Raw genomic sequence first — 57,671 nt, 5'->3', positions numbered from 1 at the left:
GCCCGAGGACGTTGAGAAAAGCACAGCGCCGGTGGCGGCTGCGATGCGACCGGCGATTTCGGCAGGCTTTTCCCGCATGGCGCGGCCGGCCAGCATGATCACGACACGCTTGCCGCTGCGCAACGCGGCGACGGAGGCTTTCAGGGCTTCGGGGTCGATCGCCGGCGAGGCAGGGATCGCGGCCGGCTTAAGGGTTTCCGGCGAGACCTCGCCCCAGGCAGCGTCCGCAGGCAGGATCATGGTCGAGACGCCGCGATTGGCGAGGGCGGCGGCATAACCCTCTTCGGTACAACGGCGGATATCGGTGGCGCCCGCGGCGCGTCCGACCCAATGGGACATCGGTCGGGCCAGGCTTTCGATATCGCTGGTCAGCGGCGCGTCATATTGAAGGTGATAGGAGGCATGGTCGCCGACGACGTTCAGCATCGGCGTGCGAGCGCGGCGGGCATTGTGGAGGTTGGCGAGGCCGTTGGCGAGGCCGGGGCCGAGGTGGAGAAGAGTGGCGGCCGGCTTGTCTGCCATGCGGGCATAACCGTCGGCAGCGCCCGTGACGACGCCTTCCGACAGGCCGAGGATGCAACGCATCGCAGGCTTGCGATCGAGAGCGGCGACGAAATGCATCTCCGATGTGCCGGGATTGGCAAAGCAGACATCGACGCCGTTCACCAGAAGGACGTCACACAGCATATCGGCGCCGTTCATGCGTTTTTCCTTATCTTTGCAGCATGCCCAAAGGCTGCCCGACCGAGAGAAACCGCGGGCCGCATCGGTCCCGCGGTCAGCGGCGACGAATGAGGCTCAAGCGGCTGCCGAAGCGGTCGCGTCGGAGAACGCTGCTTCGATCGACGCTTCGAGAATGACGAGCCCTTCCTCCAGAACTTCCCATTCGATGGTGAGCGGCGGCAGCAAGCGGATCACATTGAGGCGTGTTCCGCAAGACAGGAGGATGAGGCCGCGCGCCTCCGCTTCCGCAATGATGCGGCTGGTGAGGGCAGGCGACGCCGCCTTCGACTGGCGATCTTCGACTAGCTCGAACGCCACCATGGCGCCGAGGCCGCGCACGTCGCCGATATGCTCCATGCCCTGGCGGAAGGCGATCGCCGTCAGCCGCTCGGTGATCCGGCGGCCGACTTCGGCGGCGCGTTCGCAGAGCTTCTCATCTTCTATGACGTCGAGCACCGCGTTGGCGGCAGCGACGCTCAGCGGATTGCCGGCATAGGTACCGCCCAGCCCACCTGGATGGGCCGCATTCATGATCTCGGCTTTGCCGGTGACGGCTGAAAGCGGGAAGCCGCCGGCGAGGCCCTTTGCCATAGTGATCATATCCGGCTTCACGCCGGCATGTTCGAAACCGAACATCCTGCCGGTGCGCGCCATGCCAGCCTGGATTTCGTCGGCAATCAGCACGATGCCGTATTTATCCGCGACTGCGCGAAGGTGAACGAGAAATTCTTTCGGTGCGACGTTGAAGCCGCCTTCGCCCTGGACCGGTTCGATGATGAAGGCTGCAATCCGTTCCGGATCGACGTCGGCTGCAAACAACCGATCGAGCCCGGCGATCGCCTCCTCGATCGAGAAACCGAGATAGGGGTTAGGGAAGGGCGCATGGTAGATGTCGGCCGGGAAGGGACCGAAATTCTTCTTGTAGGGCATGACCTTGCCGGTCAGCGCCATGCCGAGCAGGGTGCGGCCGTGGAAGGCGCCCGAAAAGGCGATGACGCCGGCGCGACCGGTATGGGCGCGGGCAATCTTCACGGCATTTTCGACGGCTTCTGCACCCGTCGTCACCAGCATGGTGCGATTTTCCGCCCCGGTCGGCGCCATCGCGTTCAGCCGCTCGGCGAGCCTGACATAACCTTCGTAGGGCGCGACGTGGAAGCAGGTATGGGTGAAATGTTCCGCCTGTTCGGCGACGGCGCGCATGACGGACGGGTGCCGATGGCCGGTATTGTTGACCGCGATGCCGGCGGCGAAATCGATGAAGCGCTTGCCATCGATGTCCCAGAGCTCAGCATTCAGGGCTTTGTGGGCGAAGATGCCCCGGGTTCCGACGCCGCCCACCACGGCGGCTTTCTGGCGGGACTGCAGATCTGCTGAAACGGTCATGACGATATCCCTTGAGGTCGATGACTCAGCTATAGTCTTGCTCATTATTTTGAGCAAGAGGCATTCGGAAAATCAGAGATAGGGCGGCGAGCAGGCCGAGATGACGATCGTCTGCCGGTCCGAGAGGTTGCGGAACCGGTGAGGAGTGCGGCTGTCGAAGAGGTAGGCCTCGCCGGCTTTGAGGACGCGGACGTCGTCGCCGACTGTCACCTCCAGCTCGCCCTCGACCACATAGCCGCCTTCCGAGGAAGCGTGCTGCAGCCGTGTTTCGCCGGTGTCCGCATGGGGGCCGTAGATCTCGTGGAGGATCTGCAGGTTATGCGCCCGCGCATCGCCGATCTGGCGGAAGATCAGCGTGCCGTCACCGCCCGCAATCGGCGATGCGGCAACCTTCGAAGTCAGGTCGACCAGTTCATGTGCCGAGAAGAACGGGCCTTTCGGCGGGCTGCGTTCCGGCTCGAAAAAATCGCCCATGCCGACGCCGAGACCGTTCAGGATCTTGCGGAGCGTCGAAACGGACGGGCTGACCTTGTTGGTTTCCACATTGGATATTTGCGCATGCGGCACTCCGGCCCTTTCGGCGAGCTGGCGCTGCGAAAGGCCGGCGGCCGCGCGCATGGCGTTGAGGCGTGCACCGATGTCGAACTTTTCATCCATCTCAAACGTCCCGGCTGTTCGGGTCGGTTATGCCGTGGATCGGGACCGTGATCAACTGGATGATATTTTGAGCGCGCTCATTCTGGACTTAGGCGCCATAGTCGAAGGGTCGCGAATCTCGATAGAGCGCCGTTCCGGCTGAAAGCGGTCTTGTCCTTCACCAGTTCACTACGCCTATAGGCCTATGGATATAGCCCATTTGGCGCAACTGCCCGCGACTCACGCGCGTGTTATCCTCCGATCCTGCGGATCAGAGAGGATTTCGCTCATGTTCAGGTGCAGAGACTGCAAGGACACGGGCTGGGTTTGCGAAGCTCATCCGGCCAAACCTTATACTGGAACCCGATGCTGCGGCTGCGGCGCGGTCGAAATGCCATGTCCCCGCTGCCTCGCGTTCCACGACCTGGACAAATATCCGGAGGTGGTGGTCTTGCCGGCGCTGCCTGGCGTCGAGGTCAGCTTGCAAGGTTTCGCAGAGCGTCCGGTGTAGTGCAAACCCGCACTTCAAGGCGGGGCTTCCTCGAGAGAACTTGCCCCCTACAAAAAGATCCTTCTGAATTTTCTGAAAGGAACTTTGCCCATCAATATTTGTTTCCTCCCGCCTGGAGGTGCGATGCATGGCAGTGTTTCTTGTCATATTGGAATTCGAGAAGGTTGAATCATACAATCGGGCGCGCAAAAGGATTCAGCCGCTTGTAACCTGCAAGTTATCCGGATCGGCGTGGTTGGTAAAGTTCAACGGAGATGCTTTGGAGCTGCAGCGATATCTTCAGGAATCTATCCTCCAGAATGACAGCTTGTTCATTTCGGAGCTGAACCATGATTGGGCGAGCATCAATATGCATGCGGCAAGGCGCTGGCTTGCGGAGAGGCACGCGATTAGGCCAAGTGATCACCGGCAAAGCCGGTCAGGTGCGAAGGTTTAAAGCCCCATTTCCACCGTAAGCCATCAATTCCGGATTGACCGGGATCATGAGTGATTTATATATCTTCTCATGTTCTGATTGAGCCTAATCGCAGATCGGGAGATGTGGGAGTAGACGCTGGGAGGTTGTCGGCGCCGCTTCTGCCAGGGGTTGGATTCGCAGTTTCAAGTGGCCGCCACGCTATCCCCGGGAGGTTGGGTTCCATGGTGAGATATTTCCTGAATGTCGATCTGAAAGACGGTTTTATTCCCGATACCGAAGGTCTCGACTTCCTCGATATCGAGAGAGCCACGGCCGAAGTTATCTCCGGAATGAGAGACATTGTCGTCGAGCATATTCAGCAGGGTGAAGCCCTGGCTTTGCAGGCGATTTCCATAACCGATGATGCCGGCCATCTCATATCGATCGTCACGCTGGCCGACGCGCTCAAAGGATTCCTACCCGGCATAGCCGTATCGGGTCTCGGGTAAGGCCTTGCTGAGGTTTAGGTGGGGAAGCCGTAACGTTCGGTGATATCCCAGAACATCCTGTTGATCGCCACGAGCGAATTGATGCTTTCACGGATACGGCCGATCTCGCGTGCGTCGAGTTCCTCGATCTTTCCGTATTTGATCTCGTCCCTGCTTTCGAAGATCCGCATCGATTGCGTGATGTTGCGGCCGCTGTCGGGATCGAATGAATAAATGCAGTGATTGTATTTGTTGCGAAGCTTCGCTTCGTCAGAAAGCCGACGAGTGGTCTCCAGGATTTCCTTGCGGCAGGCCGGCGCGGTCTTGCGCATCTTGGTCAGCCGTTCCACGAGATCGACCCGGGCTCGGGTCGTATTCAAGGTCAGGAAGATGACGATCGCCGTTTCCTTGTCCACCTTGGCAAGGCCTGCGATCATGTGGATCAGCAGGCTTTCCGTATTGGTCCAGGTATAGTTCAGCTGCCCGATCAGGAGCAGGATGTCCTGGAGCCTAGTACTTGTCGCCTGAGAGGGAGCGGCCGTCCTGACCGCGGTTCGTGTCGCCTGCATTGTCGGTCGTATCCTTGCGTCTATATTCGAAATAGAGAGCGACGACTTCCGTTCTGTTATGCACGCCGAGTTTGGTGATGATGTTGTGGATATGTATCTTCACGGTATGTTCGGATAGACCGAGCGCGGCCGCGATGATCTTGTTCTGATTGCCCATGGCCATCCTGACAAGAATTTCGTTCTCGCGTTTTGTCAGCTTTTCGATCGCCGGCTTGCCGGCTTGATACAAGGCTGGCTTGAGATCCGCCGGCTCTTCCCCTTCGAGAGGTGCGCTTCTCTGGGTCCGGTAACCCGTAGAAGGGAAATATGTACCGCCCTTCAATATGATCCGCAGGCCTGACAGGAAGACGTCGAGATTGACGTTGAACGGCAGGATACCCTGGACGATGTCGAGTTCTTTCGCCCTTCGATGATCGGAGGCTATCTCGCCATCATCGGTCCCCATCAGCGCAAGGGTTGCGGCAGGATGGTGTCTGGCGAGCTCCGGCCAGTACTCGGCGAGAGCGGAGGCAAGGCGGACGTCCGCCAGCACGAGCTGGACCGGATTGTCGAATTCCACCGATGCCAGTTTCAGGTCGGGGACCGTCTTGACGCAGAGCCATGGAAACTCGCTTTCGATGGCCGCCGTCATTGCGGTGGAGATTGTCCCAGGTGAGCAGATGAAGAGGAGTGTCCGGATCGCATTCATTCTCTTCAAGGCGTTTGTCGCCAGATCCAAGCCGACATGTTGCGAAAGACCATGCGGAATTTGCATGGAGATATCCCCCTCCCGTCGTTGATCGAAAGTACACGCAAAGTGGTGCTCCGAAGATCTTATTAGGGAACGGTAAACCAAGAGCCGAATGCTGGGAATAGACCGAAGGATTTATGGAATAGATCGAATCGGCCACGGAATGAGGCCTTCAAGGTCGTTTCCAGGCGAACGGACCATGATCAGGCAGCGTTTCCTCCCCGTTGCGAATGAGTTGCTGCATACATAAGGGTAGTTTTGCGCCGATATGGTATACGTCTTCTTGGTTAGATCATATAGCCCATGTAACTATGCTCACATAGTATTCATCAGGTTGCGCTAGATCGAAATATCACCTTATTTCTTCTGCTCATTCAGGACACAGTGCTCCCATCCCGAAGCACTGGAAGAACGAGCGCTGAAGAATGCTCGTCGGTGCAAAATGTAGTGAGTATGCGAACCACGCACCGCTCATTCCAAGTCTCTCGGGAAACGTAGGGGAGAGGAAAAAAATCAGACATCACGAGAGAAAGACCGGCGAACGGTCGCGTTGACGCGCGCCTTGTCGCCAGAGGTAAATGACTCATTTCAACCGCGACGAGCAAAGACCCCCAAAAAGATGAATGGCGGTCACGCTGTCGCAGTCATTAAGAGGACTGTGTGATGGTAGACAAACGCAGCGTGTTCGACACATTGGTCGACGATCCTGATAGCCAGGAGCAGCAGCAGCAACAGCAGGAACAGCAGCAGCAGCAGCAACAACAGGCTAGCGACCAAACCCAGAGCCAGTCGAGCGATTCGACGAACCTCAACGGCAACGGGAACGGTAATGGCAACCTGAACCTCAACGGTAACGGCAGCCTGAACCTCAATGGCAACGGCAACTTCAACGCAAACGTCAACGAGACCACTGTCACGGTGGATGTCGGTGTCAATCTTGAAGAATACCTGCCGTCGGACGACGACTTTGCAGATATCGATATGACGGACAGTTCCATCGACGGGATGTTCAACATCCGCATCGATGATGTGCTCAATGACTCGCTTAACGGCGAGGGCAATGATGTCGGCAATGTCTTCAGTCAGGTTGCCAACCTCCAGGACAACGACAAGCTCGAAAGCGCCAGCGTCAGCAATAGCGGCTCGTTCGAAATGAATCCTACCGCCGAGGGTGGTTTCGCGATCGCCTCCGAAGGGATCAATGCCGGCGGCGGCGGCGGCGACGGCGGAAGCAACGCGGATGCCGACGGCGGTGACGGCGGTAACGGCGGTACGGCGCTCGGCGGGTTCGCACTTGGTGGCGACGGCCTTGGTGGCTTGGCCGCAAGCGCTGCAATTGGCGGTGACGGCGACGGCGGCGATGCCGACGGCGGCGATGGCGACAGCGACGCCGACAGCGGCGATGCCGACGGCGGCAACGGCACTGGCGGCGATGGCGGGCGTGGCGGCGACGGCCTCGGTCTGGGTCTTGGCCTGGGTCTCGGCCTTGGCGCAGGACTTGCATTTGCCGGTGACGGCGATAGCGGCGGCAGCAACACTGCCGGCGACGGTGGCGACGCTGGCGACTCGGACGGCGGCGACGCCGGCGAAGGCGGTGAAGGCGGCGATTCCGAAGGCGGCGATGCGGGAGCCCTCGTCGGCGGAAGCTTCGGCTTCATCAACCCGATCTTCGTTGAAAACGACGGCGGCGACGGCGAAGACGCCGGCAACGGCGGGGATAGCGAAGGCGGCGACGCCGGCAACTCCGAAGGTGGCAGCGGCGGCGAAGCCTCGGATGCCGGTAATGGCGGCGATGGCGGCGGTGCCCTTGGTGCCGGTCTCGGTGCCGGCTTCGGTGCCGGTCTTGGTGCCGGTTTGGGCGGTGACGGCGCAGCAGGTGGTGGCGGTACCGGTGGTGCAGCTGCAACCGGTGCGGCAACCAGCGGTGATGCTACCGGTGGTGACGCTACATCCGGCTATGGCGAAGGCGGCGGGGCACTCAGTGGCGCATGGGCCGATGGCACCGGCGGCGGAGCCGTCGGCGGATGGGCATTCGGCGGAGCCGGCGCAGCCGGCGGCGCAGGTGGCTGGGCCACCACCGGTGACGGCGCAGCCGGCGGCGATGGCGGTACCTGGGGCTCGAGCAACGGTGACGATGGTTTCGTGACCGGGACGAGTTCAGCTTCGTCCGATGCCGTCATCGAAACTCACGCCTTCAACCAGGAAATCGTGATGGGTGCGAACCTGCAGCAAAACGCGATCGATATGACGATCGTCGGCGGGAACCTTTCCAGCACGGTGGCCGGCGACGACACCGAAGATGGCGTCTAAGCGACACAGCTCCCTGCTTTAGGCAGAGACTTCACGTCGTGGACTGCGCAGACATCCTGCGCAGTCCCTCATTCCGAACGACCTGTGATGTGATGCAGGCATGCCAATACAAAGGCAGCGGTCATGACGACGATGGACACAATCACCGAGGAAATCGCTCATTTCATCGGCCTCTTCCACACGAACGTCGAGGATGCGCGCCTGCGGGATAGTTATCAGGACTTCTCGCTCGACACGCCCGAACAATTCATCCCGACATCAGCGGTGATCCGCTCCAATTTCGAGGCGCCTTACGATCTGCTCGGGTTCGATCCGGGCGTGGTCTACAGGGCGCCTGCCAGTTTCACACCGATCTGGCATCCCCATTTCGTGGGCCGATTCGATCATCCGCCGATTCCCACGATGGAAATCAAGACGTATCACGGCCGGCACGAGATGCCGCAGTACGAGTACCCGTTCTACGCAAGCGGCAAGTCCTTCACCTGGGAGATACAGCCTCCCGGCTCGGTTGCGAATTTCATCGTTCAGGTCGCCTCGCTTTCCGACAACGACAGCTTCGGTGTCGGTGGACATGGCCTGACGTTCAATCCCACGCCGGTTGACAACGGCGAGCTGCTGCAGACGGCCAAGGATGTCCTTGCGGACGCACCTATCGGCGATCTCGAAATGCCCAAGTCCTCGGACGACCTTATCCAGATCATCGAGACCGTCGCCAGCCAGCTGGAGGCCTTTGCGGCCGAAGCCGACGGACCCACGGAGGCTTTCTTCCATCAATCCACCACGATCGAAGGCATTTACGTCAACGGCGTGCTCGTCGATGAGGCACCGAAGTTGGAGGATCATCATTCCTTCAGTGAGGACGAAGATGAAGCAGATGATGCCGCCGACGATGGCGATGAAGCCGATGCCGATGCGGAGGACGATGCTCAGCCATCCAACGTCCACGTCTATGCGGATGGCTCGGTCGAGGTGGAAGCCTCGGTCGAATTGGTCGGCGGCAACAATACCGTCGTCAATGATGCCGTTCTCAAGAATATCTGGACCGGCGCGACGGTAACCGCAGTCGTTGGCAATCACTTCGAGATCAACGCAGTCATCCAGGTGAACGTCATCCAGAATACCGACGCGATCACCTCGGCCATCAGCGGCTGGACGAACGATGGCGCGCCGGATGAAATATTCAATATTGCGACATTCCAGAGGGTCGATCCGCTGGAGAGCGGCAACGCTCCGGCAAATGCCGGCGGCGGCTATCCCGCAAGCTGGGCGGTCACGGAGATCCATGGCGATCTGCTGATCGCCAACTGGCTGGAACAGTACATTTTCATGTCAGACAACGACATCGGTATCCTGTCGTCTTCCGGTGCCACGACCAGGGTCATCGCCGGCGACAATACCAGCGTTAACCAGGTCTCGATCTACGAGCTCAGCCAGGCCTATGATCTGATCCTGATTGGCGGCAATCTGTACGATGCCAATATCATCCATCAGACCAACATATTGTTCGACAACGATGTCGTCGGGGCGGTTACGGGTTTCGGAACGACCGGCGAGGGCACGATATCCAGTGGCGGAAATCTGCTCTGGAACCAGGCTCATATCTACAATATCGGCGGCGCCGACCGCTTTAGCACTCTGCCTTCGGCCTATCTGGATGCGGCCAACGATTTTGCCGCCGGCGGAAGAGATATTTCCCAGGGCATTCTGACCGACCCGGCGTTTGCGGGAACAGGCGGACTGCGCGTTCTTTATATCAGCGGTGACTTGCTGAATATCCAGTATATCAGCCAGACCAACATCGTCGGCGACAGCGACCAGATCGCCTTGGCGCTGAATGCCCTCAATCCTCACGCGGACGCAACGTGGTCGATCTCGACCGGGGGAAATGCGCTCATCAACAACGCGGCGATCGCCGACCTGGATTCTCTCGGCACTACCTATGTGGGCGGCGAGCAATATTCCCAGGAAACGCTTTTTCAATCGGGATTGATTTCGAGCAGTCCGGAATGGGCCGCGCATGATCCCGACGCGCTGGTCAACGAAGCGGTGGCTTTTCTCGACGATTCCATGCTGGAAGCCGATCCGACCGAGCTCGGCTTCGGCGTGCCTGTAGATCCCGACGGCCAGTATCAGGATGACGGACTACAGCATGTGCTCGGATAATGGGGGGAAACATGTCGGATGTCCAAAAAAGGGCCGATCTTGAACAGGCCCACGATCACGATGAAGGTCAGCAACTTGCCGGTGAGGATATCTATGAAAAATTGGAGCGCGCTGTGGACGAATGCCTGAAATTGTCACCCGGTGGCGCAGCCCCTTCAGCAACGATATCCAGACTGGAACCCAGAAACGCATCGCAGAACCCATCCCGGCCGAATGAAAATTTCTCCGGAGCCGATATTCTGCCCATGCCTGCCAATGACAGGATCATCGAACCGGAAATCGAGCCGAAGCCCACGGTGCGCGAAGCGACGGAGGCAAAGGCGCCGGAAGGCATGATCACCATCGATGCCGACACCGGACCCTTGCGGACCGAAACAAAGACCTTCGGAAAATCGCCGTCGACCGGCGGCGGCCGCGGTGGCGATGGAACGTTTCACAAGCGTCTCGCCCCCGTCGACTTCTCGGCCAGCCTGCGCGCAGGCGTCAATGCCGTGCGGCGGAACCTGGCGGTCGTGATGCTCTTCACCATCGCCAGCAATGTCCTGGTGCTGGCGATCCCGATCTACCTGTTCCAGATATCGGACCGGGTGCTGACCAGCCGCTCTCTCGACACCCTGATGATGTTGACGATCGTGATCGTCGGTGCCGTCATCCTGCAGGCTGCCTTCGATGCGCTTCGGCGGTTCATCCTGATGCGGACCGCGGTGGAAATCGCGGCACAGCTCGGGGCACCGATCCTGAGCGCGGCGGCCCGCGCCTCGCTTCAAAGCAATGGACGCGAATATCAGGTGCTCGGCGACCTTCAGCAGGTTCGTTCGTTCCTGGTCTCCAGGACCTTGCTCTCATTCCTCGACGCGCCGATCGCCCCTCTGTTCGTGGTGGCGGTCTTCCTCATCCATCCGCATCTGGGCCTGATCGTAGTCCTGACGGCCCTCATGCTGCTTGTTTTCACTCAGATCAACCAGCGCATGACGGCCGAGCCGTTTGCCGAAGCCAATACGGCGCAGATAAAGGCCAATCTTCATCTGGAATCGATGTCGCGTAATTCGCAGATCATCAATGCGCTCGCCATGATCCCCGAAACGGTACAGATCTGGGGCAAGGATACCGCCACCTCGCTGAAGTCGCAGGTCATTGCCCAGGACCGGAATATCACCATTGCGGCCATATCGAAGGCCTGTCGTCTTCTGACGCAGATCGCGATGCTCGGCTGGGGCGCCTACCTGTCGATCGAAGGGCAGATCACCGGAGGGATGGTGATTGCGGCCTCCATCATAGCGGGTCGCGCGCTGGCGCCGATCGAAGGGGCGATAGAAGGATGGAGCCAATACAGCCAATCCCGCGCGGCCTACGCCCGGATAACGGCGCTGCTGAAATCCTCGCCCTTGAATTTCGACCGCCTGAACCTGCCGAAACCCGAGGGGCGCCTGGATGTCGAACGTCTCCTCTATGTGCCGCAGGGAACCAAGCGCGTCGTGCTCAACGGCGTTTCGTTTGCCCTGCAGCCCGGAGATTCGCTGGCGATCATCGGCAATTCCGGCGCCGGCAAGACCACTCTTGGAAAAATGCTCGTCGGATCGATCCTGCCGACATCGGGCAGCGTCCGCCTGGATCTGATGGACCTGAGGAACTGGGACCAGCGGCAGTTCGGCGAAAACATAGGCTACCTGCCGCAGGACGTGCAGCTCTTTCCGGGCACGATCAAGGCCAATATCGCCCGCATGCGGCAGGACGCGGACGACGAGCAGATTTACCGCGCCGCGATGCTGGCCGATGTTCACGAGATGATTGCCAGCCTGCCCCACGGATACGAAACCGTGGTTGCGGCGGATGGCTCTCCCCTTTCGGGCGGCCAGAAGCAGCGCATCGCGCTCGCCCGGGCGTTCTTCGGCGATCCGAGGATGGTGGTGCTGGACGAGCCGAATTCCAATCTCGACAATGCGGGTGATGCAGCGCTGCTCCATGCACTTCAGCATGCCAAGGAACACAAGATAACCGTCGCGACGATCACGCAACGTCCGGCACTCCTGAGCAACGTCGACAAGGTTCTTCTGCTGGTCAACGGCACTGTCGCGCTGTTCGGGATGCGAGCGGATGTGCTGAAGGCCATCGAGGCCCGCGGCATCGATATCAATACCGGTTCATTCGGCCATCTGTTGCAATAGGGGTTGGGCATGTCTGCTGTTGCCAAGGTACACGATCTCGAATGGTACTCGGAAGTTCCCCGGTCGGTCTGGAAACAGACGGTGACCGGCCTGGCGCTGACGGCCATAGCCTTCGGCGGTTTCGGCACCTGGGCTGCGACGGCTCCGCTTGCGGCGGCCGTCATTGCCCAGGGCAGTTTCGTCGCAACCGGTCGCAACAAGATCGTGCAGCATTTCGAGGGCGGCATCATCAGGGAGCTGCTGGTCAGCGAGGGTGACCAGGTTGTCGAGAACCAGCCGGTGGTCAGGCTTGACGAGACCGCATCGCAGGCCAAGAAACGGGAATTCTTCCTCAGACGCGTCAGGCTGGAGGCGACGGCCGCCCGGCTTACCGCTCAATCCGAGGGCGCCGACTCCATGGCGATTTCGTCATACCTGAACGACTTCAGGGATGACCCGGATGTTTCCGCGATCATCCTCACCCAACAGCTCAACTTCAAGGCCCAGCGCATGAAGCTGGCGACCGAGCTTTCCCTGCTGAAGCAGAATATGAAGGCACTGGAGTTCCGCAGCGAAGGCTATGTCCGGCACCGCGAGGCCATGTCTCGCCAGCTTGCGATGCTCAAGGAGGAATACGATATCAAGCGGGTCCTGTTGACCAAGGGATTGCTGCGGGCAACCGAGGTCAGAGCGCTTCAGCGGGCGATCGCTGATGCCGAAGGGCAGATCGGCCGGCTGGAGGCGGAGGTATCGGAAACCGGGGCCCAGCTCCTGAAGGGGCAGCAGGAGATCATGCGCGCCGAGGAGACATATCGGGAGGAAGCGCTCGACCGCCTGCAATCGATCCAGGGCGAGCGTGATACTTCGCGTGAACAATCCCGCGAAGCCGACGACGTTCTGCGCCGCGCGACGATCCTTGCTCCGGTGTCCGGCACTGTCGTGCGGACATACTACCATACGACCGGCGGCGTTATCGAAAGCGGCAAGGGGATCATGGAGATCCTGCCTGCCGGCGTGCCGCTGATCATCGAGGCAAAGGTGCCTCGCAACGAGATCGACAGCGTCAAAGTCGGCCAGAAAGCCACGGTCCGTCTCATAGCGTTGAACCAGCGCACGACCCCGGTCCTGGAGGGCGAGGTGTTCTATGTCTCGGCGGACGCAATGGAGGATAGCAAGGCGGGGCTCGCAAACCACGACGTCTACGTCGCGCGCATCAATATCTCGTCCGACGAGATCGCCCGGATCAAGGGGTTTACTCCGCAACCCGGCATGCCGGCGGAAATCATGATCCAGACTGCGGTCAGAACGTTCTTCAGTTATCTGGTCAAGCCGATTGTCGACAGCATGTCGAGGGCGTTCACGGAGCGCTGATAAGCCCCATCTGCTCGGGCCTACGCCAGGGGGCTACCTCTTAAGGCGTAGGCTCGCTGCAGTCTTCAACGCGTCCCCGCAGCCATTCGCCTTTACAGGCTTCCAGCCAGCGGTCCGGAAATGGGCGGCGGGCTGGCTTTCCTCGCTTGTTCCCTAAAAGAAACCCTCGCCGATGAAACAGCGAGGGCGTCCGCAAGACGGGAAATACTCGAGGCTGACAGGACGCCTCGGGCAACATAACACCACGAGCGTTGACAAATGTCAGGTTCACCAAAAGGAGAAGGCCCGACCGTTTTTCCCGTTCGAGCCTTCAGCAGTCTGTTTGGCAGAAGTATTATTCCTTTATCTGCAAGAGACATCAACTCAATCAAAAGGATTAGGTTCTCTCATTCGTTGTGGATAGGATGAAATTTAATAATCACAGGTTGTTTTCTGTTTTTACACGCGCGGCTTCGGGCGAAGTACACGAAACTCGACGGCAATTCGTTCGGCATTTGGTTGGCTAAATTAGGCGTTCGAAAATTACACTTGAGGTGTGGCCTGATTGCAATATCGCCGATCTATGATTGTGCTATTTTATAGTGCGGACTTGAGCAGAACGCCTCGGGTTTCGGCGTAGTAGACTGGCCGGTTGCCCTCTAGGCAGCCGGTCAGTTGTTTGATCGATACTTTCATCGCGATGCCTTCGGTGCTGTGCCATGAAAGCGTGATATTCCGGCCCTCGTGAATCACACGGCCGACCGCGTCGACGAAGATCTGACGATCATGTCTGTTGATCTTCCTTCCAAGATCGTAGTTTCGGACACCACCATTCCTGGTGGCTTTCACGCGTTGGCTATAGATGACATCTGCCGTTGGGCTGGCTTCTTCACTCCCAATCGGGCGGAAAGTCCTCCGGCTCTGTGAACCGTACCATCCTCGGCCGGACAGATGCTTAGCCTTATGGCCGAGTTGACGCGGCCGCAGCCGCCAAGAGGCGCTGTCCTAGCCACCTAATTGGGAGTGGGTGCTTATCTACCAGCCCCCGGAAGTTGCTGTTAGGTTCTGTCCGCAGCAAGAGGGCGCGAGATGGACAGGCGGGGCGTGCGTTTTACGGTGGTCGACGCATTGCGCGGCGTGGCAGCGATGGGAGTTGTCCTTTATCATGCCGCTTCGGCCGGCCACGTAAAACGCCTCCTGGAAATTCTCCCTGCCTGGGTTGAGACGGCGTTGTTGAACGGCGGGCTGGGCATTGCGATCTTCTTCGTGCTCAGCGGTTTCGTCATCGCCCATTCACTTTACGATAAACCGATGTCCCTTCCGGAATTCGGGCGTTTCACCCTGAGGCGATCGCTTCGACTGGATCCGGCCTACTGGGCTTCCATCGCGGTGACCATCGCCTTTGCTGCGCTGTCGTCATATCTGGTCTCCGGAAAGCAGATGCCCGACTTCACCGTTGCCCAGATCGTTTCCCACCTCTTCTATCTACAGGACCTGCTGGAGTTTCCCGCAATCAGTGCTGTGTACTGGACGCTCTGTCTCGAAATCCAGTTCTACCTCGTCTACGCGCTGCTGATGAGCATTCGCGGTTCCAGGACGGCTTTGGTCGTTGCAGCGTGCGTCATCAGCCTTTTCTGGCCGCTTGGCTTCGGCCCGGACGTGTGGCCGGGGCTCTTCCTGCCACTTTGGTATGGGTTTCTTCTCGGCGTGATGGCTTATTGGGCATGGCGGGTGCCGAAACTGATGCCGCTTTTCGGAGCCTATGCCGGGATAATCTTTCTAGCCGGCGTTTCCTCGGGAAATGCCTTCGGGGTGGTCTGCTCGGCTGCCGCGTTCGTTCTTTTCGGCTCGGCTATGTCCGGGCGGATCAGTATCGGGCTGAACTGGCGATGGCTGCAGTTCCTGGGGCTGATCTCCTACTCGCTCTACCTGACCCATAACCTGGTCATCGGCGCAGTGTTTCGGGTAGCCGCGATGGTCGGAGCCGTCTCGCCGCTGGAGGTCCTCATTTGGTGGGCCGTGTCGCTGCTCTGCTGCGTTGCCTTTGCCGCTACTTTCTGGCTGCTGATAGAGCGGCCCAGCATGGAGTTGTCGAAGCGTTTCGGCCAGCGCAAGGACCCAGACTTGCCTCCGCAGAACGCCGCTCCTCTCACCGTTCGGCAGCTGCCGCAATGATGTCGCGCCTTGCATCGACGTCGGAAGCGTCTTGGCCGGCTCGGCGATGATGAACGGGTTATCTAGATCAGGGAGACAAAATTCGCGTGGCTCGGCGGACGCCGAAGATTGGCGGAGGACGTCGAGAATCCTTCATCAGCCGGGCGTGGATCGCTCATACGCGCCGCATGACGATACGGCCGGCCGGAGATTGCTATCGCGCAATCCTTACGGAGCCCGATTCTGATTGGAGCTCCCTCCGCATGAGGATTTTCTCTATTGCCAGCCACTTGGGATTGCTGTCGCTCTCATTTTCCAACAGCCCCCAACTGCCCCATTTGCTCGCATCCGTCATCGAAGAATATAGGGCATAGGCATCTCCACCGGATCGCTGCCAGATATTCAGATGGAGGAGGTAGAGTTCACCCATCCGTCTGTCACGGTTTGCCGCTATGAAGAGGTTCGTCAGCCTCTCGTTGTTTTCCGCACCACTATGTCCGACAAGATGTTGTCCGCCTTCATAGGCGTAAAGCTTGACGCCATATTTCCTGGCAACGGAAGCCTGGGTCTCGATCATCTTCCGATTGTCGTTCAATACATCCCGTTCAAGTTCCGTGAACAACTGGGCCAAAGGCCATCTGGAAACCTGTTCGGTTCGCTCAGGCGACCCGAGACTGCCGCCGAAATAGGGCGCGATGGCAAGGACGTCCGCATGCGCCCGCACGCCCTTCCACGATAGTATCGTTTCGCTGGTCCAATCATTTACGGATTGAGCGGCACAAATCCCGACGATCCTCTGCGCCTGTCCGCGAAACACGTCTTTCCAGATGGCAAGAATTTCCGTTGTCCGCTGGGCGTAATAGCGGAGTTGGGCTTCGAACTCGTTGCTCGACAGCCCCAGCGCGAGCCCCTTTTCCTTCGCATACTCCGCTTGGCCGAAGCCGGAATTCCAGACTTCGTTGGAATACTCCACATTCACCGCCAGGTTTCCGTCCAGGGCGTCTTTCACTTGCTGTGCGAACCGGCGGATGTAATCGTCATCGGCCTGGTGAGGCATGTTGAACCAGGGGTCGATTTGTAGCTCGTTACTCAGCTCGATCATGTGCTCGAGCGGCGTTCCGGCATCGGATTTACCGAAGTGGCCCACGCGTGGCCGATCATCCCAGCTGCGGACCGGCGAGTTATTGGTAGCCATCCAGTCCATGAAGCGTAGCGTAGACATGCGCTTCAACCGCTTGAGGAAGGGCTCGCGAAACCGTTGTGTCGGCCTTTTGCCTCGTTCGTAGACACGGATGTTGCGAACCGGATCGGAAGGATCGGTTTCCATCATGATTGTGGTGAAGGCCGCGTCCTTGCGAAGATTACGCACATCATCGCGTCCGGGCAAACGCAACTCCAGTTCGGCGCCGTCCCGATATCCGAGTTTTCCCTTGCCATCATAATAAACCGAGAGATTTACAGGTAGATTTCTCCGTTCACGCGAGAAAATCAGGAAAGTCTCCAGCGTAGAGTTCGCCGGGACGTTCAACGGGTAACCATCCGGTGTCATCGGCGGCAACGGCGTGTCCCATGTGAAGGGCGCGCCTTTGATCTGCACACGCCAGCGCGAGGCGTTGTAGGCCAGGTCGGAGAAAACCTGCTCGGTCGCCCAATAATTCATCGGGCTTAGATTCACGCCCAAACGGCTTGGATAATCCTCTCTGGCCGAGGCTTGCCTAGACGAAAAGCCGTTGAAAGGTTCGCTGGCTGCAAGACCTGCCAGCATTTGAAGAAGCGTTCGGCGGTTCACGGCAGATGTCCTCCGTATTCGCTCGGATATCTATTGCAGTGCTTGTCGCGGAACGTAGCCGTCCACTGCCAATGACGAGATAATACAAGGGGCCCGCGAGCAAGGTGCGCATTAGTCGTATGCCGCCTCCAAAGTTAGTAGATGGAAATCCCTTTTACCGTGTGGCGGCCTGCAACCGAATGAGTAGCATTTCAGCGCAGCGGGATACCTTGCTCAGTAGCAGCGGGTGGCGGGGAAAATACACAATATGCAAGCGCTCCTCAGATCATTGCGGCGAGGCAAGAGACGTTAGATGCCAGAATTCCTGCGCTCTCTTGTCTATGTAATGATAGTCACTGCCCCTGCCCTTTATGTCGGCGGGAAGATAGCGGTGCCGATAATCGGCCTGGCCGAGTTCCGCCTTTGGCGGAATTGCTGGCTGCTGGCGACCGTCATCACCTTTTTATCCCGAAGTTTTTTCGACTTTGCTGTCGCGCTGGCTTTCGTGAGCTTTTATGTTCACCGATACTCCAAGCAGCCGGCGTTTTTCTATATAGTCCTAATGTTCGTTGCACCCTGCGTGCCTATCCCCGCCGGCATACCCGGCATCTTCAACAAGATCATTGAGCTCGACCCTCCTCGTTGGCTGGCGATTACAATTCTCCTGCCGGTTGCGGTCAGGTTATTGAGGGACCGAGGCACTCGGGAATTTCGGGGCTTGGATGTTCTTGTGATTGCCTTCCTGGCGTATACATCGCTGCTTTCCGTAAGGCTGGGAGATTTCAATGCCATTCTTCGGGTCCTTGCCGGCAATTTTCTCGATATCTGCCTTCCTTACTTTGTCTTCAGCCGCGTGATTCGCTCCAGTCTTGATATGAACAAGGCGCTCCTCGCCTTCGTAGTCGGCGTGCTGCCCCTGAGCGCCATCGGGGTCCTGGAGATATCGAAAAGCTGGCGGGTCTATTATGTCGTCGTGCAGGAATGGGACGTGTTTCTCATAACCGCCTATCTATTTCGAGACGGGCTCTTGCGCGCTTCGACCACATCTATCGAAGCGATCGCATTCGGCTTCGTCTGCATGACCGGGGCTGGTTGTCTGCTGGCTCTCCGAAGCCCAGTTCCACTGGGTGCCTGGCGTTATGCGGCGCTAGGCATACTGGTGCTCGGGCTGCTTTCGAGCGTGTCACGAGGCCCCTGGCTGGGTTTTGCATTCTGTATCTTGTTCTTGACCATCACCAGCCCGAAGAGGTCTTTCAGGCTTGCCCTTGCGGGTTTGCCCGGGGTGGTTGCCTTGCTGTTCCTGCATCCGCCATTTCTTGACCGTTTCATAAACTTGCTTCCGTTTGTCGGGTCGGCAGACAAGGGCAGCGAAACCTACAGATCCAGCCTTTTCGAAAATTCCTTGATAGTCATCCAGCGTTATCCGCTGTTTGGTTCGGATTCATTCCTGAAGGAACCAGAGATGCAGACCATGATACAAGGGCAGGGTATTATCGATATAGTGAATACTTATCTGCAGGTTGCACTATATTACGGCTTAATCGGTCTGTTTCTATTCGTATTATATTTCGTCTTTATTTCGTCGGCGCTGGCTCGAAAATCGTTCGGGGAGAACTCGGATTCGTTGAGCTACAAAGTAGTTCTGGGTATCCTGGTCGCGATGCTCCTGGTGATTATCACAACCAGCAGCGTCTCTGTCATACCCTATATATATTGGACTTTTTCGGCCATGTGCGCCGCCGTTCTCGCTCCGAACTTCGCCGGTCACCGGGAAAATCTTCCGCTGCAGGTCACGAGACGTCTGAAGGTCCTTGGCTTGAACCCGTTGGCCCGCCAAGGCTCTCCGGACGATGGCAGAGAGAAGATGCGAGTGTTGGGCATGCACTGAAGGGACGCATGCCGCCAACCTTCGGCACATATTGATTTGAACTATTTATACTCGATGATCCGCTGTCGACGATTGATCAGCCGGTTCAGGTAGAACTGCGCGACGCCCTGCATTTCCGGGAATTTGCCCAGGACGTCGAAAGTTGCGAAAAGCAGAGTCTTCCCGAACGCCGGTCGCGTACGCCGAGCGAGGCGCCATAGCTGAAGCGGATAGAGCAGCAGAAGCGCCAGGGCGGCGGGATGAAAAGCCGCGCCCGCGATTGCGACCAGCGGCAGCAAGCCGCCCCAGAAAACTGCGCGGCGGAGATTTCTCGTCCATATCCGGAATGGCGATGTCCGATGGAGATGAGACACCTGAGCATAGGCATGCCCGCAGCGCACGCTTCTCCGCCACCATTGGCTCAGGCGGCTTATATCCGCATCGTGGCGTGTCATTTCGGAAGGGAGGCGCCAGATCTTCCAGCCTCTCTCACGCAGGCGGACGCAAAGTTCCGGCTCCTCTCCCGCGATCAGCCCCGCAGCGTAACCTCCGAGATCTCTGAGGGCGGAGGCTCTGATGAGGATATCGCCGCCGCATGCCTGAACTTCGCCCGGCGCCCCGTCCCATTCGCGGTCGCACATGGCATTGAAGATGGTGCGTTCCGGATATCGTTCGCGCCGTCGTCCGAAGACCAGCGCGACATCCTTGCGCATGACCAGAAAGGTCGTGGCCGTCGCTATCCATCCGGTGTCGAGTTCGCAGTCCCCATCCAGGAACTGCACAAAAGCGGTTTCGGGCCAACGCCGCATGACGGCGTCGAAACCGGCATTGCGCGCGCGCGCCGCGGTGAAGGGAATTGTCATATCCAGCGGCACTACCTCCGCGCAGAGGCCGGCCGCCGCTTCGACGCTTCCGTCGGACGAGGCAGAATCCACGTAGACCGTGCGGTCGCGATGGGTTTTGAGCGAACTGAGGCAGTCAATGAGACGCTGTCCTTCGTTGCGTCCGATCACCACGATGCCGACATCGGCGCCGATCCCGGTATAGCCGCGGTGCCTTAGGATATCTGCGTCCATGTGTGCTTGTTCCCGGCCGTTGGTTTGGCGGTCGTCGCCAGTCGCGATCTCGGCCTGCCAACCTGGTAAGCCTATATTCCATTTGTAGAATTTGCGGTCGCGGCTGTAAATTTACCTCTTTGGTGGAAGCCGATGCCGCGGCCCTAAGCTCTTTGTCCCACTGAGCCTCCGAAGCCCTTTTTGCTATACCGGTTCCAAGGGGAATTGCCGACGATCGGCAAAGATGAAGGGATGTTCGTGGAATGCGGATTGCGTATTTCACCAACCAGTATCCGGCGCCGAGCCATACGTTCATACGGCGCGAAATCGTAGCGCTGGAGGCGAGGGGGCATCGGGTCCAACGATATGCGGTGCGTCCCTTTCGTGGCGTGCTGAAGGATTCCGACGACATCGCAGAAGCTCGACGTACCAGGCACATCCTGCGCACCCCGATGATGCGGGCCATGGCGAGCGTCGCCCGCCAACTGCTTTCCCGCCCCGGGAATTCGTTGAAAGCACTGGGAACTGCGTTCCGGTTTGCGAGGACGTCCGGCGGACATTACCCGCACCACCTCGTATATTTTCTCGAAGCGATGATCCTGGCCGATTGGTGCCGCAGGGACGAAATCGATCACCTGCATGTGCATTTCGGCACCAATCCCGCGACGGTTGCGACACTGGCGCATCAGATCGGCGGCATGAAGTTCAGTTTTACAGTGCACGGGCCGGAGGAATTCGATCGGCCCGAAACGCTGGGGCTCGGCGACAAGATCAGGGCTTCGTCATTTGTCGTCGCCGTCAGCTCCTATGGACGCAGCCAATTGCTGCGCTGGGCCGACCTTGGAGATTGGCGGAAGATCGAAGTCGTTCATTGCGGCATCGACCAGCGCTATCTGAGCGACGATGTGGACGTGCATGGCACCAGCCAACGTCTTGTCTGCATTGCCCGGCTGTCTGAACAGAAAGGCCATCTCCTTCTGTTGCAGGCGGCGGCAAACCTGCGGGCCGAGGGGATGTGCTTCCAACTCGTCCTTGTCGGCGACGGCCCGCTGCGGGCTGAAATCGGACACGAAATCGAACGGCTCGGCCTCGGCGATACGGTCGTGCTGACAGGCACGATCTCGCAGGACGATGTGCGCAGCGAAATCCTTCGGGCGAAGGCTCTGGTCCTGCCGAGTTTCGCGGAGGGCCTTCCCGTCGTGCTGATGGAAAGCATGGCTCTGAAGCGCCCGGTGATCTCGACCTATATCGCCGGCATCCCCGAGCTCGTTCAGCCGGACAACGGCTGGCTGGTTCCCGCCGGTGATCTGGAGGCGCTGACCGGCGCAATGCGGCAGGCGCTGTTCGCAAGCGATGTCGAGTTGTTTCGCAAAGGCGAGGCCGGGCGGCGCCGGACGCTCGAACGGCATGACATCAACAGATCGGCGGCGGCGCTGGAAATACTGATGGCCCGACCGGCAGTTGTTTAAACCGATCGGTATTTGCGAAGGCGGTCAGATCCTGCGAAATGGCCCTGAATGACGGATGAAATCCTGCAGCAGATGCGGCGGTCCGCTTGAGGGCTTGCCTTCAGCGAGAAGGCGGATGCGCCAGGCGATGTGTCCGCAAAGCCAGGCAAGGTCGGAAAGGACCGAGAATACGGCTCCGTGATGCTTGAGATGGTAGCGCCGCCGGGACTCGAACCAGTAGGACGGCCGCCTGGACGGCTTGACGTGTCGCGTCACGCCCGTCGACTGGCCGACCAGGTGGATGACGCGGCTTTGCGGCACGTGCCAGCAGGACCATCCGGCGCGCGCTGCCCGGATACAGAAGTCGACCTCCTCGTAATAGAGGAAATACCCTTCGTCGAGCATGCCGATCTGGTCAAGGACCTCTGTCCTGATCATCAGGCTGGCCCCGGAAACCCAGTCGATCCGGCTTGGCTCCTTCGGCATGTCGGGGACGATACGCCAGCGCCCGAGCAGGCGGGTGACCGGGCCGAGCCTGGCCTCGCTTTCGAATTCATTGGCAATCGACGGAAAGCGGAAAGCGCAGGCCTGGCCCCGCCCGTCCGGATGTTCCAGACGGCTGCCGGCAATGCCGGCATCAGGCTTGCTGTCCATGAATTCCACCAGGCGGGTAATGCTGCCGGGGCGGGCGATGGTATCGGGATTGAGGAGCAGGACATAGTCCGGCCGGCCGAAGTTCGCGGTGGCATACTCGATGCCTCGGTTGTTGCCGTAGGCAAAGCCGCCATTCGTCTCGAGCGGGAGACATACGGCATTCGTCCAGCCGTTCTCCTCTATGGCGGCCGCAATGAGTTCGGCCGAACGATCGCCGGAGCCACCCTCGACGGCAACGATCCGTGTCCCATCCGGAACCGTGCCCGGCACGCTCAAGGAGGCAAGGCAGTCGATGGTCAGATCGGCGGTCCGGTAGTTGACGATGACGACGACCAGTTTCAGCCGGGCGTCGTCTTGCCGGCTATGTTCGACATCCATCAAAGGCCGTGCCTCTTCGTCTTGTTCAGGACCACCTGCATGCTTTTTTCGGAGCCGAGATAGCTCCGGCAGATTTCCAGTTCCGGAAGCCTTGACTTACCGATGGCAAGCACGATCACGGCGGTGTCCGACATATCCACGAAGGGGATCACCTCGTCCGAACTCAGCATCGGCGGCAGATCGAAGAGAACGATCGTCGGCTTCAGCATCTGTCGCGCAAATTCCACCTGCGCCGTCATGCGTGCCAGGTCCGCCGGCAGGGGAATTCTGCCGGGCCCCCAGGCGGTGCGCAGCAGATGGCAATGAAGGCCTCGTATATCCAGCGTCGTCAACCACCCGCGGATAGGGTCCTCCAATGGCGGACGAGGCGGCAGTCCGAGTACGTTGCCGACTGCGGGATCCCGGAGGTTTGCGTCCACCAGCAGAACACTGGATCCGGGTACGCGGGCAAAGCTGAGCGCCAGATTGATGACGGTTACGGTGGTGCCGCAGCCGGTCGTCGGGGCGGTGACCGAGATCACCCGTGTGTCCTGGTCCTTGTGTTCGTTCAGCAGCTGGTTTCGCAGGACGTCATAGGCGTGTGCCATCGAACTGTCGCTGTCAAAGGCGATGATGCGATTTGCATACAGGAAGGTGGGAGAGACCGGCGAGAGGTCAGGCGGCGGACATTCTTCATAGGAATGGATTCCATTGACCGAGCCGTTGAGATAGCCGGCATTCAGCTCGGCGAGACCGGTGTTGTCCAGTCTTTCCGCCATTCTTCCTCGAGCTGAGATATTCTTGATGATTTCCATAAAATTCCCTGCCCTGTCCCATCTGTGCGATTTTTCAACTAAAGGCGGTCCGGCCGGATTGGTGTGATGTTATCCTCCCGCGATCGGACTTGGGTTGGTGAATGCGGAATTCCGGAACGCCTTGGCTATCCGTCGCTTCGGCTTCCAATGTGGAACGACCACCAGCGTTTCTCCCGCCAGAGCGTCGTTGAGATCAAACGTGCCGCGAACGGTTCGGTCAAACAGATGCCCGGCGTAAATTCCTGCAGCCGCCGCCATCGCCGCTGCGGCGCAAACCGCGCCGGCCAAATAAAGCCGCCGCGGTCCTGAAGCAATTTTAGCAACTTCCGGCTGCTCGATCACCTCGATCTGCTGGGCGGCATCGCCTTCCTCCAGGCGCTCGCCGAGACGTGCGGCATCGAGTTTGGCCTGCATGTCGTCCATGTTTCGCTGCAGCGAGACTTTCTCGGCTTCGTTCGCTTCGATCTGCGCTCCAACTTCGGGAGCGTGAGAGATGATCTCCCGCAGCCGGGCGATGCGGTCCACGAGGGAGGTCCTTTGTGCGAGGTTCTGTTGCTGGCGTGGCTTTGCCATCGCGATGCGTTCAGCAATCAGCATGAGTTCGGGCGAAAGCGTCTTGATCTGTTCCGGCGTCGGCATGGCCGCCGATCCATCGCGCGGTGCGGCGGGTGCAACCTGAGCCCGCATCTCCTCGAGACGCTGCTTCATGGCACGGATTTGTGGATGGGTGTCCGAATAAATGACGGACTTCACTGCGAAATCACGCTCAAGATCGAGGAGCTGTATATGAAAACGCGTGGTCTCTGTCGTCCGCCCGACGCCCATGCGCAGCTGCGCCTCGTAGATTCCGATCTCCTCATTTAGCGCAATGGCCGCGCGATCGAGCGTCGCGAGTTCAACTTCCTTGGCCTGAAGCTCGATCAGCAGGGTGGGGATCCTGGTGGGATGGGACTCTTTGTTTTCTTCGAGATATCTGGTCCAGGCGCCTTCCCTCTCGCGGAGACGTTGCGTGACGTTATTGACTTCCTGCGTCAGGAACTTGGTCGCTTCCGAGGCACGCGCCGTGCGGATGCGCCGGTTTTCTTCAATGACCTGCGACACGAGGTCCGCCACCATATTCGCGGAAACCTCAGGATCGTCATATTTAAAACCGATCCTGACGGAGGCATTGCTTGCGGTGCGGTCGGCTCCGTCTGTCACCGATGTCAGGAGAGTGATGTTGTTGCGTATCACGCCCGCGAAATTGTTCTTGGCCAGGCCCTCCCGCAGATTTGGATAAAGACCATGCTTGTCGGCCAGCGCCAGCAGGCTGTTGCGTGACATTACCCGTTGCTCGATGAATAGCAGGCGGTCGTTCGATACGGTCGGCGATACGAGCGTTGTCGGTATCTGCTGGAATTCCATCAGCAGCAGCGCGTCGGAGTAATAGCTCCGAGGCATGGCGTAAATGAAGTAGGCTCCGACCATAAGGGTAACCAGAGCGGGCACGATGGCATAGAAAGGTTTAGCGAGCGCGATCTCGATAAAATAGAGAATATTGCGTCCTAGTTCATTGATCATGCTGTCGCCTCATTGCTTCGCGTACGAAATACGTTGGTCATCACGAAGTCTCCCTTATCGAGCCGCTCTCGGCGTTAACCCGGACGTACGGCTTCCGACCTGGGCCACTGGCTGTACCGCTCCCGCATCCCGGTTGTTCGCGGGATCGCTGTAGGCCACGCGCAGCAGGTCGCCGGGCAGGATCGGGGTCATCTCGGTTGCAGCGAACTCCCTTGTTTCACCGTTGACGGTCCGCACGATCTGATAACCGAGCATCCGGCGCTCTCTTTGCTGGTTCGAGGCGGCGTTCTCGCCATAGATCGTCATGATCCGCGTGCTGTCGGCAAGCCGCGCCGCGGCCTCCTCCTGTTCGCGCTGGGCTGCATTGAGTTCGACCAGCAATTGGGTCCGTTGCGCCTGGCGTGCGCTGTCATAACGGGCGAGCTCCGCCATTTTCGCCCGCTCGGCGACTGCGATTTCAGAGGTCAATCGGCTGACCTGTCCCTCGAGTTCAGCGACCGTGCCTTCCTGGACCATCTGCTGGGAACCTTCGGTCACGCCCTTGGCGACGAGCCCGTTGATGCTCTGGAGGCGACGCCTTGCCAGGTCTATCCGTTTCGTCAGGGTATCGGCCTGCTCCTGCATCGCGAGGCTGTTTCGCTCCGAGAGCTGGTTGGCCTGGGCCTGGGCTTTTTCCTCCATGGCGAGCGTTTCCATCCGGGCATTCAGGAGCGATTGTTCCTGGGCAAGGGCCGGATCGGCGGCGAGGGCTTCGGCCGTGCCGATGGATTTTTCTCCGCGCATTTCCGCTTCCAGGCGGGTGATGCGTGCCCGCAGTTCCTGCAGGCGTTTTTGGGAGTGCTCGACTTCGCGTTTTACCACAACCGACCGGTCCTGGTCGGCCGCCAGCAGGGGCGTGCGATACACGCCGCCGGCGACGCTGATACCGTGAAGGACGGTCATGTTGGCCCGATACGCATATTCGCCGGGGTTGTCGACTTCGCCGAGGACATAGATCAGCTGCGGGTTCTGGGAATTGGGACGCAGCATGATCGTGAGATTGGGGCTGTCCTTGAAATAGGTCTTCAGCCGCCCGAGAAGTTGCGCTTCCAGTTCCGAAAGGGAAAGGCCCGCGCTCTGAATATGGCCCGCGAGCGGGAACGACAGCCACCCGTCCGGAGCAATGACGACTTCGCGGGTAAGCTCAGGCTCCTGAGCAATCCATACCTGCAGCGTATCTCCCGGCTGCAGGCGATAGGTCGTCTGAGCTGAAACGTCCCCAAATGTCAGGCAGAGCAAAAGCCCCGCGAGACTCGTTATCCCACGCATACAGACCCCCAATGATCGGTAACCCCTTCCCGTCCAACTGGGACAAGACGGTTTATACTAGGGCGGCCGTCGACACCTGCAAACAGAGCACAAAGAGGTAAGCTTCCGGTCCCGAATCCTCCATCTAACGGATGAGCCTGAAAGTACTAATCGACTTTAAGATGAGCGGATCGCGCACGGAGCCGCTTGCGAAACGACCGGCCGACCTTACCCATATCTCCTGGGGGCAAAGGTGGTTCAGCCGGGCGGTGCGGCCATGCCTGCGCGGTCAACGGCCGTGGTGCTTAACAAACGTCGGAGACCATTCCAGATGTGTTTTTCGAGGATTTTGACGGCCGCTTTCGCGACATCCACGGTCGGTGCGCTCGCACTTGGCGTGGCCATGTTGAAGCCTGATCCAGTTGGCGCCGAGCGTGATCTCGACGCTCCACCCCAGGCCTTTTCGGCCGGCAACCGCGACCATATCCTGCTGTCCGGGCACAGCCTGACTGACCAACCCTATCCCGATCATTTGGAGGGGATCGCCCGGCAGGAAGGGATTGCCGTGTCCTGGAGGTTGGAGAACGTGACCGGTTCTTCAATCCAGCAACGAACCGCCGGGCTCGTCCGACTGACCGACGAGCCCTACGACGTTCTCATCATCACGGAACAACATCGTGTTCTGGATGCGTTGATGTGGAGCGAAACTGTTCGTTACCTCCATGGCTACCACCATGCGTTCGCCACGGCAAATCCAGCTGGGATCACGTATTTCTACACCCCCTGGATAAGCCTTTCGTCTTTGGCGGATCCCCATCCGTGGATCGAATATGAGAGGCTGGCTCTGCCCGTCTGGCGATGCGTCGTAAACCGGGTAAACGATAAGATCGGGGCGGCTGGCCGAAAGAACCATATTCGCTTCATTCCAACATCGCTTGCGCTTGCCGAGCTCGTCGCGCGCCTGGCGTCCGATCCAGCCTTTGGCGGATTCGAGGAATGGAATGCGGCGGACCGCTTGAAGGCAATCTTCTCCGATGAGGTTCATCTGACGGAACTTGGCTCCTACTACATGGCTGCCGTAAGCTTCGCGGCGATCTACGGAGTGGATATCCGTCAGCAAAGGCCGCCCGCCTTGCTGGATGCCCGGCAAGCCGACGCGCTGAGGCTGTTTGCTACCGACTTCATGCAACGCTATCGGGCAATCAAGATGAATGAAGCGCGTGATTGCAAGGCGCCGGTCTCGCTCGCCTTCGCGTCCCACTACGCGAACTATGTGGCGCGCGCCTACCCTCGTGAGGGCAGCTATCTGACTACGCAGTTGCTACGCATCCGGAATATTGTTCGTTTTACCTGGCGCTTCAGGAAAGGCCTGGAGTGAAACGGCTAAGGTCGATTGCCCTCAGTTCAGAGCCGATAGCGGCACTTCGGAAAGGCTTGGGAGCCTACGTTGCCTGATACGCCGAAATGAGTAACCCGATAGCCCAAAGACTAGCGGCGAAACCATTGGCAGCTATGCGAATATCCTGGTCGGGATGCGGAGTTTCGCACAACGAAAAACTCCTCTTGTCCGATGCTGATTGCGCCTTGCGAGGATAGTTGGTTGATATCTTTTTTGCCGATTGTGCATTCTCTGAGAAAGATTGCCGGGATGCCTTTCCCGGATATCGAAGCGGTTGCCGTCGATCGCTGGACGATTGCCCCGCAGACCCGGCGCTTCATTCGCCCCGCAAAGTTTTTGCCGCATCATCTCGACCGTATAAAGGGCACTCAATTCGGGCCGGTCACAGAGGTCGTGAAGGGTTTTCGTGGAAACTACGAAACCACTCAGGAGGCCACGGTCGGCTACCGGATCAAGAATGTCGACCTCATCGATGGCGTTCTCTATGCGCCGAAGTCCTCGAGGAGTCTCAGGCCCCGCAGCCGCCGGCTGCCTGTCTATGTGCCTCCCAAGCACTCGACCACCGGTGCGCTGTTCGAGAGCTGGGTCGGCAATCGCTGGTTCGGCAACTGGCTTTCGGATGATTGCCTGACCTATCCGCTGGCGGAGGAATACGAAACTCCGATAACGACCCGGCCGATCACGCGGGGGCACGAGCCGCAATATGCCGCTAAACTCGATCTCAAGCCGATCTATGTCAGCGACGTCCATTTCGAAGAGGTCATCCTCTTCAGGGACAAGGGGCAGAACGAGAGCAAGAAGAAACGGGCCGATCAGGTTCGCGAAAAGCTTCTGGCATCGGCGCCACCTTTTCCCGTTCATCCCGGCGTCTTCATCCTGCGGGGGAGCAAGGGCGAAAGCCGCCTGCTGTCGAACGAGTCCGATATCGCCGAACAGTTCGCAAAGAAATACGGATTCCGGATCATCGATCCGTTGGCCTCGTCGGTCGACGACATCATCCACGCCTGTGCCGGAGCCCGCATCGTCGCAGGCGTGGAAGGCAGCCATCTGGTTCACGGGCTGATGATCATGCCGCCGGACTCGGCCCTGTTCGTCATCCAGCCGGCAGATCGGGTGGTCTCGGTTCTCAAGGTCATGACCGATCGTCAGGGACAAGGTTATGCCTTCGTCGTCGGCGAGGGAACCTGCGAGAATTTTCGGGTCGAGTGGAGTGATATCGACCGCACATTGGAGATGGTGCTCGCATGACTTCACGGCTTCGTTTTCTCTATCCTCAATCCGCTGCGATGAGCGACCATAAGGGTGCGGCATCCCAGCACGCGCCTCCCGCCTCGTTTCGCGACCTAGTGCGGAAGGACTACGAGCGCCACGGAGGGCGGATCCTCAATGCCGGCTTTATCTCGCTGCTGGTCTATCGCTTCGGCCGGTGGGCGGGGAGCCGCCGGAGCCACCTAGCCAGGCGGTTTTTCCAGAAAATCTACGGCGCGATCAACATGGTCGTTTCGACGCTTACACGGGTGTGGATACCGGCAGAGGTGACGCTCGGCGAGGGTTTTCACATCATCCACGTGGAGGGATCGATTTCGATCCATCCTGACGCCGTGATCGGAAAACGATGCGGCATCATGCACAATGTCACGATCGGCACGAACATGAGCGCCGGTGCACCCAGGATCGGCGACGACGTCTTTATCGGGGTGAACTCCACCATTCTCGGCGATATCCGCATCGGCGACCGGGTACGGATAGGGGCCAATACAGCGGTCTCCACGGACGTGCCGTCGGATTCGATCGTCGTCGGCTCGCCGGCCAAGATCTATCCCCGCCTCGGCCCGTTTTCGAGCGGACAGACCAAGACCGATGCCACTCCCTGATTCACTCATCCGCTGGAGGAGTTTGCCATGAACGCGTTAACCACCAACTTCTATCAGCTTCTGGCTGACAACCTCGTCTCAAGGCCGGGCAAGCCCGCGCTCATCGACGGTCATCGCGCGGCGAGCTATGCCGCGGTCGCGGCCGAAGTGGACCGGCTGGCGGGTTATTTGCAAAGCCGCAACATCCGGCCGGGCGACCGGGTGATCGTGCATCTGCGCAAGAGCATCGCCGAGGTCACCGCCATGTTCGCCATCGCCAAGGTGGGTGGGGTGGTCGTCAACGTCAACACGCAATGGACGGTCGAGCAGCTCGAATACGTGGCTAACGACTGCGGCGCGCGCCTGCTGATCGTCGAGGCAAGGGTCGCCGAGGCTCTCGGCGCGCGCAAGCTACCTGACACGGTCGACAATGTTCTGGTCAAAGGCAAACTGCCGGCCGACGCCATATTCGACGTCTGGGATAATCTTCCGGAAGACCTTTCAGGCGACGAGATCGCCCGCCTCGACACAGAACTTGCGATGATCATCTACACATCCGGTTCGACTGGCATGCCGAAGGGTGTGATGCTGACCCATCGCAACATCGTTGCCGGCGCCCGCTCGGTATCGCGCTATCTGGGCCTGAGGGAAGACGACCGGCTGCTCAGCGTCCTGCCCTACAGCTTCGACTATGGCCTGAACCAGCTGACGACAATGATGCTGATGGGCGGTACCGTCGTGCACCAGGCGGTGCCGATGGCCACCGAAATCGTCCTGGCCATGCAGCGGCATCGGGTGACCGGCGTGGCTGCCGTGCCACCCCTCTGGAGCCAGATCGTGCGGCTGATGAAGGACAATCCCGTGGAGTTTCCAGCACTCCGGCGGATCACCAATTCCGGCGGAAAGATTTCGCTCAACATCCTGGAGCAGATACCTCGGGTCTTCCCGGACGCGGATGTCTATCTGATGTACGGGCTGACCGAGGCCTTCCGCTCGACCTATCTCTCGCCGCAGAAGTTTACCCGCAAGATGGGAGCTATCGGCCAGGCGATCCCCGGCGCCGAAATCTATGTCATCAAGCATGGCGAAGGCATCGCCCATCCCGGTGAACAAGGCGAACTCGTTCATCGCGGCCCGCTTGTCAGCCTCGGATATTGGGGCAAGCCGGAGGTGACGGAGCAGAAGATCCGGCCGTGTCCGGAACTCTGGCACCTGATCGGCGACGAACCGGTCGTCTATAGCGGCGATATCGTCCGGATCGATGCCGATGGCGACCTCTGGTTCATTGGCCGCAACGACGCGATGATCAAGACCAGCGGCTTCCGCGTCAGTCCGGATGAGATCGAGGATCTCGTCTGCCGCAGCGGCGTGGTGGCGGAGGCGGTCGCCTTCGGCGTCGACGACGAGGAACTGGGGCAAACGGTGCATGTGGCGATAACCCCGATCGGCGAGTTCGACGAGGAGGCCCTGCTGCGCTACTGCCGGCGCGCGATGCCGTCCTACATGGTGCCGCGGCAGTTCCATGTCTGGCCGGAAAGCATGCCGCGCACATCGAGCGGCAAGCTGGCGCGGCCGGATGTCGTGCGCCTTTGTCGCGAATGGATGCAAGGCGGGGAAATTGTCTTCAGCGCGCCTCCGCCGGCAGCTCAAATCAAAGTGACCGAAACAAGGGAGAACCTGCAATGAGCCTTACCCATGGAAAGTTGATTGGTTATCTGCGGGAATCCTTGAATATCGCCCATGCCGACAGCGAGAGCGAACTGTTCTCCTCAGGTCTCCTCGATTCCGTTTCGATGGTGAACCTCCTGGCATTCGTCGAACAAACGACGGGCCTTTCCATTCGCGCCGAAGACGTGACGCTCGAAAATTTCGATACGCCGGAGCGGATCATCCGTTTTGCGGAAGCCAGCGCCTGATGAACCATTTCTCGGCGCTCGATGTCTGGCTGCAGAGTGCGGCGGCATCATTCGGAACCCCCTCTTATGTCTACCTCGCATCGGCGATCGAGAGCCGGGCAGCGCTCCTGAGGCAAGCTTTCGAGCAACGCTTCGCATTGAGCTTTGCCGCCAAAAGCAATCCAAACCCGGCTCTGCTTTCCTTGATGAAAGGCCAGGCGGAATATCTCGACGTCTCCTCGATCGGGGAATTCAGGACGGCGATAACGGCTGGATGGGAGGCAGAGCGCATCAGCTTCACAGGTCCCGGAAAACGGCAGTTCGAAATCCGGGAGGCGATAGAAGGCGGCATTGGCGAACTGATCCTGGAATCGGTGCGTGAGGCGGTACTTGCGAACGCGGTCGCCGGCGAGCTCGGGCGGATACAGCATGTCCTGGTGCGCATCGCGCCGACCACGGTTCCCAAAGGGTTCGGCGACCAGATGGCTGGCCGGCCGTCAGCGTTCGGCATAGACTGGGAAGATATCGCAAGGGACATCCCCGAGATTGCGGCTCTGCCCAATCTCAAGATCGTCGGACTGCACATCTATTCCGGCACGCAATGCCTGAAGCCGGAGGCAATCTGCGAGAATTATCGCAACTTCATCGGCATTTTCCGGGAGGTTTGCGAAACCTACATTCCGCGACCGGAGAAGCTGGTGTTCGGATCAGGGCTTGGAATTCCCTATCACGACGGCGACCTGCCGCTCGACCTTTCCGCGGTCGTTGCTGGCATCGCAGCGGATCTCGACAGCCTCAAGGCGCTGCCGCAATTTGCCGAGACCCGGCTCGTGCTCGAGCTCGGGCGGTATCTCGTCGGCGAGGCCGGATATTTTCTGACGCGCGTCGTCTCGGTCAAGGAATCGCGCGGCGTGCGGATCGGCATCTGCGATGGCGGCATGAACAACCACCTGCCGGCCTCCGGCCATTTCGGGATGGTGATGCATCGGAACTATACGATGCACAAGGTCGGCGGGCAGGGCGAACCGGAGAAAGTCAACCTCGTCGGGCCTCTTTGCACGTCGATCGACCGGCTCGCCGTCGGGGTGATGCTTCCGCGGATTGAAGAGGGTGATCTTGTTGCCGTCCATAACAGCGGCGCCTACGGGCTGACGGCAAGTCCGATCCATTTCATCAGCCACGCACCACCCTGCGAGGTTCTCATCGAGGCCGCCGGCATGCGCGATGTGACACACATCCCGGCGCTCCCCTCGGCATAACGCCTGCCTAAAATTTTGCAGTAAAATCAGTAGGCTTTGCCGAAATCGCAGATCTCGATCGCGGTGCGGACGACGATCTTCATATCCAACCAGAACGACCAGTTGTTGATGTACCAGAGGTCGTGGAATATCCGCTCTTCCATCTTCTCGATATTCGGCGTCTCGCCGCGGCAATTGTTGATCTGCGCCCAGCCGGTCAGGCCGGGTTTGACGTGCCGTCTGAAGGCGTATTTGGCGATCTGGGCGTCATAGAGTTCGTCATGGGCGAGCGCATGCGGGCGGGGGCCGACGATCGACATCTCACCGCGAAGGACGTTCCAGAATTGCGGCAACTCATCGATGCTCGAAGCGCGGATGATCGCCCCGACTTTCGTGACGCGGGGATCTTTCCTGGTCGCCTGGCGAATATCGCCTGAATCTTCCATGACGGTCATGCTGCGGAACTTCAGGATTCTGAACGAGCGGCCGCCGTGTCCCTTGCGGACCTGCTTGAACAGCACGGGACCTTTGGAATCACATTTGATGGCGATCGCCACGACCAGCAGCAACGGAAACAGCGAGAGGATGGCGGTCAGCGAGAAGACAATGTCGAATGCGCGCTTGGTGCCGCGTTCATAAAGGTTCAACGGTGGCCGCTGCGTCTGAAAGGCGGTCATGCTGCCGATCTTGCGGGCAGGAGCGCTGGTCAGCCGGCCGACGACGCCATCGAAGATGACATTGACCGGAAAAGCCGAGCGCCTGAGTTCGCCAAGATAGAATTCGAGATTGGAGACGTTCGGGTCCCGCCAGACGATGAATACTTCATCGATGCCGTCGGTCTCGCTTTGCCTCAGTCTCTGCAGCGCATTCGCGGGCAGTAGATTTTCATCGGAGAGGCGTATGATCTGCGCGAGGGTCATGCCGCTTGCGGCCGCCTGATGCTGCCAATGTTCGGCCGAAAACTCCTCGTGGCAGATCAGCAGCACCCGCTTCATCTTGAAGGAGGCCGCAGCTGCCGCCGATGGCAGATACCAGTGCCAGAACAGGCGGGTGCAGATCAGCCCGGACAGCGAGATGACGGCGGTCATCAAGATTGCCCCGCGCGAGAACGTCGTGCCGATCTTCAGAAAGAAGATGACGGTCAGCAGGAAGGCAAGAGCGCTTGGGATAAGGATACAGATCAGCCGGATCTGCGGTCTCAGGAGCTGAATGTTCTCCGGGCTGTAGGCCTGGGCGCTGTGCATGGCGAGCACGAAGATCGTCGATAGAACGAGGCCGATGCCGATGAAAAGCGAAGGATCGGGCGCAGATCCGAAAACGGCATACTGATAGCCCGTGAAGCCGACACCGGTCGCTCCAAGAAGATAGACGAAGTCCGCCGCGGCGGCCACATAGGCGATAACATGATATTCCAGCCCTCCCTGCGGAGGCTTGTGCTCATACGATATGTAGTCATTTCCGATGTTCGGCTCAAATGGTGTGATCATCGTTAAAAAACCCCTACCAGCGGTACGAGTATAGCCGAGGAGAGGGTGGGCACAATGTATCCTGCCTACCTCCTAAGAATGATCTCCCTATTACCTACTTTTGTTGCTGGGATGATTGAGTACAATCCTTTGTGTATAACGTCCAATTTATGCTCTGATTTTTGGTAAACCTTCAGATCTGACTTAAAATTGGGCATGTGAATTTTTTATATTTCAGCTGGTAAGGCGGAGCGCCGTTTCCGCTGAGAAAATGGACATTGGCAGTGATTGAATGCTGGGCTCCGCGTCCGAAGGAGCCTCGCCGGCTGAAGGCTTGATGGCCACAGTCCTTGTTTTGAGTTGGGGGTGTGGATGGAGTTTGAATGGGACGTTGCCATCGTCGGCGCCGGAATGGGCGGGGCGGCAATGGGATACGCACTGGCAACCGCCGGACACCGCGTAGCTTTCATTGAAAAGGGTCTAGCCCACTTTTCGCAGGACGAACGTGACGATCCTGATAGCCTGGACGAAGCGAAGCGCCTGAGAAATGGCCGGTGGCCACGGGAGATTTCCGGCTCGGTGGATGCTCGTCCCGTCCGGTTCTTCCCCGCGCTCGGCTGCGGTGTCGGCGGCTCGACGCTTATCTATGCGGCGGCGCTCGAACGGTTTTCCCCAAGCGATTTCAAGATCGTCGATAAGTCCGGCAGGCAGGCCTGGCCGATAGACTATGAAAACCTTGAGCCTTTTTATCGCAAGGCGGAGCGCCTTCTGCATGTGCGCGGCAGCCAGGATCCGCTACAGCCACGATCGGAGGTCATCGAGCCTCCTGCCATGACGCGATGCGATCAGCATTTTTTCGATTCCGCGCAAGCGAATGGGATGCATCCCTATCGGGTTCACACGGCCTGCCGATATATCGACGGGTGCGGCCAATGCGGTGGCTTCATCTGCCATAAATCCTGCAAGCAGGATGCGCGGCGGGCGTTCATCGAGCCGGCACTCGCGACTGGAAACGCCATGGTCATCGATCAATGCAACGTGGAAAAGGTCTCGGCCGATGACGAGGCGGTCACTCAATTGTCGTGCCGGAGGAATGGAGACGAGCTGGCAATCGTTGCCAAGCTCTATGTACTCGCGGCCGGCGCGCTTTCGACACCCTTGCTGCTCCTCAACTCGACCAACGAATTCTGGCCGAACGGCCTTGCAAACACATCGGATCTGGTGGGGCGCAACCTGATGTTCCACGCGTCCGACTTCTTCGCCGTCTGGCCCCGGGGCAGAACCCGTGTTTCAGAGCCGGGAAAGTCGATCGGCTTTCGCGATTTCTATGAACATCAGGGTCTCAAGCTAGGCGCCATCCAGTCCACGGGCCTGACTGCGACCGCCAATAACGTGCTTCATTTCCTGAAATCACTGATCGACCGGAACGGCTGGGTCTGGCTGAAGCCGCTCAAGCCCTTCATGCGCATTCCGGCGATGATCGGCGCTCTTATCTCCGGCAATGCGACGATATTCACCTCTATCCTCGAGGATCTGCCCTATCCCGAAAATCGCGTGAAGCCTGATCCGGAAGATCCCGCCAGCATCTATTTCGAATATACAATTCATAACGAGCTGCGGCAAAGAATGCAGGCCTTCCGGAAGTTATATCGGAAGGCATTCAAGCGGCACCGGATGATGATGCTCGGGTCCGAAGTCAACCTCAACTACGGCCATGCCTGTGGGACCTGCCGGTTTGGTCCGGATCCCTCCACCGCGGTATTGGATGTCAACAACCGTGCGCACGACCTGAACAATCTCTATGTCGTTGACGCTTCGTTCTTCCCGACCAGTGGGGGGGCCAATCCAAGCCTGACGATTGCCGCCAACGCCTTGCGTGTCGGTGAGCATATTGCTCGGAAACTGTCTGCGACAAAGGCGAAACGGACGGAGCCTTGCGTCGTTTCGGATCCCGCGTCCTGACCACGGGCTTCCGAAAGAGGCAATGCCCCGGTCTCTTCCATCAGTGGTTCCTGTTTCGATCGGTTCTGATCCAGGCCGCGCCGCCGGCTTGGAGGATATGGCGCGGATAAAGCCTCAGTTTCCTGAACATGTATCCCGGAATGTCTGCCATGGCATGCATGGGAAGTGCACGTCTGCCATGACGCCACCACGCCACCGATAGCGCGATATCGAAAGCCAGGATGCTGATGATCGAGATCGCCAACGGCCAGATCGCAATTCCGGAAGTTGCGAGGAGGACTGCCGGAAACAGTGAGAGCAGGAGAAGCGCTGCCAGCAATGTCAGCGGCGGTATGAGCGCATCGACGACGAGCGCCAGATAGGCCCTGTTCCGCAACGTGTTGACGTCCAGCAAGGCTGAGAAGAGGTGTGCCGCCAGCGCGAAGCGGCCGGCGTTCCATCGGGAAGCCTGCGTTTCGAGGCCTTTCTTCGAATACGGAAACCTGCTGCTGACGGCCGCGGCATCGCAGAAAAGCGGAGCGTGGCCGATCCGCGCGAGGTCCAGCCCAAGCTTCATGTCTTCGACCAGATCGCCGTTCGCAAGCGCGGCGTCCCGCAGGATGGCCCAGGGAAATGCCATGCCCGAGCCGGTCAATTGCGCAGGAAGCCCGAGTTTCGCCAGTCCAAGAAGCCGGATCCGGTTTTTCAGAAGAAATGCGAATTCGGAAACCGCAAGGTTGATGCCTGCGTCCGGCGGCGCGAACATCAGGTAGCGGGATTGCACGGGTCCGTTCGTTGCCGCGGCCATGAGGGCGAGGTTATCGAGTGCACCCGGCTCCAGCCAGCAGTCGGCGTCGACAATGACGACCACGTCCGGCGGCAGCAGGCCGAGGTACCTGACGCCAGCGTCGAGGGCGTATCCCTTGCCGCGGCGAACCGGATCGAACCGTACGATGACATCCGCGCCCGCTTCACGTGCCAGAGATGCGGTGAGGTCGTTGCAATTGTCCGCCACGACGATCAGCCGATCGCCGTGGCGCATCTGGCTCTGGATGCTGTGCAGGGTATCGGTGATCTGGAGCTCTTCGTTATGCGCCGGGACAAGAATCGCAACTTGCGGCCGTCGCCCGTTCTGACGTGGCGGTCCGCTTCGCCCGCCGAGGCTTCCGGCAAGACATTCAATCGCGAAAAAGACAGTCGGAACCAGGACGACGACGGACAATAACAATGCCGTGGCGATCAGTATGTCCTGTTGCATGGCTGCCCCTCCGACGACGCGTCTCAAGGGGTCAATCATAGCCCGAGGGCCGAGGGTTCTAAGCTGACCACGCTACACCGTTCGAGTGTGCACGGGCTCATCCTATTTCGGGGCAGGTGGAGCCACCGCGAACATGTCTACGCCCATTTGATGGCTGGTGGATCAATTGAAGTCTGATCCTTGCGCCCAACATGGGTTATCCGATGCAATTCGCAGAGCGAATGCAGTCGGTTACGTGAAAGATGGCTGCGGATTGCTGACCTAGACACGGCCGGTGGCCTCAACGGATAGTCATGCCGGCGACGACATACCCGTCGCGCAGCCTGATCTGGCCCAGCAGCCGGTCCCCCGTCTTGAAGGGCGGGACATCGATCTCGAAATAGGCGGCGAAATGTCCGTCCGCCAGGTTCAGCTCGACGCGGATGGCCTCGAAGCCGAACATCGTGCGCGTCAGGCCGTACTGGCACTTGTAGGTGCATTCCTTGGCGCTGAAGATCGCTTTCACCAACCGCCCGCGAATGCCCCATTGCTGGCGGTTGAGCCATTGTCGCTCGCGCGGGGTGCAGATCTCCTGCGCGTAGGTGTCGTCAAGCGGCGTCGCTTCCTCCAGATCGAGGCCGAGAGCCTTGATGCCGTCCGAATGGCGGCCGATGGCGGCGACGCAGCGGGTGGTGGAGTGGCTGATGCTTCCGGCGATCCCGGCCGGCCAGATCGGCGCCCGATCCGATCCCACGGGTATGGCCATTCCAGGCAGTCCCAGATGGTCCATGGCCCGCCTGGCGCAGATGCGGCCGGCGGTGAACTCCTGCTGCCGGCTTTTCACCGCATTGGCGATCGCCGTTCTCTCTTCAGGATAGAGTTTCGAAACGTCACCGAGCAGGTCGGCTTCGGCGACCGACACGGAAGGGTCGAACATGCCTTCCAGCAGCATGGCTAGACCTTGGTCTCCACGCGAACCAGCGTGGGGCGCCGTTCCATCGCATTGCGCCGCAATGCGGCTCGCTCGGCTGCCCGGCCGAGCTGCAGGTCTGCCTTGCCCTTGCCGGAGATATGGTCGGCGAGGAGGGCAACCGTCGGGAAACGGAAGAGGTCGGTGATCGTCAGATCCGGCGCCAGCTTCGCCTTCATTTCCCGATGGACCTGGACCGCCAATAACGAATGCCCGCCGAGAGCGAAGAAATTGTCGAATATGCCGACCTTCTCAAGCCCAAGGGCGCGACCGAATACCTCGCTGATATCCCGCTGCAGATTGTTGGACGGTTCGATGAACGTGGCTGCCGGGGCCTGGACCTTTTCCGTCGGGGCCGGCAGCTTGTTGCGATCCACCTTGGCGTTCGGCGTCAGGGGGAAGGCGTCCATCGTCACGAAATGCGACGGTATCATCGCATCGGGCAGGGCCTCGGCGATATAGGCACGAAGTTCCGGTTCGGAGACGGGCGTCCCGTCGGTGCGGATATAGGCTACCAGTCGCACGTCGCCGGGACTGTCCTTGCGGGCGACCACGACCGCCTCGCGGACGCCGGCGAATGTTCCGATCCGGGCTTCGATCTCGCCGAGTTCGATGCGATGGCCGCGGATCTTCACCTGATGATCAGTGCGGCCAAGGAAATGCAGCACGCCATTCCGGTCGAAGCGGGCAAGGTCGCCCGTCCGATAGATCCGGCCCTCCATGAACGGGTTGGGCAGGAAGCGTTCTTGCGTGAGCTGTTCGCGGTTGTGATATCCGCGGGCAACGCCGTCGCCGCCGATATAAAGCTCGCCGACATCGCCGGGCGGCACCGGATTATAGGCGTTGTCGAGCACATAGAGCTGGGTGTTGGCGATCGGATGGCCGATCGGAACGACGCCCGTCGATGGGCCGGCCGTGAAAGTCGATGACCAGATCGTCGTCTCCGTCGGGCCGTACATGTTTTCGATCGTCGCGTCGGTGACGGTTCGCAAGGCTGCAAGAAGCGAACCCTGCAGCGCCTCGCCGCCGAGGAAGAGATGGCGTACATCGCTCAAAGCGGCGCGGTCCTCGTCGATCATCATGAACATGCGGGCCATCGAGGGCGTGCATTGCAGATGCGTGACCCGGTGTTTGCGGATTTCTTCCGCAAAACCGTCGCCGATCTCGTCGCTGACGGGATTCTTGCTCGTCTTGACGACTTCGGCCAGCAAGGGAAGCCTTTCCAGGACGATATTGTCGGCCAGGCCGAAATCGATGAGGCATGCGATGTCGTCGATGCCGGCCGCCTTGACCTGGTCCAGCCTTTCCAGCGCATCCTCGACGGTACCGAACAGGCCGCTGTCCTCGAAATAACGCAGGAAGGCGAATTCCAGGATAGCGTCCATCTCCTCGGGCGCCAGCGACTGGAGGTCGATATCCATCGGCTGCGCGACGCCCTGCGGCTTCTTGAAGGCCGGAAACGCCCAGGCATATTGCTTGATGAGCGCGGCTGCGCTGCGCAGGTATTCCTTCATCGGGCCGCGCGCCAGATCCCGCACCTCGTCTCGGTCTTTGCCGATCAGGGTGTGGAGCATCAACGTCACTTTATAATCGGCCGGATTGCGACCGGTCTCGGCAAGCGTCTGCCGGTAGATCCGTATCTTTTCCGCAAGCTCGTCGACGGACTGGCCGAGCAGGTGGGTCAGCACATTGGCGCCAAGCCGGGCCGCCTCCCGGTAGCTTTCCGGGTTGCCGGCGGTGGTGAGCCACACGGGGAGCTCCTTCTGGACCGGACGCGGCTGGGTCACGACCGCGACCGTGCCGGCGCCGAAATCGAAATCGACGCTCTCGCCGCGCCACAATTTTCGGACGACCTCGATGTCGCGGGTCAGGCTCGCCTTGTTCTTCGGCGGTGCGTTTTCGGGCCGCAGCACGAAATCCTCCGGCATCCAGCCGGAGGCGAAGGCAAGCGCGACGCGCCCGTTGCTGAGATTGTCGATCACCGCCCATTCCTCGGCGACGCGCGCCGGATGATGAAGCGGCAGAACGCAGCTGCCGGCCCGGATCGAAAGGTTCCTGGTGACAGCCGCGACGGCCGCGCCGGTGACCGCCGGGTTCGGATAGGGACCGCCGAACGCATGGAAATGACGCTCCGGCGTCCAGACGGAATCGAAACCGTTGGCATCGGCAAATTTCGCGCCTTCGATCAGCAGCCGGTATTTGTCCGGACCCGATCCACCGTCATTGCCCCAGTAGAAGAGGCCGAAATCGAGATTGGTACCTCTTCCGGCGGAAGACGCGCCCTTCGCCTTGGCTTCGATAATTTCGGAGGAGTGGACGACGACCTTGAAGCCGCGGGCGAGCGTCCAGAAGAGTTCGAGAACCGAGATATCGAAGGAGAGGCTGGTGACCGCCAGCCAGACATTGTGACGATCGGCGGTGCGCGGCACCCGTTCGTCCATGCCGGCGAAGAAATTCACGACGTTGCGATGCTCCAGCATCACGCCCTTCGGAAGGCCGGTGGAGCCGGACGTGTAGATGACATAGGCGAGATTGCTGGAGGTGACGCCGGTTGCCGGGCGATCCGCTCCTGCCTGGTTTCTGAGAATATCCTCGACGCACAGGAAATTGCTGCCTTCGAGCGTCTCGGATTTCGACAGCCGTCGCTCGGTCAGAACCAGCTTGGCGCCGCTATCCTTGATCATGAATGCGAGGCGATCGGCCGGAAAATGCGGGTCGAGAGGAATATAGGCCCCGCCCGCCTTCATGATCGCGAGCGCGCCGACGACCAGATCGAGCGAACGCGGCAGGTAAAGGCCGACGGTGACGTCCGGGCCGACGCCCTGGGCCACCAGCGCTTGGGCGATGCGGTTCGCCCGTTCGTCCATCTCGCGGTAGGAAAGGGAGCGGCCGTGGAATGCCAGAGCTTCGGCATCCGGCGTCCGGTCGACCTGCCGTTCGATAAGTTGATGGACACAGGCGGCGGTATCGTATTCGCGCTCCGTCCGGTTCCAGTCGAAGAGGACCATGTTTCTGTCGGCATTCGACATCAAGGGCAGGTCCTGCAGCAAGGTCGCGCGGTCCTCGAACGCCGAGGCCAGGATCGCAAATGCCGTCGCCAGATCCTGCGCCTGCCGCTCGTCGATACGCGCCCGATCGTAGAGCAGGTCGGCTTTGGTCTCGCTGAGCCGGAAGGTCAGGGCGCAGCCTTCGATCTCGTCGACGAGCGCCGGACTGGAGATGTCCGCGACACCGATCGTCAGTTCCGGCGCTGCAAGGCCGGGATAACGGTCGACAAGATCGCGGCAATAACCTTGGCGCTGGTCCAGCACCTTCAACGCCTGATCGACCTGCCCGAGCAAGTCGTCCACCGAGGCCTGCCCCGTGGAGTCGATCCTCAGCGGAATGGACTTCGCGAAATAACCGGGATGGCGGGCGTCGAGATCTGCCAGCCTGTCGTTCGTATAGGCGAGGTCGAACGCGGTCTGGCCGGAAAGACGCACGAGGAAGGCTGCTGTCAACGCGACCCGCTCCTGGCGCGAAAGCTGCCCGGAAAACAGTAGAGGAATGATGCGGATATCCGGTGCCTGGCCGGCTTCCGATGCTTTTATATAGGGAAGCGCGATATCCATGCCGGCTTCGAGCGCACGGCGGAAGAAGGTTTCATGCCGCGCAAGAGCGGAAACCACTTCCGACAGGGCGGTCTTGTCCGCCTCGCTCATAAGCGGCAGCCGATCGCCTGGACGTAATACCGAAGAGAGCGTGATCTGCCGGGTGCCATCCTTGCGGGCGGCCTCGAGCAGGACCGGCATGTCGGCGGTGCCGATCGTCACCCCATGGGCGCCGACCGACAAGACGAGACCGGGTTCCCCGTTCAGTTCGCCGTCGAGGATGCGAAGGTTCCTGACGGTGAAGACGTCGTTGCCGAAACGGACCTTGGGTGTTGCCAGGGGGTTGAGATAGGTGGGGCCGAAATCCAGGCCGCGTACCAGACGCGAAAGCTCGCCTGCCGAGGCCGTGAAATCGAGCGTACCGGCGGCCGAAGGACGCTTGAGCTGTCCGTAATAGGTGCGGGTTGCGAAATCCTGCCGGCGCGGCTTCAAGGTGCCGCGCTCGATATCGCCGAGCATGTCGGAGAAAGTCGCGATCCCGGCTTCGAAACATTTCGTATTCAGCGTCAGCGCCGTCTCGTCCGCGCTGATCTCGAAATGCTGTTGCGCATAGATATCGCCTTCGTCGATGCCTTCGGTGATCGCGTGCCAGGTGATGCCGTGGCGGTCATGGCCTTCGAGGATAGCCCAGGCGGGTGTGTTGAGCCCGGCCATGTCCGGCAGCAGGCCGTCATGGAAATTGGCGGCGCCGATCTTGGCGTGTCGCCAGGCCGCGTCGGGAACCATTTTCAGGTTGGCGATGCTGAAGAGCCAGTCGTAGTCGTATTGGGCCAGCTGGGCGGCGTAATCGCCTTCCTGCGTCACGACGGGGATACCCTGGGCCTGCGCCCAGTTTCTGACCGATCCGTTCGACGTCGCTACGGCCTCGATCCTATGTCCGCGCCCCCGCAGAATTTCAGCGCATTGAACCAGTAATAAACCGCCACCGATCAAAACACACTTCAATTCGCCCATAAAGCTTGTCCCCACTCGTTGCTGTTCCAGGCACTCCGATAGAAACGGGGAGCGGTATAAAACTCAACATGCGCCGGAGCACCCATGCGGATGATCGCGCCTAAGCCTGAATTGCCGGCGATACCCGGCTTTCCCCCATACGGATGATCATGGCTTCCAAAGGAGTAATTGCGATTGAGTCTTGGCTGGCAGCACATTGAGGCTGCGGGTTTGCGCTCGCGGATTTCACTGGGAAGCGGAACGAGGCTCGTGGCATCATTGGGGTGATGTCATCAGGTTGGCCTCCGTGGGTTAGGGCGGTGTCGATGCTTGAGGGGTCAAACCAGGTCTGTGCCAGCGATATTGCAATCGTCGGCATGGCTTTGAGAGTGCCGGGTGCGCGTAATGTTTCGGAATTCTGGCAGAACCTGCGAGACGGCGTAGAGTCGGTCCGGACGTTTTCGCCGGAGGACCTGATCGCTGAAGGCGAGGACCCCGAGCGCATCCATCACCCCAACTATGTTCCTCGCGGCGCCGATCTTCCCGATATGGAAATGTTCGACGCGGAGTTCTTCGGCCTGAACCCGAAGGAAGCCGCGATCATGGATCCTCAGCACCGCCATTTCCTGGAATGCGCCTGGGAAGCCATGGAGGATGCCGGCCGAACGCCGAACAATCAGCCCGGACCGGTCGGTATTTTCGCCGGCTGCGGCATGGGCAGTTATTTCTATTTCAACGTCTGCAGCAATCGCAACCTGATCGACCAGGTGGGAATGTTCCTGTTGCGCCACACGGGCAACGACAAGGATTTTCTGGCGACGCGAGCCTCCTTCACGTTCGACCTGCGCGGCCCGAGCGTCAATGTGCAGACCGCCTGCTCCACGTCGCTTGTCGCAGTGCATTATGCCTGCCAAAGCCTGATCTCCGGCGAGTGCGACATGGCGCTGGCCGGCGGGGTGACGATCGAGTTCCCGCATCGGCGCGGCTACACGTTCCAGGAAGGCGAGATCCTTTCCCCCGACGGGCACTGCCGGCCTTTCGACCATCGCGCGGCGGGGACCGTTTTCGGAAGCGGCGTAGGGGTGGTCGTGCTTCGCCGGCTTTCGGATGCTCTTCGCGACGGCGATGTGATCCATGCCGTGATCAAGGGCACGGCCGTCAACAACGACGGCAACAGCAAGGCTGGCTATCTCGCGCCGAGCGTCAGCGGACAGGCCGAGGCGGTTCTGGAAGCTCAAGGGCTCGCAGGCGTCGATGCCGACACCATTCAATATGTCGAGTGCCACGGCACCGGCACATTCCTTGGCGACCCGATCGAGATCGAGGCGCTGACGGCGGCCTTCAGGCAAAGCACCGACCGGACCGGCTTCTGCCATGTCGGATCGGTCAAATCGAATATCGGCCATCTCGATACCGCAGCCGGCGTCGTCGGTCTGATCAAGGCGACGCTTGCCGTCAACGAGGGAGAGATCCCGCCAACGCTCGGCTTCGAGCGTCCCAATCCCTCGATCGATTTCGAGAAGAGCCCGTTCCGGGTCAACAACAAGCTGGTGAAGTGGCCGCATGCGCCGGGTCCTCGCCGGGCGGCGGTCAACTCGCTCGGCGTCGGCGGCACCAATGCGCACGCCATCATCGAGCAGGCACCGACCCGTTACGTGGCCGACGCGGAGATCGGCGCCGATTCCGACCCGATGCTGCTGTTCCTTTCGGCCCGCCAGCGCAAGACGATCGACCAGGCGGCCGAGCGGCTCGGCTCGGCGATCTCCGGACAACCCGGCCTTTCGCTCGATGACGTCAGCTATACGCTGCAGCATGGCCGCAAACATTTCGATCATCGCATGGTGGTCGCCGTCCGTGGCCGGGAGGACGCCATCGCGGTCCTTGCGAACCCCGGCAGCCGCGGTTTCGTTCATCAGTCCGTGCCGAACAATTCCGGCGCCATATTCCTGTTTCCGGGCGGCGGTGCTCAATATGTCGGCATGGCCAAGCGGCTCTACGAGGAGGATCAGACATTCCGGCGGAGCGTCGAAGAGGGGCTTTCCCATCTGCCCGTCGACGCGGCAAATGAGATCCGCACGGTGTGGCTCGGCGAGAACTCCGCAACAGCTGCGAAAACCTTCCTACGCCCCTCGCTCCAGCTTCCGGCCATTCTGATCACCGAGATCGGCTTGGCCCGTCTATGGATGGATTGGGGCGTGAAGCCGAAGGCGCTGATCGGCCACTCCATGGGCGAGAACGCCGCGGCCTGTGTTGCCGGCGTGATGTCCTTCAGGGACGCCGTCAACCTGGTACATCTGCGGGGCAAGCTGTTCGAGACTATTCGGCCCAGCGGCATGATGAGCGTGCCGCTCGATCACGACCGGCTTTCCGAGCTCCTGCCGCCGTCGCTTGACATCGCGTCGGTCAATGCGCCATCGCTTTGCGTGGTGTCAGGCCTCAACGAGGATCTCGACCTCTTCCGGGAATTTCTGGCGAGGCAGGGCATTGATGCGACGCGTGTGCCGATCAACATCGCCGCGCATTCGCGGCTGGTCACGCCCATTCTCAAAGCCTTCGAGGCCTTTCTGCGCGGTATTACTCTTCGCGCACCGGCCATTCCGATCCTGTCGAACCGGACGGGCCTGCCGCTGAGCGCCGAAGAGGCGACCGATCCGATGTATTGGGTCGAACACCTTCGTTCGACCGTCTATTTCGCGAATGGCATGGCAGCGCTTTCGGCGGAGCCGGGACGTATCTACATCGAAGTGGGTCCCGGGCGCGTTCTGTCGTCACTGACGAAGGCGCAGGGGTCGATCCCCGCAAACCAGGTAATCAACAGCCTGCCGCATCCCGACGAGGCCGGCGACGACCGGCTCCATTTCCTCTCCGCCGTGGGGCGTGCCTGGGCGACCGGCCTCGAGGTCGATATCGACCGCCTCTGGCAGGGCCGTTCGCCACGCCGGGTCCGGCTGCCGGCCTATCCGTTCCAGCACAAGCGCTTCTTCATAGACCGCGCCGGAGCGAATGAGAAAGGCAAGAGCGCCGAGCCCGTCCTTTCGAAGGAACCCGATATCGCGCGCTGGGGTTATCGCCCCTCCTGGAAGCAGACGCTTGCCGACTACGAGCTGGGCGCTGAGAAAGAGGCGCAATCCTGGCTCTTCTTCCTCGACGAGACCGGGGTCGGCCAGAAGCTGGTCGAAGCGCTGAGGGCGGCCGGCCACCGTGTCGTCACGGTGTCCCTGGGCGACGCTTTCATTCGCCGCAGGGCCGAGGATTACATGCTCTGCCCGGAACTGGGCCGTGCCGGATATGACGCCCTCGTTGCCGGGCTTTCCGGTGATGGCAGCCTGCCCTCGCGTATCGTGCATATGTGGCTTCTGACCCAGGCCGAGACCTTCCGGCCCGGCTCGAATTTCTTCCATCGGAACCAGGAATGCGGTTTCGACAGCATGCTGCATCTCGCCCAGGCTCTGGGGGAGGCGGCCAGCGTTGCGGACATGCATTTCAACGTCATCACCAACGGCATGCAGCAGGTCTCGGGCGAGCCGCTGCCCTATCCCGAAAAGGCCACCGTTCTAGGCCCCAGCCTAGTCCTGCCGAAGGAGATAGCCGGTGCCACGGTCAGGGTGATCGATATCGATCTGCCGCCCAAGGCCGAGCGGAGCGACAAGCGGTTCTCCTTTGCGCGGATGACGGGGCGGATGGAGAAAAAGGAGGCCGCGGAGCCGGCGGCATTGATCGAGCAGCTCTGGGAAGATCTGCATGCCAAGCCAGGATCCGAGATCGTCGCCTTCCGCAAAGGGCGGCGCTGGTCGCAGGTTCATCACCGGTTGCCATTGAAAGACGTATCGTCCGAGCAGGCGACACTGCGTGAGGGCGGCGTCTACTTCTTCTCCGGCGGCTTGAGCGACATCGCCTTGGCACTTGCCGACGAACTCGCTGGCCGGTTCCGGGCTCGGATCGTGCTTGTCGGTCGCACGGTTCTGCCGCCACGGGAAAACTGGGAATTCTACGATCGCACCCATGGCCATGGCGTCGTTCGGCGGGCGATATCGGCGATCCGGAGGCTTGAGGAGAAGGGGTCGGACGTTCTTTATCTGGTCGGCGATGTCGGCAATCCGGAGCAGATGAGCCGGGCGGTCGAGACCTCGCTCTCCCGGTTCGGGGAAATCAACGGTGTCTTCCATGCGGCCGGAACGGTCGATGACGGCCTGATGCAGACCAAGACTCGCGACAGCATCGACAGGGTCCTGACGCCGAAAGTGCTCGGCACCACGGTGCTGGATGCGGCATTCGAAAACGTGGCGCTCGATTTCTTCCTGATGTTTTCTTCCACCAGCACCGATGTGGTGCGGGCAGGGCAGGTCGATTACGTCGCGGCGAACGCCTATCTCAACGCCTTCGCGCAGAGCCGTTCTCATCGCGCCGACCGTGCCACCGTCGCGCTGCATTGGGGCGTCTGGAATGAGGTCGGTCTTGCGGCACGGGCGCTTGGCGCCTCCGAAGGCGGCGGGTGGATCAAGCCGGTTGCCGGGCCGGCTGCCGGTCCTTTCTTCCAGCACTGGAAAGAGGACGAGACGGGATTGCCCTGGCTCGAGGCGCTGGTCAGCCCCGAGACGGAATGGATGCTCGACGAACATCGGCTGCTTTCTGGCCAAGCGGTCATGCCGGGTACAGGTTATCTGGAGCTGATTGCACAGGCGTCTCCGGAATACGGGCTTCCGTTCGAAGCGGAAGTGGCGGACCTCGTATTCCTGAGGCCGCTTGCCTTCAATGACGGCGAGATAAAAGCCGTTCGAGTGCGGTTGGAACCGGCGGCGGCGCATTTTCGCGTAGCGGTTCTGGCAGGCCCGGCGGATGGCGAGGATGCGCTGTTCGTCAAGCACGCCGAAGCCGTTCTCAAGCCTCGGGCGCAACAGAGGCGTGCGACGATCGACATCGCCGCTGTCGCCTCCCAATGCGACGGGTCACGGGTCGCCGGAGGCGGGAGCGCGCTTCGCGCAGTTCAGGAGAAGCATATCCGCTTTGGCCCCCGCTGGGCCGTCCTGCGCTCGATGGCGATGGCGCGCGGCAAGGCTATTGCGGAATTGAAACTGGACCCGATCTTTGCCGACGACCTTGCGAAAGGCGTCCTGCTGCATCCCGGCCTGCTCGACATCGCGACCGGTTTTGCCATGCAACTTGCCAAGGACTACGACGCCGAGACCTCGCTCTGGGCGCCGGCGACCTATGGCCGGGTGGTCCTTCACAGGCCCCTGCCGGCCGAGGTCGTCAGTATCGTGGAACTCGCCGACAGCAGCGATTTCGGCGAGGGTTATGCGGCCTTCGACGTGACGATCACCGATCCCCACGGCAACATCATCTTCGAAGCCGAAAAATTCGTCATGCGCAGGCTGGAGAACGATCTTGCGCTCGGTCTCGCAGCCCAGGCGGACGCCCCGGCTGCTGCCAAAGCGAAGCCGGCCGCGCTTTCTCCGGCGATGTTGAAGCTCGGCACCCAGGTGCGCAACGGTATCCTGCCGGCGGAAGGTTTTTCGGCGCTGCAACGCGCGCTCGCCACATCCGAACCTCAGCCGATCATCAGTTCGATCGATCTCGAAACTCTGCGCGAATGGATTGCCGCTTCTGCCGAAACCGCGACGCCGTCCGGCGACAATTTCGAGAGGCCGGACCTCGAAAGCGAGTTCGTCGAGCCGCGCAATTCGATCGAGGAAGCGCTGGCCGGCTATTGGCGGGAGCTTCTCGGCATCGCCAAGGTCGGCATCCACGACAGTTTCTTCGACATGGGCGGGCATTCGCTGATCGCGGTTCGCCTGTTCCGGATGATCAAGAAACAATATGCGCTCGACCTGCCGATATCGACGCTGTTTGAGGCGCCGACGATCGCACAGTGTGCGGAGCGCATCGCTGCGGAGCTACCGGATGGAGGCGAAGCCGCAGGATCCGAGCTCGCCGTGAGCCTGCCGACGACGACGGCAAAGCCGGTCCATCTGGTGCTGATGAACCCCGGTAAGAATGCGAAAGCAACCCCGCTGTTCATCTGCGCCGGCATGTTCGGCAATGTCCTGAACCTTCGCCATCTGGCGATGACCATGGGTGCGGACAGGCCGGTCTACGGATTGCAGGCCCGCGGACTCTATGGCGACCACGAACCGCACGCGACGTTCGAAGAGATGGCGGCCGACTACATCGCCGAAATCCGCACGGTGCAGCCCAGCGGACCCTATCTTCTCGCCGGGTACTCGGGTGGTGGCATAACCGCCTTTGAAATGGCCCAGCAGCTCCAAGATGCAGGAGAAGAGGTTTCCCAGGTGATCATGCTGGACACCCCCATGCCGCGGCAGCCGGGGCTGGGCCTGCGCGACCGTATCAGCATGAAATTGCAGGATATGCGTCGACACAAGATGAGGTTCGTTGGCGCCTATCTGAGGGACCGTCGTGCCTATCAGGAGCAACAGCGCGTCAAGTTCGAGCTGGAGCATCAAGGTGAATCGCCTGAGTATTTCAACAATGTCAGGATTGAGATGGCGTTCAGGAGAGCGTTGCTCAGGTATGACGTCAGGGCTTATTCTGGCAAGGTCACGTTGTTTCGTCCCAAGCCCGATATTTTTTATAACCTTGGTGGCGGCCGTCACCTGAAGCAGAACCGCGATGTACTGCTGCCTGACAACGGGTGGGCGGGGCATGTACCGCAATTGCGGGTCTCGGAAGTGCCTGGAGACCACGACAGCATGGTGCTCGATCCGTATGTTCGGGTGCTCTCAGAGCACATGCGTGCTGTTCTTGAAGCCTCGGGTGTCTCGGCTGCGCTCCATGGGACAGCCGATGTGGATGCCAAGGTTCAAAGCAGAGCGCCGGTCCGGGTCGCCGAGATTGCTTAGTCGATAAACGATGGCCGGATCTCGAAAATACCGTTTCCGCAATTGCCATGAGATGTTCGGGGCACGCTGCTTGCGTGCCTTCGACATCAAGCTGGGAAGCCTTCTTGAAGAACGAGGAGTATTCTGTGACTGACGCAATCGTTCCCTCGGATTGGAAGCAGGTGCCTTCTCCTCACGCCAGGGAGCGATTGCTTCTCGACGCTTTGCCCGTGACGGTTCAGCCGCCGAAACGACGTCTTCGCACGACCCTTATCCAGGCCGCAGGCTGGTCGATGATGGGGTATCTCCTCTCGCAGGTAGTACGCATCGCAAGCAACCTGGTGCTGACAAGGCTGCTGATACCGGAAATGTTCGGCATCATGGCCGTCGCCACCATGATTCAGGTGTCGGTCGCCATGTTGTCCGATCTCGGGCTCCGGCCCGCGGCCATACAGAGCCAATTTGGCGACGACCAATCCTATCTCGACACCGCGTGGACGCTGCAAATCATCCACGGCTGCCTGATCTGGTTTGCATGCGTCCTGATCGCCATCGGGATCGGGCGTGCGGCCGAGTATGGCCTGTTCCCAGCCGGATCGGTCTACACGGTCACGTCGTTGCCAGCCATCATCATGGGAATGTCATTTTGTACCGTGATCATGGGGCTGCAATCCACAAAGCTGATCACTGCGTTCCGGCACCTCAATCTCGGGCGCGTCACTTTAATCGAGATAGTGGCTCAGGTCGTCAGTCTGGCGGTCGGGATTTCGCTTGCGTGGTACACCGGCTCGATCTGGTCGTTTGTGGCCGCGACGCTTTTATCTGCGTTAACGACCACTATTCTCACTCACACATGGCTACCGGGTCAGCATAACAGCCTTTACTGGGAAGCTCCGGCGATAAGGGATCTTGTTCGGTTTGGCCGCTGGATCATGCTGTCGTCCATCCTTACGATGATAGCAGCCAATGGAGACCGTATCTTTCTCGCCGGATGGACAAGCCCCCTCATGCTTGGCTTCTACAGCCTGGCCTTCAATCTTATCTCGATGCTGGAAGGTGCCGGTGGCCGGCTGTTTTTAAACGTGGCAATGCCGGCCTTAGGCAGGATCGCAAGGGAACGTCCGGAGCAGCTCGGCTCCATGTTCTGGAAAATGCGATTGCCGCTGGATCTTGTTTTCATCGGAAGTGCGGGCGCGATCTATTCGAGTGGCACGGCAATCATCGAAGTGCTCTATGATGATCGCTATCGAGATGCTGCTCCAATTATCCAGATATTATCGTTCAGCCTTCTCATCATGCGTTTCGGTCCCCTGTCCGCGGTCTATCTCGCCGTCAATGAACCGCGTAACCAGACTGTCATGAATTTCATTCGCGCGGTCTCCAGCTTTACATGCCTGCCCCTCGGTTATTACTTGTTCGGTTTCGAGGGCGCAGTATGGGCGGCTGCACTTTACGGACTGCCCGTATTGCCGGCGATTCTTTACTTCAATCACCGTCATGGCCTCAACAATTTCCTATATGAAGCGGGTGTATTGTTGGCTTGGCCTGTCGGGTATCTGGCTGGAATTCTTGCAACGGGCATTCTCCACCACGCTGGCCCGCTGTTTTAAGAAAAGCTGTCAAAAACTTCCAGTTTTGCTATTTTTATATGTCGGCTGGCCGATTATTTGGCGCCGAGATGCCCGGATGTCGCTTGCATGCCCGCCGCAGTGCTCGTTGTCCCGAAATGCAGCGTTTTGCGTCGGAACAGGTCACGCCTCCGAAAGTTCATGGGCGGGCCGGGATCGAGCTTTAAGGGGGTCATTTTGACGTGGACGTTAACTATAAGCGGATATCCAATTCCCTATCGGAACTTAGCTTGCACCCCCCGGTAAATATTTTTATCTAGCTGCTTACTTGCGCATAGACTAAATTACGTATCTGCTGTATATTGACCTTAATAAAAGGTTGAGAGGTGTAAAGACAGTCTGCTGGCGTACTTATAGTTGCGGTCCTGAAGGGGACAATCATCCTAGACTTCAGGTAAGGGGGTAAGATGAGTTCCACACCAAGCGGCTACAGCCGTTCTCCTGCTGTGGCAGAATCCTTTCGCATTATGAATGACATCCCAAAGCTCGCCGAAAGAGATGATCGAGGCAGTGAGGGAGTAAACCACGACGGATGCCTGGTGATCATCGACGCGAGAGCGCTTGATCGCGAATGCCTTGCCAAAGCCCTTATCGGGCGTGGCCTCGAGATGGATGTCTGCGCTGTCGGCTCCATCGACGAATGGAAACTAGAAAAAGATCTCTATCCGCCTGTCCAGGCCGTTCTGTTCAATATCGGCGGCCGAAAGGCCGACGATGCCGCACTTGCGACTGACATCTCGAAATTGACGGCCGAGTTCAAGTCGCCGCCGATCATCGTGCTTTCCGACTCCGACGACCTCGCCCAGGTGGTGAAAATGTTGGAATATGGGGCTCGAGGTTTCATTCCCTCTTGCGTCGGCATCGGCGTCTGCGTGGAAGCGATCGGCTTGGCCGTTGCCGGCGGGATCTTCGTTCCGGCAAGCAGCGTCCTCTCCATGCGGCACCTGGTCACCGCTGCGACGTCGGCGGCGGAACACCGGCCACTTTCGGGAATGTTCACGCTGCGCCAGGAAGCGGTGGTCGAAGCCCTTCGCAAGGGCAAGGCCAACAAGATCATCGCCTACGAGCTCAACCTGCGGGAAAGCACGGTCAAGGTCCATATCCGCAACATCATGAAGAAGCTGAAAGCGACGAACCGTACCGAGGTCGCCTACAAACTCAATGACCTCTTCCCATACGGAGCGGCCAACTAGCCGTTCGTCGGTCGGTTGGCGGACCGACCCGAGATATCACGGCTGCGAAGTCGAGCCTTCGCAGCTGCGTGAAGGGACACCATAGAAAACCACGTCAGCGCTGACAGGGGCGTTGCCGCGGCAATGCCTCCCGGAGCGACGAACTCTCGACATGGATGTTTGTCGGCTGGCGATCGTGCATATGTCATGCACTTGGCGAAAGACATGAGAACGGCGCAGCGCGCAGGTTCCGAACATCGACAGTTTATCTGTTCATCTTCCATCTGACAGTCGGGTGATACCGGAAAGGGGTCCGGTGTGCCGCGACTGTGAGATCGCTCTCTCGTGTTCCGGCAAATCAGGTTCGGTCATCCAGGCTCGACAGATATCCCACGTGGGATGGACGAAGGAGCTAACGCGCTGGCCTTGGCAGGGCGTTCCAATTCGGATCCGGCCAGACGAAGGGGTTGCCCCCGGGGGCCGGCTGGGTTTCGGCAAAATAGCTCTGGCAGCCACCCGCCTCGTTCGGTTCGCCGACATGCACCCAGAAGCTTCGGCAGACTTTTTCGACGACGACGCGCCGGCATTCTACCATGCTCGGCGGGTGCAGGCTTTCCTGCTGCAGAAAATCTCGGGTGACCGCCCATGCAATCTTCTGCAACTCCTTAGCAAGGTCCCGGGGCACGGTCGGCGGCGCCGCGGCGCCCTCGGGCGACTGGCGATAGATTGAGGCGTAGTGGACCGCAGCTACAAAATAGACGCCTATATCGGTCAGATGGACCTCGTCGCGGAATATCCGATCGAGTTTTTCCCTGGTGCTTCCGGTAAAACCGATAATCTTCCCGTCAAGTGTCCTTTTCACCAATTCCACGAGAGCCGTTCCGGCAGGCACGACGGAAAGGTTGGCCGGTCGCCTTTCAGCTCGCAGTGTCAGCTTCACTTTCTCCGCTACGCATTGCCATACGACCGATGCGTTCGTCTCGTGTTCCAACCAGGGCTGCGGATTGTTCTTGTCGACGCCAAGCCAGGTGTGGACATAAAGGGTTCGGCCTTTCGGGTTGCCGTCGAGAAGGCGGTCGTGAAAATGGCGCAGGTAAGCAATCGCGTTTTCCCATACGATCATGTTTAGCAAATTGTGGTTTTCCGCTGCGACAACGGTGTCGTAAGGGCGCCCCGTGGTGATGCGTCGCGGGCGAAGCAGTTCCTCGATGACATCCATCTGGTCGCCGTTGCGGTTCTTCCCGTACCTATATCCGGCCCAGCTGAAATCCTGGTCGTACTCACCTCGTGTCCGATACCTCAGCGGGGATCCAATGACGATCTGCTGCTCCCAGGCAATATTTTTGCCGCGGCTTTTGGCAATCATCTCGACCCAGTTGGCCAGGGGATTATCGATCAAGCTATGTCCGGTGAAAAGAACCTGCGCGGAGTTCTGTGGGGCATCGCCCGGTGTGATTTCCTGCGAAGACGCCACGCCGGACAATAGCCATGCCAAGGACAAGATGACGGTACGCATCGCTGTCATAAGAGTTCCACCTTGAATGAGCGCGAGAACAACTTTGGCGGATGGAAATACGGCCTGGGAGCATAAACGCCGGGGCTCCTGTCCAGCATCATGCACAAAAGGCGTAGGCCTTACCGTAACGGCGATGCGGCCGTCTGGCCGAATATCCTTATGGGGAGGCGGGGCAGCACTTGCCTGACCAGCTCGCCATCACCGCGTTCTGTGGCAAGTCGAGAAAATTTTATTAAATTTATACAGTATATTTGGGTGGCGCTTCCCTGTTGCTGCAGTAATTCCTTGTGCCGAAAGCTATTCGCAATTCCTTCGACCGCTTTGCAGGCCTTTTGAAAAGCAAATCAAAGCTTTCGAGCTCCGTTGAAACTCCGGCTATAGCTTGGCCGGCCTATTTGACGTCCATGCCGAGTGTGCCGCCGTCATGGCCGGGGGCAGGGCTTGAGAACCGAATCAGGTTCCCCGTCACAGACGAATCGATCGCCCAGGGCGCAAGGTCATTCGGCCAAGGCGCGTCTCTTGTCGTAACAACCGCCCTGGATAACTCTTTGGAAACCATGTTTTGCGGCTGATCGGGGCAAGATGTGTGGCTTTAATACGTCTTCCGCCGCCGCAGTTAACCTTCTGTCAATAATTCCCTTCCCGACACATAACCGGCTATATCGCGAAGGTTAAGGAAGTCTTGCTTTATATTTGGGGGCGGAGTTGATTGCGGCACAGTTTTTATTGGGGGTTAGAGTCATGTCCGTTGAAGATCCGCGCCTGTCGAACATCTCGGAAGAAAATCTGACTGAGAATTTCTCGTCGGAAATCCAGGAAGAGATCGCAGCCTCTTCTACGCCTTCTCCGATCGAGCATGAGATCCAGGTGGCGCAGGCCGGTGATGGTCGCACCCCGACGACGGGCCGCGTCCCGACGGATCCGAACGTGCCGGCCGCTGCTCCAGCAGCCCCGGCTGCGGAAGTGACCCCGGACGTCAACAACATCGTTCATCTGGCGACGAGTGTATCGATCGACGATATCCGGGTCGACGGCGCAAACCTGATCCTGGTGCAGGCGGACGGAACCGAGATCGTCATCGTCAACGGCGCGACCAAGATCCCGACGATGCTGATCGGCGAGGTGGAGGTACCCCAGCAGGTGCTCTTCGCCGCCCTGGAAGACAGCGGCATCAACGTCGCAGCCGGCCCGGACGGATCGTTTAGCGCCAGCGGACGCCCGGACAGTTCCGGCGCTGAATTCGACGACTCGATCCAGGCGAGCCAGAACGACCCCATTCAGCTCGCTTCGCTGCTCGGCGATACGGAGTTTGGCGATGGCGGAGGGCTTGACGACCGGACGGCGGCGGACGATCAGCCGGACGCCTTCGACATGGGTTCGCCGTTCATCTTCGCCGAATCGGTTCTGGCCGATGACGTTATCGGCAACGAGACGATCACGGGCACGCTCGCTTTCGACGGTGGCGACGATTTCGGCATTGTCTCCTCGGTGAATTACCAGAGCACTTTCGACATGGTGGAAGGGACCGGCAACGGTATCACTGCGCCGCTCACGTCCGGCGGTCAGGCCGTCACGGTGTCGACCTCGGCTGATGGCCTGACGGTCACCGGCACGATCACCGTCGGCGAGACCACGGTCACCGTTTTCACGCTGACGGTCACCAACCCGATCACGGGCGCCTTCACCTACACGCAGTCGCAGCCTCTCGACCATCCGGATCTCGGTGAGATCGGTGCCGATGATGCGCTGCGACTGAACTTTACGTTCACGGTCACAGACAAGGATGGCGATTCCGATACCGGTTCGTTCTCGATCGAGATCGGTGATGACGGCCCGGTACAGCGCGAGGCGGGCAGCGCCTCGCTGAACGAAGACGATGTTTCGGCCTATCCTGCCACGGATGGCAGCGACGCTGCTAAAAAAACCGGCGACATCTCGCTCGGCATTTCCTGGGGTGCGGATGCCGATACACGCAATGGCGAAGGCGACACCTTCGGCCGCTCGGTCGGTTTTGCAAACGCTGCAGGCGCGGTTCCGGCCAATGCCGGGGGCGTTTACACAGATGCCACAGATGTTGGTCTCTCCGTCACTGGCGGGGCTCTGACCTCGGGTGGCAGCGAGCTTTATTACGTGATCACCGACCTTGGGAATGGTGGCCAGACGCTGACGGCTTATGTCGACGGCTCGGAACCAGCAGCGAAGGTATTCGAGATCTCGCTGGATCCGACCTCTGCAAATGGGTCTTATACGGTCGAGATCTTCCAGAAACTGGATCACAGCTCAGACTCGGATGCGTTGACGATCTCGTTCCAGTTCCAGGGTGTCGATGCCGACGGTGATGCCGCAGCGTCCGGCTCGGCTTTGATCACCATCGCTGACGACGCACCGGTGATCGGCGCGGCCGGCGAAGGCAGCGAAGGCAAGGTCGACGAAGGTGGCGGCAATACCGCTCAAGGTTCGCTTGGCATTTCCTGGGGAGCGGACGACGGCAATACGAGCGAGGACGGCGGCTACGACGGCACCCAGGACGCCGGAGACCGGTCCGTGGTCTTCACCCCGGGCGAGTTCTCTGACCTGCCGCCCGCAGACGGCGATGACATGCCTGCGCTGAAGGTCGGTAGCCCGGCACTTTCGACGGCTGCCGTTTCGGCATTCATGCAGGTATGGAGTGGCGAGACCGAGATCGCACTTGGGAACCTGACCTCAGGTGGCCAGCCGCTCGTCTACACGCTGTCGCCGGACGGCACGGTTCTGACGGCGGCCGACCAGGAGGGTGGACCGGTCTTCACCGTGACCCTCTCCGATACCGGCGCCGGCGGCTACACCTTCGATCTTCAGGGCGTTCTCGACCATCCCGGCCATGGCGAAACTGGCAGCGAGACCGACATTCTGACCTTCGAATTCACCTACACCGTACGTGACGGCGACGGTGACGTCGCCGAGAGCACCTTCACGGTCGACGTCAAGGACGACGTTCCGGTCGCCAACGGCAGCGCTGTTGAGGTCACGGCCGACGAGGACGATATCTCCAATTTTCTTTCGTCGGGCACGCATCCAAACGACGGAGCCGCCGACGGTTCCATCTCGGACTTCTCGCCGATCGGATGGGGCGATGCGGCGACTGTGTCCGGTTCGATCGCCTCGGTCGTCGCCTTCGGCGCGGACGGCGCGGCAGCCGGCGGCGGTTTCGGTTTTGTCGCCGATGCAACGGCCAAGATGCAGGCACTGGCCCTGACCTCGAAGGGCGGCACACTCTCCTATGCGATGATCGGCGATGCCCTGGTGGCCTATGTGAATGTCGCCGGCGGCGCCGGAATCGGTTGGGGCGACCGGCCGGTCTTCTCCCTGACCCTCGATCACGCGACCGGCGCATTTACCTACCAGCAGTACGACCAGCTCGACCACGTCGCCGGCAACGGCGAGAATACCGCCCTCAAGAGCGGATCGGGTTCGATCGCCGCCATCGACTTCGGCGCCGTGATCCAGGCGACCGACGGCGACGGCGACCAAATCGGCCTTGGCGGCAAGTTCTCGATCACCATCACCGACGACGTGCCGGTTCCGT

Annotated in this window: 35 protein-coding genes (2 of these 35 cut by a window edge); 19 read left to right on the top strand and 16 right to left on the bottom strand. The window is 59.9% G+C overall.

What is annotated here, in order from left to right:
- From C5J24_RS19075 to C5J24_RS19065, 3 genes are all read right to left on the bottom strand, one after another.
- On the bottom strand, positions 1–702 hold the beginning of the coding sequence (locus C5J24_RS19075; RefSeq protein WP_105420051.1) for an acetolactate synthase large subunit. Its footprint begins 852 nt before the window's first position; the window shows 702 of its 1,554 coding nt (coding positions 1–702); the start codon lies at positions 700–702; the stop codon falls past the left edge of the window.
- 96 nt (positions 703–798) lie between these two features.
- Positions 799–2,106, bottom strand: coding sequence for a 4-aminobutyrate--2-oxoglutarate transaminase (gene gabT, locus C5J24_RS19070; RefSeq protein ID WP_105420049.1), 1,308 nt, complete (start codon positions 2,104–2,106; stop codon positions 799–801).
- A 72-nt stretch (positions 2,107–2,178) separates the two neighbouring features.
- On the bottom strand, positions 2,179–2,763 hold the full coding sequence (locus C5J24_RS19065; RefSeq protein WP_105403140.1) for a cupin domain-containing protein: 585 nt from the start codon (positions 2,761–2,763) through the stop codon (positions 2,179–2,181).
- A 1,129-nt stretch (positions 2,764–3,892) separates the two neighbouring features.
- Between C5J24_RS19065 and C5J24_RS32680 the strand changes: the two genes are divergently transcribed.
- Positions 3,893–4,159 (top strand): hypothetical protein, encoded by a 267-nt coding sequence (locus C5J24_RS32680; RefSeq protein ID WP_105403138.1) that lies wholly within the window; start codon positions 3,893–3,895, stop codon positions 4,157–4,159.
- A 14-nt stretch (positions 4,160–4,173) separates the two neighbouring features.
- Here the strand turns inward: C5J24_RS32680 and C5J24_RS19050 are convergent, their stop codons facing one another.
- On the bottom strand, positions 4,174–4,707 hold the full coding sequence (locus tag C5J24_RS19050; RefSeq protein ID WP_105403137.1) for a hypothetical protein: 534 nt from the start codon (positions 4,705–4,707) through the stop codon (positions 4,174–4,176).
- Positions 4,649–5,461 carry a response regulator transcription factor gene (locus C5J24_RS19045; RefSeq protein ID WP_105420045.1) on the bottom strand — a complete coding sequence of 271 codons (813 nt, stop codon included), beginning with the start codon at positions 5,459–5,461 and terminating at the stop codon, positions 4,649–4,651. The genes C5J24_RS19050 and C5J24_RS19045 overlap by 59 nt, the downstream gene beginning before the upstream one ends.
- A 639-nt stretch (positions 5,462–6,100) precedes the next feature.
- On the opposite strand from C5J24_RS19045, the gene C5J24_RS19040 reads away from it, so the two are divergent.
- The 5 genes from C5J24_RS19040 to C5J24_RS19015 all read left to right on the top strand — a co-directional run bounded on the left by C5J24_RS19040 (position 6,101) and on the right by C5J24_RS19015 (position 15,579).
- On the top strand, positions 6,101–7,747 hold the full coding sequence (locus C5J24_RS19040) for a hypothetical protein (RefSeq protein ID WP_105420043.1): 1,647 nt from the start codon (positions 6,101–6,103) through the stop codon (positions 7,745–7,747).
- Positions 7,748–7,870: 123 nt separating this feature from the next.
- Positions 7,871–9,910 carry a hypothetical protein gene (locus tag C5J24_RS19035; protein ID WP_105420041.1) on the top strand — a complete coding sequence of 680 codons (2,040 nt, stop codon included), beginning with the start codon at positions 7,871–7,873 and terminating at the stop codon, positions 9,908–9,910.
- 11 nt (positions 9,911–9,921) lie between these two features.
- Positions 9,922–12,075 (top strand): type I secretion system permease/ATPase, encoded by a 2,154-nt coding sequence (locus C5J24_RS19030; protein WP_105420039.1) that lies wholly within the window; start codon positions 9,922–9,924, stop codon positions 12,073–12,075.
- A 9-nt stretch (positions 12,076–12,084) separates the two neighbouring features.
- On the top strand, positions 12,085–13,425 hold the full coding sequence (locus tag C5J24_RS19025; protein WP_105420037.1) for an HlyD family type I secretion periplasmic adaptor subunit: 1,341 nt from the start codon (positions 12,085–12,087) through the stop codon (positions 13,423–13,425).
- 1,068 nt (positions 13,426–14,493) lie between these two features.
- The gene (locus tag C5J24_RS19015; RefSeq protein WP_105420033.1) at positions 14,494–15,579 is read left to right on the top strand and encodes an acyltransferase; all 1,086 of its coding nucleotides are present in this window, start codon (positions 14,494–14,496) and stop codon (positions 15,577–15,579) included.
- Between the two features lie 193 nt (positions 15,580–15,772).
- Here the strand turns inward: C5J24_RS19015 and C5J24_RS19010 are convergent, their stop codons facing one another.
- On the bottom strand, positions 15,773–17,347 hold the full coding sequence (locus tag C5J24_RS19010) for a hypothetical protein (protein WP_245446706.1): 1,575 nt from the start codon (positions 17,345–17,347) through the stop codon (positions 15,773–15,775).
- Positions 17,348–17,639: 292 nt separating this feature from the next.
- Between C5J24_RS19010 and C5J24_RS19005 the strand changes: the two genes are divergently transcribed.
- Positions 17,640–19,214: an O-antigen ligase gene (locus C5J24_RS19005; protein ID WP_105420029.1), complete on the top strand. Its 1,575-nt coding sequence runs from the start codon at positions 17,640–17,642 to the stop codon at positions 19,212–19,214.
- Positions 19,215–19,255: 41 nt separating this feature from the next.
- Here the strand turns inward: C5J24_RS19005 and C5J24_RS19000 are convergent, their stop codons facing one another.
- Positions 19,256–20,269, bottom strand: coding sequence for a glycosyltransferase family 2 protein (locus tag C5J24_RS19000; RefSeq protein ID WP_205836960.1), 1,014 nt, complete (start codon positions 20,267–20,269; stop codon positions 19,256–19,258).
- A 242-nt stretch (positions 20,270–20,511) separates the two neighbouring features.
- Between C5J24_RS19000 and C5J24_RS18995 the strand changes: the two genes are divergently transcribed.
- Entirely contained in the window at positions 20,512–21,717 is a 1,206-nt protein-coding gene (locus tag C5J24_RS18995) for a glycosyltransferase (protein ID WP_105420027.1), read from the top strand.
- 24 nt (positions 21,718–21,741) lie between these two features.
- On the opposite strand, the gene C5J24_RS18990 is transcribed toward C5J24_RS18995, so the two are convergent.
- From C5J24_RS18990 to C5J24_RS18975, 4 genes are all read right to left on the bottom strand, one after another.
- On the bottom strand, positions 21,742–22,728 hold the full coding sequence (locus tag C5J24_RS18990) for a glycosyltransferase family 2 protein (protein WP_105420025.1): 987 nt from the start codon (positions 22,726–22,728) through the stop codon (positions 21,742–21,744).
- Entirely contained in the window at positions 22,728–23,486 is a 759-nt protein-coding gene (locus C5J24_RS18985; protein ID WP_105420023.1) for a hypothetical protein, read from the bottom strand. Before C5J24_RS18985 ends, C5J24_RS18990 begins: the two co-directional genes overlap by 1 nt.
- Before the next feature lie 105 nt (positions 23,487–23,591).
- The gene (locus tag C5J24_RS18980; protein ID WP_105420021.1) at positions 23,592–25,082 is read right to left on the bottom strand and encodes a hypothetical protein; all 1,491 of its coding nucleotides are present in this window, start codon (positions 25,080–25,082) and stop codon (positions 23,592–23,594) included.
- Between the two features lie 54 nt (positions 25,083–25,136).
- Positions 25,137–26,390 carry a polysaccharide biosynthesis/export family protein gene (locus C5J24_RS18975; protein WP_105420019.1) on the bottom strand — a complete coding sequence of 418 codons (1,254 nt, stop codon included), beginning with the start codon at positions 26,388–26,390 and terminating at the stop codon, positions 25,137–25,139.
- A gap of 310 nt (positions 26,391–26,700) precedes the next feature.
- On the opposite strand from C5J24_RS18975, the gene C5J24_RS18970 reads away from it, so the two are divergent.
- The 6 genes from C5J24_RS18970 to C5J24_RS18945 all read left to right on the top strand — a co-directional run bounded on the left by C5J24_RS18970 (position 26,701) and on the right by C5J24_RS18945 (position 32,775).
- Positions 26,701–27,747: a hypothetical protein gene (locus C5J24_RS18970; RefSeq protein ID WP_105420017.1), complete on the top strand. Its 1,047-nt coding sequence runs from the start codon at positions 26,701–26,703 to the stop codon at positions 27,745–27,747.
- Positions 27,748–28,017: 270 nt separating this feature from the next.
- Entirely contained in the window at positions 28,018–29,016 is a 999-nt protein-coding gene (locus tag C5J24_RS18965) for a glycosyltransferase 61 family protein (protein WP_105420015.1), read from the top strand.
- The gene (locus tag C5J24_RS18960) at positions 29,013–29,642 is read left to right on the top strand and encodes a serine O-acetyltransferase (protein ID WP_105420013.1); all 630 of its coding nucleotides are present in this window, start codon (positions 29,013–29,015) and stop codon (positions 29,640–29,642) included. The genes C5J24_RS18965 and C5J24_RS18960 overlap by 4 nt, the downstream gene beginning before the upstream one ends.
- 27 nt (positions 29,643–29,669) lie before the next feature.
- Positions 29,670–31,307, top strand: a complete 1,638-nt coding sequence (locus tag C5J24_RS18955; protein ID WP_105420011.1) for an AMP-binding protein — start codon at positions 29,670–29,672, stop codon at positions 31,305–31,307.
- Entirely contained in the window at positions 31,304–31,537 is a 234-nt protein-coding gene (locus C5J24_RS18950) for a phosphopantetheine-binding protein (RefSeq protein ID WP_046666358.1), read from the top strand. Before C5J24_RS18955 ends, C5J24_RS18950 begins: the two co-directional genes overlap by 4 nt.
- Positions 31,537–32,775 carry a type III PLP-dependent enzyme gene (locus tag C5J24_RS18945; protein ID WP_105420009.1) on the top strand — a complete coding sequence of 413 codons (1,239 nt, stop codon included), beginning with the start codon at positions 31,537–31,539 and terminating at the stop codon, positions 32,773–32,775. The genes C5J24_RS18950 and C5J24_RS18945 overlap by 1 nt, the downstream gene beginning before the upstream one ends.
- A gap of 26 nt (positions 32,776–32,801) precedes the next feature.
- Here C5J24_RS18945 and C5J24_RS18940 read toward each other — a convergent pair whose 3' ends face one another.
- On the bottom strand, positions 32,802–34,241 hold the full coding sequence (locus C5J24_RS18940) for an exopolysaccharide biosynthesis polyprenyl glycosylphosphotransferase (protein ID WP_105420007.1): 1,440 nt from the start codon (positions 34,239–34,241) through the stop codon (positions 32,802–32,804).
- Positions 34,242–34,592: 351 nt separating this feature from the next.
- On the opposite strand from C5J24_RS18940, the gene C5J24_RS18935 reads away from it, so the two are divergent.
- Positions 34,593–36,182 carry a GMC family oxidoreductase gene (locus tag C5J24_RS18935; protein ID WP_105420005.1) on the top strand — a complete coding sequence of 530 codons (1,590 nt, stop codon included), beginning with the start codon at positions 34,593–34,595 and terminating at the stop codon, positions 36,180–36,182.
- A 40-nt stretch (positions 36,183–36,222) separates the two neighbouring features.
- On the opposite strand, the gene C5J24_RS18930 is transcribed toward C5J24_RS18935, so the two are convergent.
- From C5J24_RS18930 to C5J24_RS18920, 3 genes are all read right to left on the bottom strand, one after another.
- Complete coding sequence (locus tag C5J24_RS18930) at positions 36,223–37,419, bottom strand: glycosyltransferase family 2 protein (protein ID WP_172724044.1); 1,197 nt, start codon at positions 37,417–37,419, stop codon at positions 36,223–36,225.
- Between the two features lie 280 nt (positions 37,420–37,699).
- Positions 37,700–38,350, bottom strand: a complete 651-nt coding sequence (locus C5J24_RS18925; protein ID WP_105420001.1) for a 4'-phosphopantetheinyl transferase — start codon at positions 38,348–38,350, stop codon at positions 37,700–37,702.
- Between the two features lie 2 nt (positions 38,351–38,352).
- Positions 38,353–42,822 carry a MupA/Atu3671 family FMN-dependent luciferase-like monooxygenase gene (locus C5J24_RS18920; RefSeq protein ID WP_105419999.1) on the bottom strand — a complete coding sequence of 1,490 codons (4,470 nt, stop codon included), beginning with the start codon at positions 42,820–42,822 and terminating at the stop codon, positions 38,353–38,355.
- 455 nt (positions 42,823–43,277) lie between these two features.
- Here C5J24_RS18920 and C5J24_RS18915 point away from each other — a divergent pair, with 455 nt between their 5' ends.
- The 3 genes from C5J24_RS18915 to C5J24_RS18905 all read left to right on the top strand — a co-directional run bounded on the left by C5J24_RS18915 (position 43,278) and on the right by C5J24_RS18905 (position 52,611).
- A complete protein-coding gene (locus tag C5J24_RS18915; RefSeq protein ID WP_245446704.1) occupies positions 43,278–49,811 on the top strand; it encodes a type I polyketide synthase in 6,534 nt (2,177 codons plus the stop codon).
- 104 nt (positions 49,812–49,915) lie between these two features.
- Positions 49,916–51,400 carry an oligosaccharide flippase family protein gene (locus C5J24_RS18910; RefSeq protein WP_245446702.1) on the top strand — a complete coding sequence of 495 codons (1,485 nt, stop codon included), beginning with the start codon at positions 49,916–49,918 and terminating at the stop codon, positions 51,398–51,400.
- 425 nt (positions 51,401–51,825) lie between these two features.
- Positions 51,826–52,611, top strand: coding sequence for a response regulator transcription factor (locus C5J24_RS18905; RefSeq protein ID WP_105403112.1), 786 nt, complete (start codon positions 51,826–51,828; stop codon positions 52,609–52,611).
- Between the two features lie 391 nt (positions 52,612–53,002).
- Here C5J24_RS18905 and C5J24_RS18900 read toward each other — a convergent pair whose 3' ends face one another.
- The gene (locus C5J24_RS18900) at positions 53,003–54,115 is read right to left on the bottom strand and encodes a hypothetical protein (protein ID WP_105419994.1); all 1,113 of its coding nucleotides are present in this window, start codon (positions 54,113–54,115) and stop codon (positions 53,003–53,005) included.
- A 732-nt stretch (positions 54,116–54,847) separates the two neighbouring features.
- Between C5J24_RS18900 and C5J24_RS18895 the strand changes: the two genes are divergently transcribed.
- Positions 54,848–57,671 carry the 5' end (the start) of a DUF5801 repeats-in-toxin domain-containing protein gene (locus C5J24_RS18895; RefSeq protein ID WP_105419992.1) on the top strand. It continues 10,817 nt past the right edge of the window, so the window shows 2,824 of its 13,641 coding nt (coding positions 1–2,824); the start codon lies at positions 54,848–54,850; the stop codon falls past the right edge of the window.

Origin of the sequence: Neorhizobium sp. T25_27, from assembly GCF_002968565.1 — a bacterium.
In the GTDB taxonomy this organism is placed as follows: domain Bacteria; phylum Pseudomonadota; class Alphaproteobacteria; order Rhizobiales; family Rhizobiaceae; genus Neorhizobium; species Neorhizobium tomejilense.
Note: the sequence above shows the minus strand (reverse complement) of the source record. Positions and strands in the feature narration are given on the sequence as shown.

Coding starts and splice junctions, on each gene's coding strand:
- gabT (WP_105420049.1), bottom strand. CDS start 2,106: ATGACCGTTTCAGCAGATCTGCAGTCCCGCCAGAAAGCCGCCGTGGTG.
- C5J24_RS19065 (WP_105403140.1), bottom strand. CDS start 2,763: ATGGATGAAAAGTTCGACATCGGTGCACGCCTCAACGCCATGCGCGCG.
- C5J24_RS32680 (WP_105403138.1), top strand. CDS start 3,893: ATGGTGAGATATTTCCTGAATGTCGATCTGAAAGACGGTTTTATTCCC.
- C5J24_RS19050 (WP_105403137.1), bottom strand. CDS start 4,707: ATGCAGGCGACACGAACCGCGGTCAGGACGGCCGCTCCCTCTCAGGCG.
- C5J24_RS19045 (WP_105420045.1), bottom strand. CDS start 5,461: ATGCAAATTCCGCATGGTCTTTCGCAACATGTCGGCTTGGATCTGGCG.
- C5J24_RS19040 (WP_105420043.1), top strand. CDS start 6,101: ATGGTAGACAAACGCAGCGTGTTCGACACATTGGTCGACGATCCTGAT.
- C5J24_RS19035 (WP_105420041.1), top strand. CDS start 7,871: ATGACGACGATGGACACAATCACCGAGGAAATCGCTCATTTCATCGGC.
- C5J24_RS19030 (WP_105420039.1), top strand. CDS start 9,922: ATGTCGGATGTCCAAAAAAGGGCCGATCTTGAACAGGCCCACGATCAC.
- C5J24_RS19025 (WP_105420037.1), top strand. CDS start 12,085: ATGTCTGCTGTTGCCAAGGTACACGATCTCGAATGGTACTCGGAAGTT.
- C5J24_RS19015 (WP_105420033.1), top strand. CDS start 14,494: ATGGACAGGCGGGGCGTGCGTTTTACGGTGGTCGACGCATTGCGCGGC.
- C5J24_RS19005 (WP_105420029.1), top strand. CDS start 17,640: ATGCCAGAATTCCTGCGCTCTCTTGTCTATGTAATGATAGTCACTGCC.
- C5J24_RS19000 (WP_205836960.1), bottom strand. CDS start 20,269: ATGGACGCAGATATCCTAAGGCACCGCGGCTATACCGGGATCGGCGCC.
- C5J24_RS18995 (WP_105420027.1), top strand. CDS start 20,512: ATGCGGATTGCGTATTTCACCAACCAGTATCCGGCGCCGAGCCATACG.
- C5J24_RS18990 (WP_105420025.1), bottom strand. CDS start 22,728: ATGGATGTCGAACATAGCCGGCAAGACGACGCCCGGCTGAAACTGGTC.
- C5J24_RS18985 (WP_105420023.1), bottom strand. CDS start 23,486: ATGGCGGAAAGACTGGACAACACCGGTCTCGCCGAGCTGAATGCCGGC.
- C5J24_RS18980 (WP_105420021.1), bottom strand. CDS start 25,082: ATGATCAATGAACTAGGACGCAATATTCTCTATTTTATCGAGATCGCG.
- C5J24_RS18975 (WP_105420019.1), bottom strand. CDS start 26,390: ATGCGTGGGATAACGAGTCTCGCGGGGCTTTTGCTCTGCCTGACATTT.
- C5J24_RS18970 (WP_105420017.1), top strand. CDS start 26,701: ATGTGTTTTTCGAGGATTTTGACGGCCGCTTTCGCGACATCCACGGTC.
- C5J24_RS18965 (WP_105420015.1), top strand. CDS start 28,018: ATGCCTTTCCCGGATATCGAAGCGGTTGCCGTCGATCGCTGGACGATT.
- C5J24_RS18960 (WP_105420013.1), top strand. CDS start 29,013: ATGACTTCACGGCTTCGTTTTCTCTATCCTCAATCCGCTGCGATGAGC.
- C5J24_RS18955 (WP_105420011.1), top strand. CDS start 29,670: ATGAACGCGTTAACCACCAACTTCTATCAGCTTCTGGCTGACAACCTC.
- C5J24_RS18950 (WP_046666358.1), top strand. CDS start 31,304: ATGAGCCTTACCCATGGAAAGTTGATTGGTTATCTGCGGGAATCCTTG.
- C5J24_RS18945 (WP_105420009.1), top strand. CDS start 31,537: ATGAACCATTTCTCGGCGCTCGATGTCTGGCTGCAGAGTGCGGCGGCA.
- C5J24_RS18940 (WP_105420007.1), bottom strand. CDS start 34,241: ATGATCACACCATTTGAGCCGAACATCGGAAATGACTACATATCGTAT.
- C5J24_RS18935 (WP_105420005.1), top strand. CDS start 34,593: ATGGAGTTTGAATGGGACGTTGCCATCGTCGGCGCCGGAATGGGCGGG.
- C5J24_RS18930 (WP_172724044.1), bottom strand. CDS start 37,419: ATGCAACAGGACATACTGATCGCCACGGCATTGTTATTGTCCGTCGTC.
- C5J24_RS18925 (WP_105420001.1), bottom strand. CDS start 38,350: ATGCTGCTGGAAGGCATGTTCGACCCTTCCGTGTCGGTCGCCGAAGCC.
- C5J24_RS18915 (WP_245446704.1), top strand. CDS start 43,278: ATGCTTGAGGGGTCAAACCAGGTCTGTGCCAGCGATATTGCAATCGTC.
- C5J24_RS18905 (WP_105403112.1), top strand. CDS start 51,826: ATGAGTTCCACACCAAGCGGCTACAGCCGTTCTCCTGCTGTGGCAGAA.
- C5J24_RS18900 (WP_105419994.1), bottom strand. CDS start 54,115: ATGACAGCGATGCGTACCGTCATCTTGTCCTTGGCATGGCTATTGTCC.